The organism is Vreelandella sp. F11, assembly GCF_042466685.1.
In the GTDB taxonomy this organism is placed as follows: domain Bacteria; phylum Pseudomonadota; class Gammaproteobacteria; order Pseudomonadales; family Halomonadaceae; genus Vreelandella.
Window position 1 is genome coordinate 1,596,548 of the sequence record NZ_CP170448.1, and the last position, 57,671, is coordinate 1,654,218.

A 57,671-nucleotide genomic window follows, 5' to 3' on the forward strand; every position below is an offset into this window, starting at 1 on the left:
AAGAGCGCCAGCTAGCAGAAGTTCTCAATTCTAGAAGCTGGAAGATAACCAAGCCGCTCCGTGACGGCAAAGTATTTATTAAACAGTGCCGCCGTGCAGTGTTGCTAATCCAACCAGCGGTGCAGCGCGGTGGCGGGGTGAAGAGCACGCTAAAGAAAGCCGTAGCAATCTACCGCCGTGAAGGTTTCGCAGGGATTAAAAGAGGATTCCGGTTGGTCGAGGCTTGCGCCAGCGTAGGGATGCCCCATGTAACCGATCCTGTCTATTTAGCAGCAATAAGTCACCAGTCATCTGAGTACCTAGTACCGCGAGTACTGATTGTCGCTGAATTCAGCATACCCCAGTGCAAAAAATACCGAGTCACTCAAAAGCAGAAAATGTTTGAGTACCTAGGTGTTGAGTGTACCGCTATAGATTGGACAGATTCTGTTAAAGCGCTCAAAGCGCTGCAGACGCACTCCATGGTCATTTTTTATCGCGTACCTGCTTACCCGAATGTACTAAGCATTATTGAAGAGGCTAAGCGTCTCAATATCCCTACATATTGGGAAGTCGATGACCTCATTTTTGATCGTAATATTCTTTTAAATAGTAAGACACTCGCAGAATTTGATAAGGGTACCTTAGATGAGTTAGTACAGGGGGCTGACCTCTATTTGAAGGCCATGCTCAGCTGCGATAACGGCATAGCTTCTACCACCGGCCTTGCAAAAGCGATGCAAGAGTCCGGCATGAGTCGAGTCCAAGTGGTTGAAAATGCGCTGGATGCACAAACTATGGCCGTGGCCGAAAAGGTCAATGAGAAGCGTAAAACGGCTCTCAAGGACAACGTGATTCGTATCGTCTACGGCTCCGGGACCAACACCCATAACGTCGATTTCCAAGAAGCCGTGCCTGCACTTTTGGAAACGCTTGCCACCCACAGCAATGTGCACTTCCGCTTGATCGGCTTGCTAGACCTGCCAGCGGAGTTTGACCAGTACGAGTCCCGTATTGAACGCATTCCTGTTTGCTCCTATGAAGAGTATCTGGAGAGTTTGGCAGAGTGTGATATCAGCATTGCACCGTTAGAACACTATGTGTTCAACGACTCGAAGAGCAATATCAAGTTCTTAGAGGCCTCCGTAGTGCAGGTGCCTTCGGTCTGCTCGCCAAGGGCAGCCTTCGCCGACGCCATTAACCACGGCGTTGACGGCTTTCTGTGCGAAACCAATGAAGAGTGGGCAGAGGCATTTTCAAAGCTGGCTAATAACGCTGAATTACGCCAAAAAGTGGCAGAGAATGCCCATGCATCAGTACTGCAGTCCTACTCGCCGGAAAATATTGCCACTCAACAATTGCAGCCTGTCTTAAGTGATTATGCGAATCAAAAAGTATTTGATGACCAAGCTGATAAGTTGAAAGTACTTGCAGTTAACTGTTTTTATAAGCCGCGTTCTTTCGGTGGTGCCACTATTGTGGCAGAAGAACTTAATACCAGACTAAACCACCGTGATGATTTTAATATTCATATGTTTACCGCGGTGCCCACCAATGTAGCCGAAGCCTACCAAGTCAGACGCTACGAAGCAGACGGCATCAATGTGTATGGCATGGGACTACCTGAGGGCTTGGATGATCGAGCTCAATTCGATAACCCGAACGTTGCTCAAGCGTTGAGCAATGTATTGAGTGTAGTTAAACCAGATATTGTGCACCTGCATAGTATCCAAGGCATTGGATTGTCGATCGTCGATCTCTGTATAGAAAGAAACATTAAGTATGTGATTACACTACACGACGCTTGGTGGCTGTGTGGTCGCCAATTCATGATCGATCGCCACGGTAAATTCTGCGGTCAATACGTCATTGACAAAGAGGTCTGCGCTTCCTGTGTAAACAACGCAAAGCTGAATAATGAGCGTTTGTCTAAGATGTATGCCGCGCTCAATAGTGCCTCCGTGCTACTTGCGCCAAGCCGCTTTTTTGCCGACTTTTTTATAGCCAACGGCTACTCTGAGCGAAAGGTGCTGGTTAATAAAAATGGTGTCCGCAAGCCAAACCATATCCCTAAGATCCGCCACGAAGGCTCAGTGCGCTTTGGTTACGTGGGGGGTAATACCGAAATAAAAGGTGTGCATCTTATTAAAAAGGTGTTTGCTGAACTTACCAGTAGCGAGGCTCAACTAGTAGTTGTAGACAACGCGCTCAACCTTGGATACTCATCCTACGATCCCAGTGCATTCCACAATGTAGAAAGAGTAGAAATCGTACCCGCCTATACGCAGGAGACGATCGACAGCTTCTTCGCCAGTATTGATGTGCTGCTGTTCCCCACCCAGTGGAAAGAGAGCTTCGGCCTGACCATCCGGGAGGCTCTGGCCAGAAACGTCTGGGTCATCACGACCGACGCCGGTGGTGTCGTCGAAGACATCATTCCTGGTGAGAACGGCATTATTATCCCATTTAGCGATAAAGGTGAGCGCCTGAAAGAGGCGGTTCTGGAATCCATCCGAGTGTTTAAAAACTATCGCCCAGGGGATGAAATCAAACTGGAAAACAGCCAGCTAACCTACTTTGAAGATCAGGCAGAAGAGCTGGCGGAGATACTGGTTGACGTAGATGCCGGCCGTTACTCCAAAAGCGATAGCATCATTGAAACCAGTGAGTACCGGCATGCCAATCGATCCTAATGTGGCAACACCGCGTACCACGGCCGTTATTGTCACCTACCACCCGGCACTGGACGTGCTGGGTGAACTGGTTGATCGGCTAGCCAGCCAAGTAGAAACGGTGCTGATAGTGGACAACGGCTCAGATGAAGACCTGGCTAATTGGAGTGACGGGCGGCCACAGTCTGCCGATCACATCATTGCCTTGGATGAAAACCGCGGCATAGCCGCGGCGCAGAACGTAGGCATTGCATGGGCCAAGCAGCAGGGCGCTACACACGTGCTGTTAATGGATCAAGACAGCCTGCCCGCGCCCAATATGCTTGAAAAGCTGCATGCCGCGCTAGCCAGTCAACCGGTAGCTGCTTCTGTCGGGCCTCGCTACGTAGATACTCGTCAGAAAAATCCGCCCCCGTTTCTGCAAATTCGCAACTGGCGGTTATGCAGGCATAGTTGCGAGAGCGACAGCGCCGTGTTGCCAGTCGATTATCTGATCGCCTCTGGATGCCTGATTCCTATGTCGGTGCTGGAAAAAGTAGGTGATATGCGCGACGACTTATTCATCGATTATGTCGACATAGAATGGGGGCTGCGAGCAGGTCATCACGGGTTTCAAAGCTATGGTGTATGCGGGGCGCACATGGAGCACAGCCTGGGCGAAACGCCTATCGAGTTTCGTGGTCGGAAAATACCGCTGCACAGCCCATTGCGTCACTATTATCACTTCAGAAATGCCGTGCTGCTCTACCGTACCGGGTGGGTGCCGCTGCAGTGGAAGTGTGTCGATGCATGGCGGTTACTGTTGAAATATGGTTTTTACACTTTATATGCTAAACCTCGTCGACAACATTTTATGAAAATGACCCAAGGGTTATTCCACGGCATCATCGGCAGGGCAGGCAAGTAGCGTTCAGTGTTTTTGCATGTGCGCCATGTGAAAACGATGAGATTAATCAGGGATCGATCAGAGAGTGATCCGCAATAGTGGTGATTTAGCATGAATATTCTAGTAACAGGCGGTGCAGGCTTTATCGGTTCAGCGGTAATCCGTTACCTGATCGAGCAGACCGAACACGCCGTGGTGAATGTGGATGCCTTGACCTACGCAGGCAATCTCGAATCGCTAACCGCGGTAGATAGCAGCGACCGCTACACCTTTGAGCAGGCCGATATTGGTGATGCGGCAAGCATGGCTGCCATTCTGGAGCGCCACCAGCCGGATGCCGTGATGCACCTGGCGGCTGAATCCCATGTGGATCGCTCGATTGACGGCCCCGCTGCGTTTATCCAGACCAACATCGTCGGCACCTACACGCTGCTGGAAGCCGTTCGTCACTACTGGAAAGGCCTGAAAGCAAGCGCCCCTGAAAAAGCCAGCGCGTTCCGCTTCCACCATATCTCGACCGATGAAGTGTATGGCGACCTGGAAGGCCCGGAAGACCTGTTTACCGAACAAACCCCCTACGCCCCCAGCTCACCTTACTCCGCCAGCAAGGCAAGTTCCGACCACCTGGTGCGTGCATGGCACCGCACCTATGGCCTGCCGATCCTCGTCACCAATTGCTCCAACAACTACGGGCCGTACCACTTCCCCGAAAAGCTCATCCCGCTGATGATTTTGAATGCCCTAGCGGGTAAGCCGCTGCCGGTCTACGGCAATGGCCAGCAAGTGCGCGATTGGCTATACGTAGAAGACCACGCCCGCGCACTGGTCAAAGTCGTCACGGAAGGCGTTGTCGGCGAAACCTATAACATCGGTGGGCATAACGAGAAGGCAAACCTTGAAGTGGTCGAAACGCTATGCGACCTGCTGCAGGAGTTGGTGCCAGCGGAAAGCAATTACCGCGATTTAATTACGTTCGTGCAAGACCGTCCAGGCCATGACCTACGCTATGCCATTGATGCAAGTAAAATTGAGCATGAGCTTGGCTGGAAACCAGAAGAAACCTTCGAGACTGGGCTACGCAAAACCGTAGAGTGGTACCTGGCCAATGAAGCCTGGTGGAAGCGCGTACAAGACGGCAGCTACCAGGGCCAACGTCTAGGCAGCTTATAAAGAGTAAGGCACAACCTAGTAGCGCGTGGTAAGCGCAGCGCACCCGCGGGAGCAGCGCGAAGCGGTGCCAAATGCACAGGCTTGCGGCGTGTATTAAAAAGGATCTGCAATGAATATCTTAATTACTGGTAGCAACGGCCAAGTAGGCTTTGAACTCCGCCGTCAACTCGCCACCTTGGGAGATATACTAGCCCCTAACCGCGCCGCGTTGGATCTTTCCGATGCCGCCGCCGTCGATGCGTTTCTGGCCGAACACCAGCCAGACCTAATCGTTAACGCGGCAGCCTACACCGCGGTGGATAACGCCGAATCCGACCAGGCAATGGCGACGCGCCTAAACGCTGAGCTTCCAGCGCAGTTGGCGGAGTACTGCCAGCAGCGCGCCTGCTGGTTGATCCACTACTCCTCCGATTACGTGTACAACGGCGAAGGCACCGCCCCTTGGCAGGAGAGTGACACCACCGGCCCATGCAACGCCTATGGAGCAACCAAGCTGGCCGGTGACGAAGCCGTCGCCAATAGCGGCTGCCAGCACCTGATTTTCCGCACCAGCTGGGTCTACAGCGCCTTTGGCAAAAGCTTTCTGGCCACCATGCTGCGGCTAGGGGCCGAGCGGTCAGCACTAAGCATTGTGAGTGACCAAATTGGTGCGCCCACGCCCGCACGCCTGATTGCACTCGTCACCCAGCAAGCGTTAGCTAAGCTGCGTAACCCCAAAACCGCTAACGACATGGAAAGTGGCGTGTACCATCTCGCGCCCAGGGGCGAGACCAGCTGGCACGGGTTTGCCTGCGAGATATTTCAGGTAGCGAAGCAAGCCGGATTGCCGATGGCGATTACCCCGGAAGGCGTCTCCGCCATCCCCACAGCAGAGTACCCGACCCCAGCTACCCGGCCGCTGAATTCTCGGTTAACAGTAGCTAAGATAGAAGCAGCATTGGGAATTCAGATGCCCAGTTGGCAAAGCCAGTTGGCGCTTACCGTGGAAGAAATAGCAAGCTCGCGATAGTGGCGGGCAACGAGCAAGGAGCAACAACGATGCAACGAAAAGGCATAATTTTAGCGGGGGGCAGCGGAACCCGCCTACACCCCATTACACGCGGTGTTTCAAAGCAACTGCTGCCCATCTACGACAAACCGATGATCTACTATCCCATCTCGGTACTCATGCTGGCCGGCATCCGCGAAATCCTGATCATCTCCACGCCGGAAGACCTGCCCCAGTATGAAAACCTATTGGGCAGTGGTGAATCCTTCGGTGTGCGCTTCGAGTACGCCGTTCAGCCAAGCCCAGACGGCCTGGCCCAAGCGTTCATCATTGGTGAAGAGTTTATTGGCGATGCGCCGGTGTGCCTGGTACTGGGCGATAACATCTTCCACGGCCAGCACTTCTCCGACCAGCTGAAGCGCGCCTCTGCCCAAGCCAGCGGCGCCACAGTGTTTGGTTACCTGGTCAAAGACCCCGAGCGCTTTGGCGTAGTGGAGTTCGACGAAGAGGGCACTGCGGTCTCGATAGAAGAGAAGCCCGACAAGCCCAAATCGCCCTATGCGGTGACTGGCCTCTACTTCTACGACAACGATGTCGTGGAAATCGCCCGCCAGGTGAAACCATCCGAGCGCGGCGAGCTGGAAATTACCAGCATCAACAACGCCTATCTGGAGCGCGGAGATCTGCGCGTGGAGCGTCTGGGCCGTGGCTTCGCATGGCTGGATACCGGCACCCACGACAGCCTGCTGGAAGCCAGCCAGTATGTGCAGACCATCGAGCACCGCCAGGGCCTTAAAGTCGCCTGCCTGGAAGAGATCGCCTGGCAGCAGGGCTGGCTAACCGATGAAGCGCTGCGTGAAAGTGCCAACGCGCTGGCCAAAACCGGCTACGGCCAGTACCTGTTACACCGCTTGGACGCCAAAGGAGCCCACTGATGCACGTTGAAAAAACAGCCCTGCCCGAGGTGGTGATCCTGACTCCCAAGGTGTTCGGCGACGAACGCGGCTTCTTTATGGAAAGCTTCAACCAGCAGGCGTTTGAAGACGCCACCGGCTGCAAGCGCCAATTCGTGCAAGACAACCATTCACGCTCACGCCAGGGCGTGCTGCGCGGCATTCACTACCAGTTGGAACAGCCCCAGGGCAAGTTGGTGCGGGTAGTGCATGGCAGCGTTTGGGATGTGGCCGTGGATTTGCGCCGCGATTCGGCACAGTTTGGTCAGTGGGTGGGCATCGAGCTTTCCGCTGAAAACAACCGCCAGCTATGGGTGCCGGAAGGCTTTGGCCATGCCTTTGTAGTGATGTCTGAAACGGCGGACTTCCTCTACAAAACCACTGACTTCTACCATCCTCAATCTGAGCGGTGCATCCGTTTTGACGACCCAGAACTGGGTATCGAATGGCCTGAGCTGCCCGTGCCATTCGCGCTCTCTGAAAAGGATCAGGCAGGCAGTGCGTTTGCCTCCGCCGAGGTATACGGCAAAGCGTAGCCCCTGGTTCCGGCCTGCACGTTAGACGGTCATTTCCTGCGCCACACTGGCTCACCAGTGTGGCGTTTTTGTGCTCACCTCAATTGCCGAGCCTGAGCAGGTGAGCTAAGTCAATGAAAAGTAACTCTTTCAGTTCATAAGTAAACTGAACAGGCTGTATAAGGGTTGTCAATGTAGAGGCGGCAACGGTATTCCCCTACAATGGCGGGCTGGTGCGAAATATCTAGTCTGATATCCACGTCTCTAGACCATCAAGAGCGAAGCGCACCACCACATTCACCCGCGCAGAAGAGTAGGGCAAGGGAATACGCCCGTTACAATCCCTGGGCGGTAGCGTGCCTTTAATTTGGAATCGAATATGCCATCACCCCAACGTTCATTCGTGTCGCCGGCTCGCATGCTGCTGGCGGCGCTCAGTCTCGTCATGGTCAGCGGCTGCGCCTCATACCCCTCCGGCGCTAGCCATCAAGAAGCACAATATGTGCTCAGTAATGACCCCGCCACATTGCTGCAAGATCCCAACCTCAACGACTTCCTGAGCAAGAGCCCCGCAGGCGCAGTGCTCAACCTGGTGCAAAGCCCATGGGGCGATAACGTCGAGATCGTCGCCGACGCCGCCTACCTGGCCGCCAGCGGGCGCGAATGTCGTAAGCTGCAGGTAATCGGAGTGGCAGGTAATGCCGCCCGCCCAGCGCTGGTGTGTAAAACACCCAATGGCTGGGTCAACCAACGCGTTGTGGCGCAAACATCACAGGGGCGCAACTAATGAACGTTTTAAAAATGCTGAACCGCGCATCGTTCAAACGCACCATAGCCGTGGCTTCCCTGGCGCTGGTCAGTACCTTCACCGCCAGCTCCACCCTGGCGCAGTCGCTAAGCCTCTCCGACAGCATTCTGCCTGAGCAGAGCGGGCAACAGAGAGGCCAGCAGGGCGCAGGTGCCCAGCAGGGGGAAGTGAACGACACTCCCCGCGCAGACTGGCGCAGCGGCACCTATGGCCCGGTATCGCTACCCCCACAAGACCCGGACGCGCTACCACCGTTTGGCGCCAACCTGTTTACTGGCGGTTTCCGTGGCGCCATGGGCGATGGTCTAAACCCCGATTACAAGATCAAGCCAGGCGATCAGGTCACCGTACGTGCCTGGGGCGCCTTCGAGTTTGACCGCGTACTGCCGGTAGACGCCCAAGGCAATATCTTCATCCCCGGCTCTGGCCCGCTGAATGTAGAAGGGCAAAGCAGCCAGCAAGTCGATAACAGCGTGCGCAGCGCGATCACCTCCGTTTACCCGGATAACGTCGAGGTCTACACCAACCTGCAAGGCGTACAGCCGGTCGCGGTTTATGTCACCGGCTATGTAGAAAACCCCGGCCGTTATGCAGGCACCCCCAACGACTCGCTGCTCTACTTCCTAGATCAAGCAGGCGGCATCGACCAGGATCTGGGCAGCTACCGCCAGGTGCGCGTGGTGCGCAACGACACCACAGTAGCCACGGTCGATCTTTACGACTTCCTGCTCAATGGCAGCATTGCCCGCCCGCAGTTTCAGGATGGCGACACCATCGTAGTGGAAGAGCGCGGCCCGGCCATTGCCGTGGGTGGCGATGTACACCGTGAACACCGCTACGAGTTAATCGGCAACCAGCTCAGCGGCGCCGAGCTGGTCAACCTGGCGCGGCTGAAAAGTGGTGTTTCCCATGTACTGCTGCGCGGTGACCGTGAAGACGGCCCCATTGCACAATACTTCCCCATCGACATGTTCGCAGGCCAAACTATTCGCAGCGGCGACGAAGTGCTGTTCAGTTCCGACAAGCGCAGCGAAACCATTGTGGTAGAAGTAGAGGGCAGCTACTACGGCCCCTCGCGCTATGCGCTACCCAGGGATGCTCGCCTGAGCGAACTGCTGGATGCCATTGCCGTGCCGGAAAACATGACCGCCGTGGAAAGCATCTCAATCAAGCGGGAGAGTGTAAAAGAGCAGCAAGCGCAATCGCTTGAAGACAGCCTGCGCCGCCTGGAAACCACCTACCTGGGCGCGCCTTCCAATACCAACGAAGAGGCCCAGATTCGAGTTCAGGAAGCGCAGTTGATCCAAGACTTCATCGCCCGCGCCAGTGAGCTAGAGCCCAGCGGCCGCTTGGTAGTGGCCTACGATGGCCGCATCTCCGATATTCGCCTGCAGGATGGCGATGTAGTCACCATTCCTGAAGTGAGTGACTCCATGCTGATCAGCGGAGAAGTGTTGGTGCCCCAAGCCGCGGTGTATCGTCCCGGCATGAGCGTGATCGACTACATCGAAGGCGCCGGCGGCTTCACCGAGCGTGCGGATGACGACCACATTCTGGTGGTACGCCAGAACGGCGCGGTTGAAAACGCCCGCAACGTGAACCTACGCCCCGGCGACGAAATCCTGGTTATGCCCGCTGCACCCACCCACAACCTGCAGCTAGCCTCAACGCTGACGCAAATCCTTTACCAGGTAGCCGTGGCCACCAAAGTAGCGGTTGATCTGTAATAGGTGAGGTGTAAGGAGTGAATGGTGAGGAGTCAAACAAACTCCTCGCCCCTCACGATTAACACCTCACACCTAACACCTCACACCTAACACATGCAAAAGTAACGCTATGGATAACATAAACGCTCAGCCCCAGCCACGGCGCGCCCGCACGCCGTGGCAGGTAACCCGCAGCGTCTGGTACGCCATGTTTATGCGCGAAGCCATTTCGCGCACCATGGCTGATCGCATGGGCTGGTTCTGGATGGTATTTGAGCCAGTTGCCTTGGTTGGAATCATGGTCGGCATCCGAAGTTTTGTCAGTGGTGACCAGTTGATAGCCAATGCACCTTTTATTCCCTGGATGATTGCTGGAATGATGGGATTTTTCCTGGTGCGTGAAGGCATGATGCGTGGCATGGGGGCTGTGGAGGGCAACAAAGCACTGTTTGCCTACCGGCAAGTACAACCGGTAGACCCAGTATTGGTGCGCAACTTCCTGGAAGGCATGCTACGAAGTTTTGTATTCCTAATCTTTATAGTCGGTGGCTTGATGCTAGGGTTGGATATGTACCCTGACAATGCGCTTCGGGCTATGGGGGCTTGGTTGTCGCTATGGTGTCTCGGTATCGGGCTTGGTTTAGTCACATCCGTCGCATCAGCGTTAGTGCCAGAGGTGGGCAAAATCATAAGGATGCTTTCGTTACCACTACTGATCATCTCGGGGGTACTTTTGCCGCTAAATAGCTTGCCACATTGGGTGCTGAAATACCTGATGCTCAACCCCATTCCCCACGGGCTTGAAACGCTGCGTCTTGGTTTTTTTGAAAATTACCACGTGGTCAACGGCACTAGTATGCTTTACTTCTGGCTATTTACATTTTCGCTAATTGCCTTAGGGCTGTTAATGCATCTGCGCTTTATTGATCGGTTAAAGGCACAATAATCCATGCAACGTTCGTTACATCATTTTGTAAAAAAATCCCCACACTGGGCCGTGGCGATAGTCGCAATTATCTTGGTCTCCTTCTACTGGTTTGTATGGGCGCAGGATCGTTATGTTTCACGCGCAACTGTAGTGTTAGAAAGCCCCCAAGTAGCCACTCCAGAGATTAGTTTATCTTCAATCATGGGCGGTGGTGGCGGCAATACCAAAGATCTGCTGCTACTGCGTGAACACTTACTATCCGTGGATATGCTGCGTCGCCTGGATGAAGAATTAAATATCCGCGACCACTACACCGAACACGGCGATATTTTTGCCAGGCTACATAACCACGATGCACCGATTGAAGACCTGCACAAATATTATCTGCGCCGGGTAACGGTAGAGCTAGATGAGTACGCAGGGGTGCTGAATGTTCAAGTAGAGGGGTATACCCCTGAGTTTGCGCATCAGATGACCACACTATTGCTGGAAGCCGGTGAAGACCATATGAATGAAATGGGGCACCGCTTGGCCGAAGAGCAGGTTAAGTTTTTAGAGCAGCAAATGGTGCGCCTGGATGAACGTTTCTCTGAAACACGCGAAGCGTTGCTGGAGTACCAAAATGAGTACGGGCTGGTATCGCCCACAGATACCGTTACAAACATTAATCAAGTTGTCGCAACACTTGAAGCAGACTTAGCTCGCCTACAAGCTCAGCGTACGGCGCTCTCTAGCTACCAAAGCGCGCAATCGTCAGAACTACGCCAAGTAGAGCGTAATATCAGCGCACTACGAGACCAAATTGTTGAGCAGCGGGATCGTATCGCCCAGGCCTCCGGTGATTCACTCAACAGTGTTTCAGCGCAATATGAAACGCTAGAACTACAGGCTCAGTTCGCCCAGGAAACCTACTCCAGCGCACTCGCCGCATTAGAGAACACCCGCCTGGAAGCCGCCCGTCAGCTAAAGCAAGTAAGCGTGCTGCAAAGCCCGTTAATGCCGGAATACCCCACAGAACCGAACCGTCTCTACAACAGCAGCGTATTCGCCATCATCACAATTTTCCTAGCCTTCATCCTCAGCATGCTGATCATGATCATCAAGGATCACAGGGACTAGGTGAGTCGTAAAGCGTGAGTGGTGAGTCGTAAGTGGTAGGGAGGTGGGAATGAGGAAGCATCAGGAGCTGAAAGTTTGGCAACGGGCGATGGATCTGGTCGAACATATCTATCAAATTACGTCGCTATTTCCTGATGACGAAAGATTTGGTCTCACAAGTCAGATGAGGCGAGCTGCCGTATCAATTCCAAGCAACATTTCAGAAGGTGCAGCAAGAGGAAGTGATAAAGACTTTATTCGTTTTTTGTTTATCGCACGTGGCTCGTTGAGTGAAATAGAAACCCAGGTGCTGATTGCCCAGCGCCTTGGTTACATCCGGGATGTGACAACTGCCATTGAATTAATTCACCAAGTATCTGGTTTACTCGGTGGGTTGATTCGCCATTTACAAAATCGATAATTCCTCACAACTCACAACTCACAACTCACAACTCACAACTCACAACTCACAACTCACAACTCACAACTCACAACTCGTATGCTCGAAATAATCCACCATGGCGGCGCCACTGGTGTCACCGGTAGCTGTCACCAACTGATTCTCAATTCAAAAGAATCCCTACTGGTGGATTGCGGCCTCTTTCAAGGCGAAGACGCCGCAGAAAACAGCTTCGAGCAGCTTCAGATTGAATTCGATATTAGCACCGTCAAGGCCCTGATCATCACCCACGTACACATCGACCACGTGGGTAGGCTGCCTTACCTGCTGGCCGCTGGTTTCACCGGCCCTATCATCTGCTCGATCCCCACGGCCAAACTGCTGCCACTGGTCATTGAAGACGCGCTAAAAATCGGCTTTACCCGCAACGCACAGCTAATTGAGCGTTTCCAAGCCCAGTTAGAACAGCAGATTGTTAGCGTGCCTTACGGAAAATGGCACAACATAGGCTCAGGTAGTGATGTAAGCGTTCACTCCGGTGCTGGTTCTGGTATGGGCGGAAAGGGCATCACCCGCGTCAAACTCAAACGGGCAGGGCACATACTCGGTTCCAGCTACGTAGAAGTAAGCTACCAGGATGCGAAAACCGGCGAAAAAGAGCGTGTCGTGTTCTCCGGCGATCTAGGCGCCCCCTATGCCCCATTACTACCCGCGCCAAAATCACCTTACGGCTGTGATCAACTGGTACTCGAAAGCACCTACGGTAACCGCCTACACCCAGACCGCCGCCAGCGCCGAGCCACCCTGAAAGCCGCGGTAGAGCAAGCACTCGCTAACGGCGGCACGGTGATGGTGCCTGCGTTCAGCATTGGCCGCACCCAAGAACTGCTGTACGAGCTGGAAACCATCATCCACCAAGCGCGCTCGCCACAATGGCAGTCGCTGGAAATAATTGTCGATTCACCGCTGGCCGCACGCTTTACCAAGGTTTACCGCGAGCTAAAACCCTACTGGGATAAAGAAGCTCAAAGCCGCCTCCGCAGTGGCCGTCACCCGCTCAACTTTGCCAACCTCTACACAGTGGACAGCCACGCAGAGCACGAACAAACCGTGGAGTACCTGGCCAAAACAGGTCGCCCAGCAATAGTCATTGCCGCCAGCGGTATGTGTGCAGGCGGGCGCATTATGAACTACCTAAAAGCCATGCTCGGCGATAAACGCCACCAAGTACTGTTTGTGGGCTACCAAGGCGCAGGCACCCCAGGGCGGGATATTCAGCAGTACGGCCCCCAGGGTGGCTGGGTAATCATAGACGGCGAGCGAATCGATATAAAGGCAGGCGTGACCTCTATCAGCGGCTACTCCGCCCACGCCGATCAAAAAGACCTGCTCAACTTCGTAAAGCGTATGCGCCGCTGGCCCAACACCATTCGTCTGGTGCACGGTGAACAAACCGCCCGCGGAACGCTCAAAAGCGAGTTGGAAAAACTCTATAAGCGAAAGGGAAAAGAAGTGAGAGTAGTGACTGGTAAGTAGTGAGTTGAGGAGCATTCACGATTCACGATTCACACCTCACGATTCACAAACAAATGATTGAGATAAAAAACCTCTACAAACGCTACCACAATCACCACGGCAGCGATTGGGTACTCAAGGACATCAACCTGACGATCCCCACCGGGGTAAGCGTGGGGTTGATCGGCGCGAACGGTGCGGGTAAATCCACGCTGCTGCGCCTTATCGCCGGCATGGATAAGCCTGAGCGTGGCGAAGTTATCCGTCATAGCCGTGTTTCCTGGCCAGTAGGGCTTTCAGGCGGTATGCAGGGCAACATGACGGGAAGGCAGAACGTTAAATTCGTGGCCCGCGTGCAAGGCAGTGGCCCTTCGGAAGTAAAGCGGGTGATCCAGTTTGTAGAAGACTTTGCTGAAATTGGTAGCTCTTTTGATGAACCGATTCGCACCTACTCATCCGGTATGAAATCGCGGATCTCTTTCGGGCTTTCATTAGCCTTTGATTTTGACGTGTACATCTCCGACGAAGCCACCGCCGTAGGCGACAGGGCATTTAAAGCCAAAGCCAAAGAGCTGTTTAATTCCAAAATTGGCCAAGCATCGCTGATTATGGTTTCCCACTCGGAAGGCATCTTAAAAGACCTCTGCCAAGCGGGCCTCTACCTCAAAAATGGTAAGGCTCATTGGTACGATGATATTAAAAAGGCCATTGAGAACTATCACGCAGACTCAGACGCGAAGAAAAATGGGACAGCTTTACCCTCTGACATACCAAGCGCCCGTCGATACCTGCAAGACTGCCACTCAACACTAAAAGGCGCCCAGGAAGCCGTAGCGGAATTTCAAACGCAGGATGCACCACCGCAAGATATTGCCGCGGCGAAAAACGAAGTCCAAAAGGCGGGTAAGGCCGCGCGTGAAGCCCGCGAGCATCTTGAGATGTTGCAAGAGCTGCAGCGTCAAGAAAAGCGCAAATCTGCCTGATTATATATTTTTTAAATCATTACTAGCTATTAAGAGACATATGAACACTAAGACATTTCTAATTACCGGTGGTGCTGGCTTTATCGGCTCAGCAGTTGTACGTGAACTTATTCAAAACTCAGCCCACCGCGTAGTGAATGTAGATAAGCTTACTTACGCCGGTAATTTAGAGTCGCTCGCTAGCGTTGAAACCAATGAGCGTTATACTTTTTTGCAAGCCGATATTTGCGACGCACACGCTATGCAGCAACTGTTTGAAAAACATCAGCCTGATGTTGTGATGCACCTAGCGGCAGAAAGCCATGTGGATCGCTCCATTGATGGCCCTGCTGAGTTTATCCAAACAAATGTGGTTGGCACCGCAGTGTTATTAGAAGCCGCCCGAAGCTACTGGAAAACGCTCCAAGAGCAAGATGTCAGTAAAGCTGAAGCGTTTCGTTTTCATCACATATCAACCGACGAAGTCTATGGCGATTTAGAAGGCACGGATGACTTATTTACCGAAGAAACATCTTATGCCCCAAGCTCCCCTTATTCGGCCAGTAAAGCCAGTTCTGATCATTTAGTGCGCGCTTGGCAGCGTACCTATGGCTTGCCCACGTTGGTAACCAACTGCTCAAATAACTATGGCCCGTTTCATTTTCCCGAAAAGCTCATCCCGCTGATGATTCTCAACGCCCTTGCCGGTAAGTCACTTCCGGTTTACGGCGATGGGCAACAGATCCGCGACTGGCTGTATGTAGAAGACCACGCCCGCGCATTGATCAAAGTAGCCACAGAAGGAAAAGTAGGTGAGACCTACAACATCGGTGGTCACAATGAAAAAGCCAACCTCACAGTCGTAGAAACTCTGTGTGATCTACTACAAGAGCTAGTACCCCAAGAAACCTCTTACCGCGATTTGATTACCTTCGTGACCGACCGCCCCGGCCACGATGTGCGCTACGCCATAGATGCCAGCAAAATCGAACGCGAGCTAGGATGGGTACCAGAAGAAACCTTTGAAACCGGTCTGCGCAAAACCGTGCAGTGGTACCTGGCCAACGAAACCTGGTGGAAACGCGTACAAGACGGCAGCTACCAAGGCCAACGCCTAGGCACCAACTCATAGCGCGTGGTAGAAGCGCACGCACCCGCGAAAGCAGCGCGGAGCGGTGCTACCTGCACTAGCTTTCTGCGTGTATGAAAAGGATTCCTCCAATGAATATCTTCATCACCGGCGGCAACGGCCAAGTCGGCTTTGAACTCCAGCGCCAATTTGCCATATTCGGTAATATCATGGCCCCTATACGCCAAGAGCTCGACCTAACCAACGCCCAAGCGGTGGATAACTATCTGGCAGAGCACAAGCCAAGCCTTATCCTTAACGCCGCCGCTTACACAGCGGTCGATAAAGCCGAAAGCGAGCCAGAGCAAGCCAAGCGCCTCAATACCGAGCTGCCAGCACAGTTAGCCAAGTATGCTGTCAAGCACAGCATTCCGCTGGTGCACTACTCAACCGACTACGTCTACCCAGGTGATGGTGAAATTCCCTGGCAGGAAGACAGCCACACGGCACCGTTAAGCATGTACGGTCGAACCAAGCTGGAAGGTGATCAGGCCGTTACCCAAAGCGGTTGCCAGCATCTAATTTTCCGCACCAGTTGGGTATACGCCGCCCGTGGCAATAACTTTATGAAAACAATGCTGCGCTTAGGTCGCGAGCGTGAAGCACTCAGCATCGTTAACGACCAAGTAGGTGCCCCTACACCCTCACGTCTAATTGCCCAAGTAACCACACTAGCTTTTACACATTCGCTAATGCCTCACATAACATCAGGTATTTACCACGTAGCGCCGCGAGGGGAGACAAGCTGGCACGGTTTTGCTTGTGAAATTTTTCACCAAGCCCATGAACATGGGGAAGAGCTGGCGATCACACCAAATGCTACGGATGGGATACCAACCATAGACTACCCAACGCCCGCCCAACGTCCGCTCAATTCCCGGATGGCAATCAGCAAGCTAGAAAATGCTCTGGGTATTGCCTTACCCACTTGGCAAAGCCAGCTAGCGCTAACGCTGAAAGAACATTTGAATAAGTGAAGAGTACAGGTGATGAGTTATTGCCTTTCTCCTCACTTTTTAACGAAATACCGCAAGGAGCTACACTAAAATGTCGTTGGTAATATACCTAGGGCTGAATGCCTTTACGCACCAGCCTAACTCACTGTTGCCACCGGGTCAGTCGCCGCTGCAGCTGCAGGCACTTCAGGAAACGGGGCAGAAAGGCACTGTATTACTGGATGAACTGACAGAGTCAGCAGCCCAACTCATTAGCCAATGGTTGGCAGGCAATAAGGAAAAGCGCATTCAACTGCTATGGCCACAGCCGGTGCCTTATATTGCCGCGCTAACCGCTCAAGGCAGCGCACCCAGCGATCTCCAGCAGAGTTGGAAAGCCCAGGCTCAACGACTAGTAGCACTGTTTCGTAAACATCGTAGGCAACTGAATCTTTACGGCTATGTGCCAGGAAAACAGCTGAGCCAAGCAGATGAAGCGCTTACCCAGTTGCCACTGCTAGATATTTCGCCCTTGCACCGTTTAGCGGCTGCTTATTTGCTGAATGAAGATTCCGAATTACAGTTGGCGCACGCATATCTGGCCGCCAGCAGTCTAGAAACTAGCGAATGGCAGCAAGATGCCGCTCAAGTCATTACTGACGCACTGGAACATCAAAAAGCGTTACAAAACGCCGAATTGGAAAATCAGAAGTATCTAGACCAAGCCCAACGAGCGCTTGAACAACAGCAGCATGAGCTTAATGAAAGCCAAAAATCGGCTGAGAAAGCTAAGCAAACAGCACAAGCACTCAACGAGGCTAAAGAAGAAAATAGCCAAATGAGCCATGAGATGCATAAAGCTCAAGAGGCGCTGGAAAAAGCGCTAGACGAGAAAAAGCAGCAGACTCAGCGGATTAAGCAAGTAGAAGATGAAAATGATCTGGTAATTAAAGAACTTCATCGTGTACAAGAAGCTGTAGAGGAATTATTAATCAGCAAACAACGGGCATATATATTGCAGAAAGAGCTAGAAGAGCTGCAAACACTAGTGCGCTGGTTACGAACACACGCCTACCGCCATGCTACTGCAGCGTATCGCAATATCCGGGCCTACAAAAAATCATTGCCCAAACAAGTAGCTCAAGTTGAAAACAGCACCTACTTTAATGCTCAATGGTATTGTGAACAGTATCCAGACGTTGCTAAATCGGGCATGAATCCAGCTGAACACTACGTAAAATTTGGTGCGTTGGAAGGCCGAAACCCCAGCGCCGATTTTGTGACCGAATATTACCTAACACAGCATCAAGACGTTGCCGCTTCAGGCCTACACCCACTGCTGCATTACGTGAAATATGGCATGTCAGAACAGCGTGAAACGCAGCCACAACACCAGCTTCCTGCTCCTCAACAAAATACCCACATAACTAAGGAGCGTGCCGAATGAGCGAACACCCCGCACCCCTGTTGCTTCACATAGGCCCGCTACGCAAAGAGAGCAAAAAAGTTCTTCAGCAGTCGAAAACGCCCGCACTTGTAGTTTGTCCGCCGCATAGCACAGCTGAGTACATTCCACTGAAAAACAGTGCACGCTTTGCTACTGCATGGGTAACGCCCCTAGGTAATGAACAATCTTGCTACCGCTACAGCCTTGAAGATTTCAACAGCCTAGCAGAAGCCAAAAGTCTAAAAGAGCTCTACCCGGGCGTAACGTTACAGCAGTGCCGCACAGTTGAAACCCATGCAGTGGGCGATTTATTAAAAGAGCAGGGCTTGGAAGATAGTAGCGTAACCGGGCTGATTATTGAGCAAGCCGACCAGGCTATGCCTCTACTTAAGAAATTGAAAGAACAAGGCTTGCTGGCAACACTAAGCCACCTCTGGGTGCGTACCAGTTCGATATGCCTTTACGTAGACATGCCCGTACAGAGTGAATTGGTCAAATGGTGCGAAGAGGAAGGCTTTGAGCCAGTAAAAGAAGATGCCGAAGACCCAGAATTTAGCTTGCAAGCCTTTAAGCGCAATCGCCTACACGGTGTGTTAAAAAAGACTCAGCAGCAAAGTAACGAACATAAGAAAAAGTTCGAGGCCATGAGCCAGGAACGCGATGCGCTGAGCAAAACGTTGGAGGCTAGCAAAAAAGAGGTTGCCCGAGCAAAGGAGGAAAGAGAAACCCTGAGTAAAGAAATTCAGGTGCTAAGACAGAAAAACCAGCAGTTAACCAACGAAAGCAGTGAAACGCAGCAAAAACAGCGACAGTTAGAAATAGAGTTGGAAAGGGCGGAGGCCCAGTTAGAATTAATCAAAGAGCTACTGCTGAAAGATAAATTGCTGAGTAGCTAAGCAATCGACTAATGGCCCATTGATTTTTAAGAAGGAGAAGTTATGTCACGTAAAGGAATTATATTAGCAGGTGGTTCTGGAACTCGTTTGCATCCGATTACTCGTGGAGTCTCTAAGCAGCTACTGCCTATTTACGATAAACCGATGATTTATTACCCTGTTTCGGTTCTTATGCTGGCGGGTATTCGTGAAATTCTAATTATTTCTACCCCAGAGGATTTACCCCAATATCAAAATTTGCTGGGTGACGGCACGGATTTCGGTGTGCACTTTGAATATGCTATACAGCCGAGCCCAGACGGCCTTGCTCAGGCATTTATCATTGGCGAAGAATTTATTGGTCAAGATTCAGTATGCTTAGTGCTGGGCGACAATATCTTCCACGGACAGCACTTTTCGGAACAGCTTAAGCGTGCCGACCAGCAGACTAGCGGAGCCACTGTGTTTGGTTACCTAGTAAAAGACCCGGAGCGATTTGGCGTGGTAGAATTCGATGAAAAGGGTACAGCGCTTTCCATCGAAGAGAAGCCTAAACAGCCTAAATCTAGCCATGCGGTAACGGGCCTCTATTTCTACGATAACGATGTGGTGGAAATTGCCAAAAATGTCAAACCATCTGAGCGTGGCGAGCTGGAAATTACCAGCATCAATAATGCATATTTGGAACGCGGTGACCTGCGCGTAGAACGCTTAGGTCGTGGCTTTGCTTGGCTAGATACAGGCACACACGACAGTTTGCTAGAGGCTAGCCAATATGTACAAACTATTGAACATCGCCAAGGGCTGAAAATAGCCTGCCTTGAAGAAATTGCCTGGCAGCATGGCTGGATCAGTGATGCACATCTCACCAAACTAGCCAAGCCTCTCTCGAAGACCCAGTACGGCCAATACCTTCAACGCCTTTTAAAAGTGAAAGGTAAAATGTGAGGTAGAGAGAGCCTATACCTGGCTTCTAACACTTCACTTTTCACTCTTTACGAGCTATCTATGCAATACGAAAAACTTGCTATACCCGAAGTAGTACTTCTCACTCCTCAAGTATTTGGCGATGAGCGCGGTTTCTTTATGGAAACCTTCCGCCAGAGTGAGTTTGAGGAACATTGTGGTAATTACCAATTCGTTCAGGATAACCACAGCAAATCCAAGCAGGGCATTCTGCGCGGCCTGCACTACCAGCATGCCAAGCCCCAGGGCAAGCTGGTGCGCGTTACCCAAGGCGAAGTGTTCGATGTAGCGGTAGATCTACGAGAAAGCAGCCCAACCTTCGGCCAATGGGCAGGCGTACGTCTCAGCGCTGATAACAAGCAGCTACTTTGGGTACCGCCTGGATTCGCCCATGGGTTTTACGTCATCAGTGAAGAAGCGGAATTTCAGTATAAATGCACGGACTATTACAACCCAGGCGACGAGTATTCGCTGCTATGGAACGATGCAACACTTAATATAGAGTGGCCGTTGGTGAATGGAGAAGCACCCCAGCTGTCTGGAAAGGATGAGAAAGGGCAGGCGCAGGAATGGAACAATTGTCTAAAATTTTAAAACTGAAACCAAGATGAGCTTCTTTAAAGCACCTTGTAACTGAGAGTTATAAGGCGCTTTAACAGAAAGATAAAATGAAAAAATTTTAGCAATCGTTTTTATTAAAAGAGTGAACAAGATCAGGGCGTACTATCTTATTAAATTTTTCACTGAAAAATTCGTAATCTATGTCCTTCAAGATAGGTTTTAGTTTTTTAAAAAGATAAGCTGTATCTTTTGTAAGCCTGGTATAGCGAATCAAAGTCACTGGTATGTCAGCATGCCTTGCTTCTTGTTGATAATGCTTTGTATGGTGGTTAATTTTTTAGCGTGTTGCGCCTTGCAATGTCAAATTTTTTTTCACAATGCAGCTTGTGGCTAACCTGAACGCAAATATTAGTGAAATGGCTCAGTTTTAATGAAATTGTTTCGCTCTGATACACAGGGTCATTGATAGCTAACGAAGTACTAATCATTGGCACATGCAGTTACCTAGCCTTTGATCAAAAAATCTAATAAGACTAACCCATTAAAGATGAAGAGTACCATGCTATTACCATTGATGCCCCAAGACATACCTGAGAGTGAAAAATTACAGTTAGCGAAAACACTATGGGTAGAAGGCGATTGGGAGGCACTAATCGCACTTACAAATGATATTGACGATGAAGTCGATAACACCCAGCTTAGAACATACCTAGCAGCTGCCTATGCTCAACTTGGCGACTGCGCAAATGCCATAGCAACTTGGAAACTGATTGAGCAGGGTGAGGATAAAGCCCAAAATGAACGGTTATGGCGCTATCGGGTATTACTTTCAGGTGTTCATAATAGCCTAGCTCGAGCTAGAGCCGTGAATGGAGAGTTACAAAAGGGCCAAGAGCATTGGTATAATTCGCTAGGCCTAATTATTTATGGTCCTCAGCAGCGTTTAGCGACACAGGTGCGCGCCAAACAGCAACTCAAGCAACTAGGTTTACCTCAAAGCTGGGCGGTGAAGTCGTTTGAAAAGAGCGATGTACAGCATAACGTGCCCTACGGACTTTTAGCTGAGCTTCATGAGCAGTGTCCAAACGATCCAGCTATCTTAATCGGCTTGGCAGAAAGTGTGCAGCGCCAAGGTTTGTTTGATGAAGCCATCCGGCACTGGCAAACTCTTGCCTCCATTCTTCAAGAAAACATGCCTCAAACCTATTACGATAGATTAGATGAGGCTTATCAAAATCAAAAAAGCTTTCCACAAGGTACGGATGAAGAAGAACGCTTAATAGGCGATGGCGATAAACATGAGTTCCTTAAAAAACTGCATCAAAAATTCAAGCCCAATTTGTATCTAGAAATCGGTGTGCAAACAGGAAAAAGCTTGTTACTAGCGGAATGTGAAGCAATTGGTGTAGACCCTATGCCTAGGCCCAACATTAAGCTGCAAAAAAACCATACGATACTACGCATGACTAGCGATGAGTTCTTTAAAAATCATGCTCATCAATACTTAATGCATTCACCAGATTTGGCATTTATCGATGGCATGCATTTGTTTGAGTACGCGCTGAGGGATTTTATTAATTTAGAACGTTTTTCAAGTTCAAATACAGTAGTTGTAATTGATGACATTTTTCCTGGTCATCCAGCACAGGCGGAGCGTGAGCGACGCACCCGGGCTTGGACAGGTGATATTTGGAAACTCATTGAAATATTCGAAAAGTATAGGCCTGATCTAAATATTGCTAAAATTAATATATATCCTACTGGTTTGTTAGTGATATCAAACCTAGATTCAAGTAATAAAGAGTTAGAATATAATTACACGGACTTAGTTAAATTGTGGGCTGAGAAAGAGTTAGATCCTAAGTGGGTGATGCGCTCTAATACTATAGTTGCTGAAGAATTTTTAAATGGACATTGTGTTTTTAATCATAGGGGTTGGTGAGCTAAATGAGTCTAAGTGAAAATCTGCATACTAGAGATCAGCAGTTGGTTGCTACAGCTAATAGACTGTTGCGTGAAAAAAAGTATGACGAAGCAGTTGTTTTATATCGGCAAGCTATAAAGCAGTATCCAGCTTTGGAAAGTTATTTAAATTTTAATATTGTAATGGCGCAGAATAAAAAAAGAAGTGTTGGAAGCTATGATTTTAAAGAACATAGTGAAAACAATGTCAATAAATCAACATTGAAATGCAAGTATAATGTTAAGGTAGAAAGAAAAAATGAAAGTGTTATTTCAGGTTGGGCTGTAAATGAAGGTAACAAAAAGGACGTATTTGATATTAAGGTTGAGGTCAATGGTTTTAATTACTGCATAGTTAAAAATGATATAAAACGCCAAGATTTAAAAAAACATAACAAAAGTGAAGGTTTAGGCGGGTTTTCAATAAAATTTCCCAGAGGAATTTTCGATAAAGATTCTAATCATGTAGTTTTGACATTGCCTTCTGAAAGAAAAATTGAGTGTATTATTAATGGAAGTGAAAAAAAGGTAATTAATTTCGGTGACTACAATAACGCTGCATCTCCTATAAGTATTGTTGTTCCTGTCTATAATGCTTTGGAAGATTTGAAAGTTTGTGTGGATAGACTTCGTTTGTATACAGATAAAAATGTCTGTGTCTATTTGATTAATGATGCTAGTCCAGATAAAAATATAAATATTTTTCTAGAGACTTTAAAGTTCGATAATCAGTTTGTTGTAGTTAATAATAATAAAAATATGGGGTTCACAAGGACTGTCAATAAAGGGCTTGAACTTTGCAAAAACGATGATGTAGTGATACTTAACTCTGATGCTAGGGTTACGCCCTTTTGGTTAGAAAGCATCCTTTTCGCCGCTAACACGGATAGTAATATAGCAACAGTCACTCCTATGTCTGATAGGGCTGGTGCTTTTTCTGCCCCTAATATTGGAAATGACAATAAGCTGCCATTAGGGGTCTCTGAAATTGAGTATTCCAAAGCTTTTAGACGCCGATCTATTGGGCTATATCCAACAGTACCTACAGGGAATGGGTTCTGTATGTTCATTCGGCGTTCTTGTATCAATGATGTAGGAATTCTCGATGAAAAGGCTTTTCCAAGAGGTTATGGAGAAGAGAATGATTTTTGTATGCGAGCTAGAAATAAAGGGTGGCGTAATATTATAGATGATAGAACATATGTGTTTCATGATAGATCTAAAAGCTTTGGTGAATCAAAAAATGATTTGATGATAGCTGGAAGAAAAATAATTGATAAGCGTTATCCAGATTATAAAAAAGCGATATCCGTATTCACACAGGATCTAAAAATTAAGCTTGCACGTTTTCAAGCCAAGAAAGCAATTTATGATTGTCAGCACGAGGTAGTAAAAGATAGGTGCCTATTTGTAGTTTCAACTAAAACTGGAGGTACTCCTCAGACAAATAGAGATTTAATGCTGGCTTTAAGTGATTCAATAGAGCCATGGTTATTACATTGTGATAGTAAAATTTTAACGCTTTATAAAGCTGGTAAAGTTGATGACGAGGTTGTTTTGCGTCATGAGCTGTCAGAACCTGTTGACCCTCTAACGCATACTTCTCATGAGTATGATAGAGTGGTTTACAATTGGCTATTTGAATTCGGATTTTCAATAGTGCATATCAGACATCTAGTATGGCATTCATTGGGTTTGACCAAAATAGCTAAGTTAGCAGGAGCTAAGGTAGTAAAGTCTTTTCATGACTACTATGCGCTGTGTCCAACAGTAAAGCTGTTAGATAACGATTTGTTTTTCTGTGAGGGCGATTGCTCTAAGTCTCAAGCAAAGCAAGATTGTACTTTCCCTTTGTGGGAAAGCGATGCCCTTCCTCCCTTAAAAGGTGCGTGGATACACAACTGGCGTGAAAATTTTTCGAAAGCATTACAATATGTAGATGCATTTGTTACAACATCCGAACATGCTAAAAATATATTTTTAGATAACTTTAAATGTATTGATTCTGATAGATTCAAGGTTATCAAACATGGAAGAGATTTTGAAAAGTTTATTAACCCTAAGCAAGAAATTATAGCTAAAAATAGATACAAAATTCTAATTCCAGGTAATATAGATGAAGCTAAAGGGCTTAACGTTATTCTGTCTCTTTTAGAGAGAGATAAAGATGAGCTTTTGGAATTCCATATTTTAGGCAATGCGCGCCAAACTTTATTGCAAAATGCAAGCGAACGACTAGTGTTTCACGGAAAGTATGAGAGAGATCAATTTGCAGAGCATGTTGCTAAGATAAAACCTGATGTAGGCGCAGTTTTTTCGATTTGGGACGAAACATGGTGTCATACATTAACTGAGTTGTTTTCAGTGGGCCTACCTGTTTTTGTCTTAGGTTATCCAACCGTTGGTGACAGAGTAAAGGAGTACAACGCTGGGTGGGTTTTAAAAAATAAGCAAATTGAATTAGTGTATGAAGAAATTATAATTTCTTTAAATACAGATTTGAATAGCAAGCTGTCAGGTGTCAAAGACTGGCAAGAAAAAGAGGGAAAGTTTAGAGATATAAGATGGATGGCAGCTCAGTATCACGCTCTTTATCAGACATTGTCTAATGGCATAAATTTAAGCCAGACTATTTTGACTGATCGGATAGTTGGTGTGGTTTGTCCAAGTGATAGAAAACAGGTGCGCGGTAATGGTTCGACTTATGTGAGAGTATGGGAGAGAACGGTAAATGAGTTGGGTAATGATTTAACATATTGCCGGATGTCTTCTGACCAGCTAATAGCAGGCTTGGAAGTCGGAGAGATTAAGAATCTAATTATACAAAGAAATGCTTTAACGCCTGCAGGCGTAGATGCCTTAATTAATTCTTCGAAGAATGGTAATGTAAAATATTTATTGGACTTGGATGATGATCTTTTAAATGTACCAGAAAGTATCGACTCGAAATCAATTTATAAAAATTACAGGCCCTATCTTGAAAAGCTAATAGTTAATGCAAATGCTGTAACTGTTTCTACAAACGAGTTAAAAGATTCTCTAAGTAAGTATTCAGATAAAATTTATACGTTAGAAAATAAAATAAGTGAACGCTTATGGAGAGGAGGAGAAATCGTATATACAAAAAATAATGTTGTAGTATATGTCGGTACACGCACACATAAAGAGGATTATAATTTTATTTTGCCCTATATTGAAGAGGTTGCAAAATCAATTCCTGATTTCACTTTTCGTGTTATAGGAGTGTTAGACAGTAAAGATACTGTACCTAGCTGGGTTCAGAAGGTAGATGTGCCTGTGGATAAAGTTGATTATCCTGATTTTGTTGATTGGATTAAGACCCAAGTACCAGACGCTGTGGCTGGAATTGCTCCACTTATTGAAAATGAATTTAATAATCATAAATCTTATTTGAAAGTCTTAGAGTATGCCTCCTTAGGTTTGCCTGTTGTTGCTTCTGACACTATACCTTATAGAAAACTTAAAGCGCATATGAAAGGCTTGGTATATGCTAATAATGCTGTAAAAAGTGATTGGGTTAATGCGCTTGTTTCGTACATTGAAAATAAGCCTTATTCTATAGAGTGTGGTGAGCTTAATAAGCAGACAGTTTTTGAATATTTTTCTTTAGTAAGTGAAGAAAAATCCTTTGCTGAGCTGCTAAATGCAAGCTAGGTTATTTTTGAATACTTCGTTTATTTTAAGATTTCTCATTATTACGTTTGATTGCTAATTGCTAATTGCTAATTGCTAATTGCTAATTGCTAATTGCTAATTGCTAATTGCTTTCGCAATTTTTTGTTGATTTGGATTGCAATACATATCCAAAGCTCATAAGCCTAGAGTGCTTTAAAAGCCTATCGAAAGTTTTTGTTCCGAACATAGAATAATTTTTATATTTAATAAATTGAAGGTGTCTGCATGAAAGAGAATAAGCCAAACTTTTTAATCGTAGGAACTCAGAAGGGGGGAGCAACATGGCTTTATGATTGTCTTAAAAAACACAAGCAAGTTTTTCTACCTGAAAAAATTGAATTGCTTTTTTTTAATAAAAAAAATTGGCATGATGAAAATGAAGTCTCTAATTATATTTCTAATTTTAAAGAGGCAGATGATCGTCATGTTGTCATTGGTGAACAAACGCCATCATATTTTTGGTCTGTAGATCCTTCTTCTCGATTTTGTAAGCCTGGCGTAAATCATAATGAATTTATAGCTAAGTCAGCAGCTGAGTTTTGTGGTAAAGAACTTAAAGTTATTTATTCTCTTCGGCACCCTGTTTGGCGAGCGGTATCTGCTTTTTTTCACCATGCCAAGCGCAATAGAATTGCATCCAATGCCTCTATCGGCGAATATTATGAACGCTTTGGTATAGTGGATTTGGGTTTTTATTCTAGGCACATTAATTCATGGGTTTCTGAACTTTCTCCAGATAACTGCCTTGGTTTAATAATGGAACGCGATATAATTAATGATCCTTTAGCAGGTATAAAAAAGGCGGAAAGTTTTTTAGGTGTATACCAAGATGAAAGCATTGTTAATGTTGTAGCTTCTAATAAAGATAGCAGTAGGAAATATGATAATCATAAAATATCTTTGAATATAGATCAGTCTCCTTACGTTACTGCAAATGAGCTTTGCGAGTTATTAGAATTTTATAGGGAAGATATGGATGAGGTGAGAGAGCTTATGAAAGACTCTCTTCCTGAGTGGCAGTCTATTGATAACTCAATTCAAAAGTTTTATTTGGAATCAAAAAAGAAGTCTAGTTATTCACTTAAAAATATAGGGTTAGTAGACAATAATGCAAAAATGAAGGAAGAAGGAATTCTTTTTTCTGATGGTGCATTTAAGAGGGCAGGAAAAGATTGTTCTTTCTTTCCACCGTCTAAAGTAGGTGATTCTACCTTAGTGCGGGATGTAAAGTTGGGCGAGTTTTCGTACTTAGTTGATGGGTATTTTTATTCAGTTGATATAGGTAGATATTGTTCTATTGCTCGAAATGTAAATATAGGTCAAGGTAATCATGTAACCAGTTGGGTTTCAACACATCCATTTCAATATGGGGAAGATATTTTTGGTTATTGGAATGACGATTCTGTTGCAGAATCTTTTTCTAAACTTAAGGTTAATCGTCAGAAGGCTTTAGAAGATATTAGAACTACTCGTACTGCTATAGGGCATGATGTATGGATAGGAAATGGTGTTTTTATATCTAAAGGTGTCAAGATTGGTACAGGTGCAGTGATTGGAGCAGGCTCTGTTGTTACTAAGGATGTTCCTCCTTACGCAATAGCGGCAGGAGTTCCTGCCAAAGTTATAAGGTATCGTTTTTCCGAAAAATTAATAGAAAGACTTCTGGCTTCAAAGTGGTGGATGTATGCACCTTGGCAGATAGACAATCTAGATTTTACTAGTCCAGATAAGTTTTTAGAGGAATTTAATAAACTGACTGCTTCTCATGCTATATTACCCTATATCACTCCTACGATTAGAAAAACTAAGAAATAGTAAATTATGTCACATAAGTATATTAATTTTTGTTGCATGGAACGGTTGAATGTCTCGTATTTTCAATCTAATACGTTGTTTTAGTGTGATTGTTAGTGTTCATGGTTTTGTTTATTTTGAAGTTTTAGTAGTAAATTTTTTTTGAAATCTTTTTCTTAAAATTATTACTTTGCTTTGACTTTTCTTTTATTCCTTTGGAGAATGTTTGGTGAAAATTGCAGTAGCTGGTACTGGCTATGTGGGTCTTTCAAATGCCATGCTTTTGGCTCAACACCATGAAGTTGTTGCAGTAGATATCGTACCTGAAAAGGTCGAGATGCTGAATAAACGTGTATCACCTATCGAAGATGCTGAAATTTCAGCGTTTTTAGCCCGTGAAGATTTGCATTTCACTGCAACGTTGGATGCAGAGCAAGCTTATAAGGACGCAGAGTTTGTTATTATTGCTACCCCGACTGATTACGACCCAAAAACGAATTATTTCAACACTAATAGTGTAGAAGCGGTTATTGATCAGGTAACGCGCATTAACCCTGATGCAGCGATGGTGATCAAGTCTACTGTGCCAGTAGGTTACACTGCGGATACTGCCAAGCGTTTGAATACGCAAAATCTACTTTTCTCGCCAGAGTTTTTGCGTGAAGGAAAAGCTCTTCACGATAACCTATACCCCTCACGAATTATCGTTGGCGAACGCTCTGTACGTGGTGAAACTTTTGCCGAGCTGTTGAAGCAGGGCGCGATTAAGCAGGACGTCGAGGTGCTGCTTACCAATAGCACTGAGGCGGAAGCAATTAAGCTTTTTGCCAATACTTACCTGGCGATGCGAGTGTCTTATTTTAATGAACTCGACACTTATGCTGAAACCCATAACCTTGATGCAAAACAGATTATTGAAGGTATTGGGCTAGACCCGCGCATCGGTAAGCACTACAACAACCCGAGCTTTGGTTATGGTGGCTATTGCCTGCCGAAAGACACCAAGCAACTGCTGGCCAACTACGAAGATGTGCCCAACAACATGATTCAGGCCATTGTTGAGGCTAACCGTACCCGCAAAGATTTTATTGCCGAATCCGTGTTGCGCCGAAAGCCCGAAGTGGTGGGTATTTACCGGCTGATTATGAAAACCGGTTCCGATAACTTCCGTGCTAGTGCCATGCAAGGTGTGATGAAACGCATTAAAGCAAAGGGCGTCGAAGTGGTGGTTTACGAGCCAGCTCTTGATGAAGAAAAATTCTTCGGTTCAACCGTCATGCGTGACTTGGTTACTTTCAAGGATAAGTGCGATGTGATTTTGACTAATCGCATGGTAGATGAGCTGAAAGACGTCACTGATAAGGTCTATACCCGAGACCTATTTGGTAGCGATTAATTGTCCTAGCGAGTAAATGTCAGCGCTGCATTTTTTGCTTAATTCGTTTTTTACTTGGGTTGTATAGCCGTGCTCTCATATTTGGCTAAATATTGGCGCCTTATCTCTTCCTCTCATGCCACTGAAACGCCGCCATCGGCTGAAGACGCCACGCAAGCCGAGTTTGATGCGGATTGGTATTTAGCCGCTTACCCGGATGTGGCTCAAGCAGGCATTGACCCATGGGAGCACTACCTACGTCATGGTGTAAAAGAGGGGCGCTTACCCAGGCGTAATCGCGCACTTGCCTGGGATCATGCGCTTTGGCGGGGCGCCCACGCTGTAATGTTGCCAAGGTTGCAGGCGTTACTTGTAGATGCCTCTGCCAGCCGCGATGAACAACTGGCATCACGATGGTCATTAGCGCGTTGGTTTGCGTGGCAACGGGAGTGGAGTGATGTCATTAATTGGCTACTGCCAAACAATGACCTTCACGCTGTCGTCTCTGTGGATCACCCTGGTATGGCGTTGCTAGCCATTGAAGCTCACTGCCGGTTGCAGTTGGAAGGTAAACCGCATCCTTCAACTGCTAGCGTATTACCAGCACTGCTTGAAGCGCTTAAACAGCGCTTTCCTGAGCATGCGGATACCTACCTAGCAGGCGCAAATGCGCTGCTGGTAGAGCAGGGTAGCGATGTTGATCGACTTAAGGTGCTCAATCAGCTTTTTTCCACCTATGGGCTAAGCGCGATTACCCAGCGCGACACCGCAGCGCCATTGTCGCTGGATAACCTCTCTATTCACCCCTCACCCCTCGCCCCTCACCCCTCACCGCTAATCACAGTCATCGTCCCGCTTTATAACGCGGCGCATACCATTGGCACTGCACTAGGCAGTCTGTTTGATCAGCAGGGCGTGCGTTTAGAGATTGTGGTGGTGGATGATGCTAGTGAAGATGGCAGCATAGATGAGGTTGCCAAGTGGCAGCGCATGGCTCCAACGCATGTATCGCTGACGCTGATTCGCCATGCGATTAACTTGGGGGCCTATGCCGCACGGAATACCGGTTTAGCCACAGCGAATGGCGATTTTGTTACAACCCATGACAGCGATGACTGGTCCCACCCTCAGAAGTTGGTAACCCAATGGCGTTTACTGGTTGCGAATCCAGAAGCAAAGGCGTGCCTCTCTCACTGGGTGCGTGCGACGCCAGAGCTACTGTTTCACCGCTGGCGGTTAGATGAGTATGGTTGGATATCTCCTAATATCTCTTCGCTGCTGCTGCGCCGTGAAGTTATCGATACGTTAGGTTTTTGGGATGTAGTAAGTGCCAATGCAGATGCCGAGTACCGCGAGCGTGTGGAAGCGGCCTTTAGTGCAGAAAGCGTCGTAATCGCGTTGCCGGGAGTTCCGCTTGCGTTTGGCCGTGCTGATGAGGGGTCACTTACGCAACACTCCCGCTCTCACCTGGTAACCAAGTTCACCGGTTTACGTTACCGCTACATGGCCGCGGCGCGGCGTTGGCACGCCCAGGCTGAAAACCCGCAGCAGCTCTATATACCGCAACACCCGGCGCATCGCCCGTTTGTCGCGCCACCGGCCATGTTGCGACCAACCGATACTCTGCAGGCGAGCTTTGCGGAGATTGATGTTGTCAGCGAATCCGCGCTGTTTGATGCGGGCTGGTACTTAGAGCGCTATATCGATCTTCAGCAGGCGAGCATCGAGCCGTTAGAACACTTCTACACAACTGGCACCCTGGAGCAGCGTGATCCAGGTCCGCACTTTACCGTTTCCGGCTACTGTCGCCGTTATCCAGAGGTGAAGGTGTCTGGCCAGCACCCGTTAGTGCACTACATGGTAGAGGGGCATGCTAAGGGGTTGGAGCCACTGCCCATCTGGCAAGGGGTGCGTGAATTTAGCCAACGCCCAACGGTCATGCTCTGCGCCCACCAGGCGGGTGCGGCGCTATACGGCGCTGAGCGAAGCCTGCTGGACATGCTTGATGCGATAGGCGAATTGCGTTGGAATGTGGTAGTTACGCTACCCGAAGCCAATAACGCCGAGTATGAGCAGACGCTATTAACCCGCTGCAAGGCGTTAGCGGTGCTGCCCTACGGCTGGTGGCAGGTGGGTAGGGAGCCAGTGAACGTTACCGTGGGCTATTTTCGCGACCTGATAAAGCGCTTTGCGATTAAGGCGGTGCATGGCAATACCGTGGTACTTGTTGAGCCTTATGTGGCCGCAAGGTGCGAAGGTGTGCCCACATTAACCCACGTTCGCGAGTTGCCCGCCCATGATGAAGCGCTCTGTTTAACGCTGGGTGCAACGCCAGCCCAGGTGGTTGACCACGTTCATCACTGTGCGGATGTCATTATTGCTAACTCTTTTTGTGTCGCCCAAGCGTTTGCCCGTGAAGCCGTTAGCGAATCGCACTCTCCCCAGCTCTGTGTGGTGCCCAATACCATTGAGATGGCGCCGCTGTTAGCGCTGCCTGAAGTGAGGTTTGATACTCAGCAAGAGACTTGTGTGCGGGTAGGCATGCTGAGTAGCAATATTGCCAAGAAGGGGCTGGCTGACGTTGAGGTAATGGCGGGGCATTTGCAAACGCTCGCCCCCTCCGTTGAGGTGGTGCTTTATGGTGCCCATACGTCAGCCATTGAGGCGTTGTTAAGACGGCAGGCCCTGGATCGCGCACCGGCCAATATTACTTTCGCTGGCTACGTTCAACGCCCTGAAGAGGCCTTGGCAGCCCTGGATATTGTAGTGAACCTATCGCACTTTCAAGAGTCTTTCGGACGTACCGTACTAGAGGCAATGGCCGCCGCACGTCCAGTTGTTGCTTATGAGTGGGGCGCGCTGGGGGAGCTTGTAGTTGAGGGCGAAACCGGTTTTTTGGTGCCGTTTGGTGATGCTTTGGCTGCCGCCCGCCAAGTAGCTAACTTGGCCAGTGCTCCGGAACAGTGCCGATGTTTTGGGCAGGCTGGCAGGCTGCGTGCAGAAACCAATTTTAATGCTACCCAACTGCGCAATGCCTTGGCGAATGCTTACAAGCTGACGCAGGAGTCTGAGTTTGTTCATGTTATTGAGAACGGTTAATAAGAACTGTTAGGGGTTTTTTATTTGAAGCTTGCAATTGCTGCTATCGTCAAAAATGAATTGGATAGTTTGAGTGAGTGGATGGCGTTTCACCTCGCGGTGGGGGCTAGCCACTTTTTAATTGCTGACAATGAAAGCGACGATGGTACTTACGAACGGCTTGAGTCGCTCTCTAAAACGGGCCTCGTTACGTTGATATCAGTGCCAAGTGGGGATGGCTCGCCGCAACTTCCTGCTTACCATAAACTACTCAAAAAGTGTCCTAAGAATATTGATTTAGTTGCGTTTATTGATGCCGATGAGTATCTGCTTCCTACTGCTGAACATGAGGTGGCAGGCCAGCAAAGCTCCTTTCCGTTACTCGATTGGCTAGCTAAGCAGTTTGCTTCAGCGGAGGTTGGCGCGCTAGCGCTGAACTGGGCGTGCTTTGGCTCCAACGGGGCGAAGTTTCGGGAGGCAGGGCTGGTGATCGAGCGTTTTACCCAGCGTGCTGAGCAGTCATTTCCTCCAAATCGCCACTTTAAGAGCGTGGTTCGGCCCGCTTATGTGAAGGCGTTTGAGAATCCGCATTATGCCCTCCTAAGCCGTGGCCACTATGTTAACGCCTTAGGCCAACCGCTTGAGACGAGATTAGATCCTCAGGGCAAACCTAAGTTCGGCCTGAGTGAGCAAATAGTGTGGGAAGGCGCTCGTATTAACCACTATCTGGTGAAATCGGTTGAGGAGTTCGTGTTAGGCAAATCGAAACGCGGCAGCGCGGCGAGACCTAACTACAATAAGAAGCGTGACTACTTCATGCGCTACGACCGTAACGACGTTGCTTGCCGTGGTGCCGTTGAAATGGTGCCTCAGCTTGAGCCACACATACAGTGGTTACAGCAAATCGTTGGCGGTGCCCCCGGGGCTGAACCGGCGGCCGCTCAAGCAAATGCAGCCAAAGCGAGGTCAGTCTCCTTCGATTTGAAACTCTGGCTTAAGCGCCGCTTGAAAGAGGGAATTTCTACTACCAACAGTGGTGATGAGTTGCCCGTTGAGCATTGGGCGCTTGATTACCCTTCTGAGCAGCGCGGTTCGCGTTTTTTGCCATCAGGCCGCGTTGTACAGGGTTGGGTATTGCTGCCCGAAGCGCTCAACGAGATGCAGTCCGATGTGTTCGTCGTTGCTGAGTGGCAGCCAGCGTTTGAGCTCTGCCACCCGTTGGAAATTGATCGCCCCGATGTGATTGAAAATGTGCTCAAGGTGCCTGCCAAACAGCACCCGTTACTTAACTGCGGTTTTCGCTTTACCATACCTCCGAGGCTAGGGCGCTTCCGCTTATGGCTGGCGCTGGGAGAGCAGCGCTGGCTGCTGCAAGACGTGAGCGTCGATACCCAGGATGCCGAGTCGTCTGAGCAATTAAAAGTGCTTGAGGGCAAGCAGGGCTGGCTGTTCCTGGATAACGACACCAACGGTAGCGTTGACCAGTTTATGGGCCGAATGCGCTTAACCAAGGCGGGAGTTGCGGGCTGGCAAACCTACTTAACTCAGACCGCTAAGGTGGCCGGTGAGCGGCCTTGGGCGCTGTTAGTGGCACCTTCAAAAGAGAGCGTGATGGGGGCCCGTTATCACCCGCTTAGAGAAGGTAACACTGGCCCCATGCATCAGGTGCTTGGCTTGGCAGCTTCCAACGATGTGGTATACCCGGTTCCAGAGCTAAAAGCGTTGGGTGACAGCGCTTTTATTCCCACCGATACCCACTGGACCCATAAAGGCGCTTTGGCAGCCACCATCGCGCTGGCTGAAAAGCTTGGGGTTGATCCAGAGGTGTGCCAAGCGATATTTCAAAAGGATCGCTACAAAGATAAAACCATGGGCGGTGACCTGGGGAATAAGCTAACCCCCAAGCAAACCTCAACCATTGAGGTGCTTATCTCCTTTAATCATGTGCGTTACAAAGTATTTGATAATGGCCTACCCAATTTTGGTCGACTGCTGGTGATGGAGTACCCCGATGCACTGGTCGCGGGAACCTGTTTAGTGTTCGGCTCCTCCTCTAGTTACTCGATGTTTAACTATCTGTGCAGAATCTTTAAGCGCTTTGTATTTGTTCACAGCGCTGGGAATATTGATCCTGACTTGGTCGCAGCGGTGGCGCCAGACTTCTTGGCGGCGCAAACCAATGCGCGGTTTGTGGTACAGGTGCCTAGCTCAGAGCAATCGCTATTAGAACTTATTCGTGATAAACGGGTGCGGTTAGACATTGAAGAGCAGGCGATGGTCGAGAAACGCCAAGTGCTTGCCAAGCCTGACGACGTACTGTTAGCGGAACTCAATTTGATCCCCTGGCTAGGTTAATGGGGGGTCTTCCTTGGCCGCTTTTAGAGATGCACTGCCGATCGCAAGTCGGCGGGCATGACGATTGGTGTGACATGGGCTACAGGCTGGTAAGATGCCTGCTCCATATCCGCCGGCTAAGACGCTTTTTCTGAATGAATGCTACTCAAACATCTGGTGATAGGGGGTGGTACCCTCATCATCGCAGCCCACAACGCTTTGTCCCCTTACAACAATTAGAGGCGGCTTCACGTCCCGGTGAATGGCTTTCACTGGGGACTGAGCCGCTTTTTTCGTTAGAGGGGCAACTGCCGCTACCGGGCTGGAATATGGTCGAAATTGCCTGCGAACGGGATGTGACCAGTGTGGTGTCTAGCCTGACATTTGAATCCTCGCGCCGCTCGGTAACGGTTGAGTTGCCACTGCGGGTGGGTAAGGTAACTAAGCGTTTGGTATATGTTCCCAGAGGCGTTAAGCGGGTGACTTTTGCCCCCATGAACGCCGTGGGTGCATTTTCGCTGGGGCATTTTCGTTTTGTTTGGCTAACACCTATGTTCGCTCATAACCGTTTACTGCAGCGGTTATCAAACATGCATGAGCACTATCGTGATCTCTCGCTGAATGAGATTTTGCAGAGCTTGAAGCAGCAGGCGCGTAAGCAAAGCCGAAAATGGCAGACCATCGCGCTTGAAGATTACGAAAGCACCTTTATCAGCCTCTCTACCCGGCGGCATTATCAGCACTGGATTCGCCAAATCGAGCGCAGGCGGGCGCCTAACGAGCCTATCGTGGCATTGCGTTCTCGTCTTCACTCTTTCGATTGCAGCATGCTGCTGGTTTGCCCAGCGGGGGATCCCATGGATGCTGCTCAAATACAGGCTCTGAAGCAGCGCTTGAACCTCAGTTTGGCAAGCTTGGCGGAGCAGTCGCTCACACCTCATCAGGCGTTGCTGTTACTGCCGCCCCAGGTGCTCAAGCAGTGGCATGAATGGTTGAGTGAGTGGCAGCGTGAAATGCCTTTCTTTAGCGTGATGGAGAGCGATGCCACTAGCGTGGCGGCACTGCGCGTTGAGGCGCTCTCCTACTGTGAGCATGCCTGGGTATGGTTTTTACGCCCCGGTGACCGTTTGGCCACCAATGCCTTGTTCCATATGGCGAGCATTGCCGTGGATAACCCCAAAGCGCAAATGTTGGTGGCCGACGAAGATAGCCTGGATGAGGAGGGCATTCGGCACTCGCCGCTGTTTAAGCCTGAGTGGAACGCCGATTTACTGCTCGCAATGCCCTACATGGGCCGCGCTGTTTGTTACCGGCACGGTTTTGTGCCGCGTCTCTCTGCAGAGATGTGCGGCGAGTTCGCCAATGACGCGGATTGGCTCGATTACGTACAAACCCTGAATGTGACTCGGCGGGAAGACTTTACCCCGGAGCAACTGGCGCATGTACCGCATATTGCTTACCACGGCGCACCGGGGTCTGAGTTAACACATGCAAGCTATGTGGCTACTGTTGCACAACATCTGCGCGAAAGCGGACTTAACGCTGAGGTGACACCTGGGCTACTGCCGGGTACCCAACGCGTTCGCTGGCCAATGCCAGACCCCCCGCCACTGGTGAGTTTGTTGGTGCCCACCCGCGATGGGGTGAATATTCTGCGCCCCTGCGTGGATGCCATTCTGGATCGTACCGATTACACCCACTTCGAGCTGCTGATTCTGGATAACCAGAGTAGCTGCCCCGAAACTCTGACGTATTTGAAAGACGTAGCGGCCCGCGATACCCGGGTAAAAGTGTTGCTGTGGGATGCGCCTTTCAACTACTCCTCAATTAATAACTTTGGCGCGGCCAATGCCAAGGGCAGCATTATCGGCTTGATCAATAATGATATCGAACCGATCGATGGGCAGTGGTTGAGTGAGATGGTAGAGCAGGTCTCCCGCCCTGAGATTGGCTGTGTGGGTGCCAAGCTCTATTACCCCAACGATACCGTTCAGCACGGTGGAGTGATTTTAGGGCTGGGCGGTTTAGCGGGGCATGCCCACCGCTTTTTCCAGCGTGATGAAGATGGCTATATGGGCCGGTTAAAAGTCACGCAGAACCTTTCTGCGGTGACGGCCGCCTGCCTGCTGTTACGCAAGGAAGTCTTCGATGCGGTCAACGGGTTGAACGAGGAAGATCTAGCGGTGGCCTATAACGATGTGGATCTCTGCATCAAGGTTCGTGAAGCCGGATACCGTAATCTGTGGACGCCTTATGCCGCGCTCTATCATCATGAATCTATCTCTCGTGGTGCCGATGATACCCCAGAAAAACGCGCCCGCTGGCTCAGCGAATACGCTTACATGCGTAAAACCTGGGGCGCGTTGCTGGACAGCGATCCGGCTTACAATCCCAATTTAACTCTGGTGCACGAAGATTATTCATTGCGTTAGGGTTAATAGTGAAGGGTAAGGAGTGAGGGGTAAGGGGGGCATAGCTCGTGGTAAGCGGAGCGCACCCGCGAATACAGCGCGAAGCGTTGCTGGGGTTAGCTTGTGCAGGCAGTGTAATCACCGATGTGGTTTGTAATGCCGGGTGTGTGCATCACTCGATTAATGGATTAAAAGGGGTGCATCATGAGTCGCCAAATTCACTGGGTCGTTCTTAGCGATGGCGCGTGGCCAACGGAGGATATCTATTTCTATGAATCCGCTGCGCCTATCCTGCGTCAACAGGGCGTGCTGACCGAGCGGTTTCCCGTCTCTCGCTCTTTCGGTGCTGCACGGCTGCATGGGCCTTCCTTCAAACGCCGCTATGCCGGGGTAAACTTGCTGCTATGCCGCTCGCTACCGTTAAGCTGGCTGCGCTGGCTAGAGCGAAACCGTAATGCCTTTGGCTATATCGTCTATTTGATTGATGATGATATAGCCGCTGCTGCCGACGATGCCACGTTACCCAGCGCTTATCGCAAACGTATGGCGGGGATCGCCAGCCTTCAGCCACGCTTGCTGGCCCTGGCCGATGAAGTGGTGGCGTGTAGTGACCAATTGGCTAGCTACTTTACCCCGCGCCACGCCAATGTGTCAGTCCTTACTCCCTCGCTACTGGCGCCGTTACCCAGCCAGACCCACTTTACCGCTAACCCATCTTCAGAAACACCTTGGCAGATAGGCTTTCACGGTACGCGGGCGCATCTTCAGGATTTACTGCATATCACACCTGCCTTGGAGGCACTCCAACAGCAACGCGACGATACCGAGCTTGAGATAATGCTGGGCCAGCATATGCCTAAGCGTTTGGCGGCGCTGCCTCGGGTGAAAGCCCCCGCGCCGCTACCCTGGCAGTCTTTTCAGCAGTACCAGCGTCAGTGCCGCCTACACATTGGTTTGGCGCCGCTATTAGCAACGCCGTTCAATCAGGGTAAGTCCTTTATCAAGTTTCTGGATATTGCCGCCATGGGCGGGGTAGGCATCTATTCCAATCGCTACCCTTATACGGAGGTAGTGCGTCATGGCGAAAATGGCCTGCTGGTGGATGATGATCTCACCGCTTGGCAGGCTGGCTTCAAGCAATTACTGGAAGACCCCGCCGCTACTGCACGCATGGCTAAGCAGGCTGCAATTGATGCCCAGCGTGTTGGTGATTCTTTAAATGCCTCGTGGTTCTGGCAGGCACGCAGTGAGCGCTTAGATTAATCCCTAGTAATGCGACAAGTTTCTGAATTTTTCCAGTAGCTCATTTAAGGACACGTCTGTGACTGTGATTAACCAAACACTGTTAGATGCCGTTGAGCGCATTGCACATGACGCTGGCGATGCCATTATGAGCGTTTACGCACGCGAGTTCAGTGTGGAAGAGAAGGACGATAAAAGCCCGCTGACCGAGGCGGATATTGCTGCCCACGATGTCATTGTGCGTGGTTTGAAAGCACTACCGGTTCAGTTCCCGATCCTTTCTGAAGAGGATATTGAGGGTTTTTCCGGTGCCGATGCTGATGGTCGCTACTGGTTAGTCGACCCGCTGGATGGCACCAAGGAGTTCATCAAGCGTAACGGCGAGTTCACCGTCAATATTGCCTTGATCGAAAACGGTAAGCCGGTGCTGGGCGTGGTGACCGCGCCTGCACTTGAGGTGGGTTACGTCGCAGCGAAAGGGCTGGGGGCGTTTAAGGTTGAAGCCGATGGAAGCCGCAAGGCTATTTCCGTGGCAGGCAAGCCTAAAGCGGGCGTTACCTGGCGGATAGTGGGAAGCCGTTCGCACCCTAGCCCTGATTTAGCCGCGTGGCTGGAACAGTTGGGTGAGCACACCATGCTGCCCATGGGGAGCTCGCTAAAGCTGTGCATCATTGCTGAAGGTTTTGCCGATGCTTACCCACGATTAGGGCCCACCTGCTTATGGGATACCGGCGCCGCCCATGCGGTAGTGCTGGAAGCGGGCGGTCGTGTAGAAACCCTGGAAGGCGCCCCGCTTAGCTACGCCAACCCCAGTGAAAAGCTCAACCCCTATTTTGTGGTGTGGGGGCATTAAGTTTGGGCGGCTCGTTGGTCGATTAGATTGCCCGTCCTGCGCGTTCTGATTAGCGGGTTGGTTCCCATGGGCTTTTGTGGCTGGCTGTGTCTTGCCCGTGTTTAAAGCCGGTTATAAACCCCGCTTTTGAAAATAGCTCTTGAAAGAGCTCTTGAGAATAGCTTCTAAAGAGAGCTTTTATAGAGAGCTTTAAAGACAGTCTAGGAATTGATTCGCATGAAAATTGCCGTTGCAGGAACAGGCTATGTAGGGCTTTCCAACGCGATGCTGCTGGCGCAGCACCACGAAGTGGTGGCGGTAGATATCGTGCCCGAAAAGGTCGAGCTGCTGAACAGCCGCCGCTCACCGATTGAAGATACGGAAATAGCGGCGTTCTTGAACCGTGATGATTTGAACTTTACCGCTACGCTGGATGCTGAAGAGGCCTACGCAGGCGCCCAGTTCGTGATTATTGCCACGCCCACTGATTACGATCCGCAAACCAACTATTTTGATACTACGAGCGTTGAGGCCGTTATCGAGCAGGTTATGCGCATCAACCCCGAGGCGGTAATGGTGGTTAAATCCACCGTGCCGGTGGGGTACACCAAGAGCGCTGCTGAACGCTTCAATACTCAGAATCTGATTTTCTCGCCCGAGTTCTTGCGCGAAGGCAAGGCGCTGTATGACAACCTTTACCCTTCGCGCATCATTGTCGGCGAGCGCTCCAGCCGCGGCGAGACGTTTGCTGAACTGCTAAGGCAGGGGGCGATGACGAAAGAGGTGGAAGTGCTGCTGACCAACAGTACCGAAGCCGAGGCGATCAAGCTGTTTGCCAATACCTATCTGGCCATGCGGGTCGCCTACTTCAATGAACTGGACAGCTACGCTGAAACCCACGGCTTGGATGCCAAGCAGATTATTCAGGGTGTTGGCCTTGATCCGCGTATTGGCAAGCACTACAACAACCCAAGCTTTGGGTATGGCGGCTACTGCCTGCCGAAGGATACTAAGCAACTGCTGGCCAACTATGCCGATGTGCCAAGCAACATAGTTCAGGCAATTGTGGATGCCAACCGCACCCGCAAGGATTTTATCGCCGAGTCGATACTGCGCCGCAACCCGACCATTGTGGGCGTGTATCGCCTCATCATGAAAACGGGTTCGGATAACTTCCGCGCCAGTGCCATGCAGGGCGTGATGAAGCGCATCAAGGCGAAAGGTGTGGAAGTGGTGGTGTACGAGCCGGTGCTGGAAGAGGATAAGTTTTTCGGTTCCACCGTCATGCGTGACTTGGCTGCATTCAAGGAGAAGTGTGATGTCATCCTGGCTAATCGCATGGTTGCTGAACTGAGCGATGTGGAAGACAAAGTGTATACCCGCGACCTGTTCGGCAGTGATTGATGCTAAGCAAGGTGATGGCCCTAGTCACTCAGCGTCATACAGGCAGGTACTCACAGTAATGTGGGCTTCCCATCAGATAACGGCCCATCTGAACTCGTCTTCCAGTATTTCCAGATACTGGTCGTCATCTAGCTTGCCGCACGCTCCTTCAACAATATCCGTTCCTACATCGAACAGCGCCAGGCAGGTTTCATCGATTTTGTGACGAGAACGGTACAATACACCGGCAAGCTTAAGCTTAACCGCATGGGAGGCCCAATTTGGCGAAAACTTGTAAGGCGGCGATAAAGACGCATCATAATCTCCCAGTATGGTGGCATCGAGCCTGTAGCGACCAAGATGGGCAACGGTGAAATCCAACACTGTGATTGGGTTTTGCAGTACCAACTTAAACATGCCGAGTTTTTGTAGCTCAGACAACGATGAAAACATTTCCGCTTCATTAAGGTGCGCCACATTTCGGCAAACTGACTCAGCCAAAGCGCCAATAGGTGTCTCAGCCATATAGCAAACGCCGGGAGTGCCACTGATGGGTGTCCAACGGTTTTGGGGGCTCTCTGAATAGAATTTGGCTGAACCGTATTTTGTACCGCTGACCCGATAAAAGCAGGTGTTCAGGTCAATGGTTTTTACGGGTAGCGATTCGAGTGTATCCATATCCTCCGGAAAACGAGCCATCCTATGCCCTCTGCTGCATATGTAATCTGGTAAGGCTCAGCACCTGGTCGATTTGGTCACGCTCAAGCAATTTGAGCGGAGTGTCGTTGCTGCTGGCAGGTTCATGTCGTACCAAAAGGAAGCGGATTAACTCTTCCGTATCCCATGCTGCCGTTTCAGTGAGTAGCTTTGAGAGGCCGGGTAACAGCCGTCTCCTGCTCTCATCGAACTGGAAACGTGGAAAACTCAAGTCACCGGAAGCCGTGCGCCGTGCAATCAGCTTCCCTCTTTGAGCGCGTTTTCGGATAGCTTCCTCGGTAGTATCGAAAAATTCAGAAACCCACCTGGTAGAAACCGCGCCCCCCGCATCCTCAATTAATTGCTGAAAACGCTCAGTACCCTTGAGTTTTAATCTCTCCACTCTGTCAATCGGAGTGTCATCAAGTGAGGCCCTGGCAATTCCGGCGAGAAGCCTTGGATCAGATGAACGCAACAGTTGGTCTACTGATTCAGGCGGAAGATTGCCCACCTCTCGGGATATGGCCTCAACCCCCCTTAAAACAAGTTCCGCACGAGCACGGGAAGCTTTGGCTCTCTTGGCCTTGGTTCTCTTGACTTTGGCTTTCTTGGCTATGGCCCTGTGCCTGACTACTCCGCCAGTAGTGTAATTTTGCGCTTCGCTATTATCAGCCGTGGGCGCTACACCGCTCTCAAGAGAATTTACCTCTTCGGGATAGTAAAGCCGAAAAGCAGCTTTCATCTGCTTCAAAGCACGCTCTAAGTCTTCTTGATATTCAGAAGCACGTTGCTTCGCTTGTTTGTCGGACTGATTTGTCTCATCAATCATGGCTTGTGTGTCCTGTTTGTCTTGCTAGTTACAGTATAGGACTGGGTGGACAAAGCTGCAAAAGGGTCAGCTGACATTTTTACGTGCGCTGGTTTCACTATCTTGGTTTCGCTAACTACGTAGCGCACTATAAGTTGCTGCGTGTAAACTATCTTGTATGAATACGGCACCAATTAAGACGTGGCTAAACCGAGCAAGGGAGACGTAAATGGATGTTGTCACAAAGGCTTTTTATGATGAAAAACCGAGTGCCAGCGTGCCCAAGGAACGGGTTTCGTTTGGCACCTCTGGCCACCGGGGCCGCTCCATGGAGCGCACCTTTAATGCTGGGCATATTTATGCGATTACCCAGGCAGTGGTCGACTATCGCACTGAGGCGGGCTATCAGGGGCCGCTTTTTTTAGGTTTCGACACCCACGCGCTTTCGCGCCCCGCCTGGGAGTGCGCACTGCAAGTGCTGGCCGCGAACCGGGTACCGGTACTCGTTGAGAAGGATCACGGTTACACCGCGACGCCGCTGATTAGCCAGGCGATTTTGCACCACAATCATCCTGAGGATCAGGCGGCGCCGGATGTGGCATTTGCGGATGGTTTAATTATCACCCCTTCGCATAACCCGCCTGAAGATGGCGGCATTAAGTACAACCCGCATCACGGCGGGCCCGCGGATACCGATGCCACCGGCTGGATTGAGTTGCGCGCCAACGCTTACCTGCTGCGCCAGTTAGAAGATGTGCCAACTGTGCCGGTGGATGAGGCGATTGCCCACGCTCAGGAGTACGATTTCACCGCACATTATGTTGCCAAACTGGGCAGCGTCGTCGATATCGCCGCGATTCAAGAAGCTAACCTGACGTTAGGCGCTGACCCTATGGGCGGCACTGCACTGCCGGTATGGCAAGCGATAGCGGCACACTACAACCTTAATCTTGAGGTGGTGAATTCCACTATCGATGCTGCGTTTGCGTTTATGCCGCCGGATCACGACGGCAAGATCCGCATGGACTGCTCGAGCCCTGCGGCGATGGCCAATCTGCTCAACATTAAAGACCGCTTCGATATCGCTTTTGGTAACGACCCGGATGCCGACCGCCACGGTATTGTCGATGCCAGCGGCTTGATGAACCCGAACCACTTTTTGGCGGTGTGCATCGATTACCTGATTACTCATCGCCCAGAGTGGGCGGCTAGCCTGAAGATTGGTAAGACGCTGGTATCGTCTTCCATGATTGATCGCGTCGTTGCCTCTCACCAGCGCGAGCTTTATGAAGTGCCGGTAGGCTTCAAGTGGTTTGTGGATGGCCTGCATGAGGGTTGGCTGGCCTTTGGCGGGGAGGAGAGCGCTGGCGCTAGTTTGCTGACCCGTGACGGTAAGGCGTGGTCGACCGATAAAGATGGCATCGTGCTCTGTTTGCTGGCGGCGGAAATCATGTCGGTGACCGGCAAGACACCTAGCGAGTACTACCGCACGCTGACTGAGCGTTTCGGCGAGCCTTTCTATAAGCGCGTGGATACGGCTTGTTCACCGGAAGAGAAGGCGGCATTCAAGAAACTGACCGCCGAAAGTGTGACCGAGAAGCAGCTTGCTGGTGACCCGATTACTGCGGTGTTGGTCAACGCGCCCGGCAATGGTGCCGCTATTGGTGGTATCAAAGTCACCACCGAAAACGGTTGGTTTGCCGCTCGGCCAAGTGGCACCGAATCGCTTTATAAAGTGTATGCCGAAAGCTTTAAAGGCGAACAGCACCTGGACGAGCTGATCGACAACGCCACTGAGCTGTTGGCCGGTGTGTTGAAGGGATAGAGTCGCCCTGGGGCAACTGACATGGGGCAGTTAAAATGGGGCAGCTCAATGCCCCATGGATTGGCTAAACCGCTGGTTCGGCAACCGGTGTGTTTTGCAGGTGGTACTGGTACAGAATCAGGTTAGCCAGTAACGATTCAGAAAGAATGTCAGCTTGCTCTTTTGCGGGTAATACAACGCTCAATTCAGCATTGTCGCGCTTCAGCATTTTCTTGTTACGCACAATGCTGTGAGGTCTGATGCGTGAAAACAGCTCCTCTTCATCCACCACAAGCAGGCCGCTATTTTCGTTGTGATCTATGCCGTGTAGAGAGTTAAGTGTCTGGATGCTCTCGCTGTTCGTACTCTTGTCCCATAGGGAGAGAACCTGTTCGGTGCTTACTTCCAGCGGCAAGAAGAAGAACACTTCCGGCTTACCGCATCGTCTCAATTCACGGGTCATGCCAAGAAAGAGTGCTTGACTTGCGATGTCGTGCAGTGGCTCTGCAAAGATATCAGGCGCGTTGTACAGGAAAGGCAGCTCTTCTGATAACTCCTGGAGCAGCCATGCCAGCGCGGTGTAAGCGCCTTCTGCATTACGGCATGTGCTGAGGTTGGCGACCCCGGAAATGCTCGGCGAGAGCTGGCCTTTGAAGACATTGGTATGTTGACTGCGCCGAGGGATGATCAGGCCGCCATCGTTCGTCCTGATCAGGCAGCTTAGCCCCAGGTGGTTTTCTGGCAGTGCTGTATTCAGTGCGCTCAGGGATGGCCCGGGTTCTAGCAGGCTGCGGTAGGTGAGCCCGCCCGGTAGCTGCATTTCCGGCAGCATGTTGGTCGCCAGGTAGTTGTAGTAGAACGACTTTTTAAAACGTATTGAAAACTGTTCGGGCTGGGCGTGCCAATCATGAACCGCGAGTGTCAGCCCGTTATAGTCGTAGCGGTCAATGGCATTGAAGCGCTTGAGGATCGTATCCAGCCCCTGGTCATTGATCACCCAGGGGAGCTCATACCACTCATCCATTAACTCGAACTGGATATCTGTAATTTTCAAGGCGGTAGTGGGTAGCCACTCGATCACGCTCTGACTCACCATCAGATCTTTTCGGGTTGCGAGCCTGTCTTGTTGGTGCTCGGGCAGCTCGTCTTGCGAAATGCCGATCAAGGCCTGGACGTTACCCAGTGCATTGCGCTTCAGGGCGAGGAAGCGGTGGCGTTCGCTCTTGTAGCAGGTCAGGTAGAAGCGGGTATCAAGGGAGTAGCGCTGCTTCTCCTGTTTGCTGGTCGTGATCACCAGAAGAATCAAGGCTCCTTGCACTAGGGCGAACTGCACCGAGTTGATCAGGAAAGAGAGATTGAACCCCTCCATTATCTCCTTGCCCAGGGCAAATACCCCTAGAAAACCATGCAGCAAGAGGCCGAACCAAAGGGCTGAGCGCCACCGCTGTCGAGAAAACACGATACTTAAATAATGCGTGACACTCACTTGTGCCTCCTTGCAGGCAGATCCACTATTGATTGATATATAGATAGTACTCTTTGGATATGAACATGGCGAACGGCAATAATTTGAATGGCTTGCAGGGGATTGCCAGTGTTAGTGATGCTGGTCAGGCCGCCTATAACGAAGACACTTTTTATATCGGGCCTGATCTTGCTTTTGTACTGGACGGCGCCACAGGGCTGGGCGAACCGCTTATCGCAGAAGAGGGCAGTGACGCCTGCTGGTTCGTTTCCCGCTTGAGTGATTTACTTTGTAATGCTTGGTCTACCCAGCTAACCCTGGATGATGCGTTAAGCGATGCCCTCGCAAAAGTAAGTGCGGAGTGGCGGGCTAGCGTATCGCCGTCACTGCCAGGCTATCAGCTGCCTTCTGCTGGGATGGCGCTTGTAGCGCAAGAGGGGGATGAGCTGGTGTTAGCCCGTTTGGGCGACTGTGAGCTGTATGTGAACGACGGGGTGGATACCTGGCGCGTTTTTGGCGACAACGCGCTGCATAGGCTTGATGAGCGCGCTCTCGATAGGTTGAAGCAGCTTCAGCGGCAGGGGGAGCCGCCCGAGAAGGCACTGCAGGCGATCAAACCCATGTTGATGGAGCATCGTGAGCAAATGAATGCTGCTCATGGGTACTCAGCTTTAAGTGTGGTGGGGCTTGAGCGAATCAAACCGGAGGTGCGGCGATTTAAACGAAGCAGTATCAAACGGGTGCTGCTAACGAGCGATGGCTTTTCAGCGGCTTGGCAGGCGTATGGCTTTGATGCCCCGGAGTCTTGGTTAATGCGGGAAGATCCAGCGGCCCAATTAGCATTTGTGCTTCAGCAGTTGCGAGCGTGCGAAACACTGGATGCCGACACGGTAAGGTTTCCTCGATTTAAACGCCACGATGATGCCACGGCGGTAATCATTGATATTGTCCCGGTAGACGAAACATAGCGCAGTGGTGCCGGGTTTAGGCTCGTGTGGGCAATGTTGGTTGGTTGCCACTGGGCGTCGTTCCGACGCCTCCCGCGGGTGCCTACGAACGCTCGTTGAACTCGCGTTCTTCGTTACCACGCGCTACGGGTGCAATTACTCGGTTTCGGTGGTGTGATGACGTGAACACCCCTTGGAATCCCCATCTTCATGTGCATGCGTGATTTAGTAGCGCGTGGTAAGCCTACGGCGCACCCGCGGGAGCAGCGCGAAGCGGTGCCGGGGTTGGCTTGTGCAGGCAGTGTCGGTTGGGTGCCACAGGGCGTCGTTCCGCCGCCTTTCGTGCCGGGCTGCCGCTGCAGGTGCCTACGAACGCTCGCTGAACTCGCGTTCTTCGTTACCACGCGCTACGGGTGCACCCGCTCGATTTCGGTGGTGTGATGACGTACACACCCCTTGGAATCCCCACCTTCATGTGCAGGCGTGATTTAGTAGCGCGTGGTAAGCCTACGGCGCACCCGCGGGAGCAGCGCGAAGCGGTGCCGGGGTTGGCTCGTGTGGGCAGTGTTGGTTCGGTGCCCTTGGGCGTCGTTCCGACGCCTCCCGCGGGTGCCTCATTCGCTCGTGCCTCGCGAGATTCGTTACCACGCGCTACGGGGTGTGGTAATACTCGAATTTATTGCAAAAAGGGTGTCCAATGATTAGCCAAGATGTGAAGGGTTAGGAGGATACGATGTACGCGATTGAATTTGAAACCGATATCCAGGATGGTGTGGTCAATATTCCTGATGAGTATAAAGCGTTTGCTAATAGGCATGCGCGTGTTGTTATCTTGCTGGAAGATGATCCCGAAAGCTCGGATCTGCGAGCATTTTCTGAACATTCAGCGGGATTGGTAGACGAATGGAGCAGTGCAGATGAGGACGCAGTATGGAAGTGAGGCGAGGTGAACTCGTATTGTGCGAGTTCTACTTTTCTGACTCTAAACAGCGGAAGCTCAGGCCCGTGATTGTTTTTAGAGATAACCTGCCTTTTGATGATTTTGTTGGGATCCCTGTCAGTAGCCAATTACATAGACTGCATAATGATGAATCGTTACTTGAAGAAGCTGATTTAGAAGAAGGTAGTCTGCCAAAGCGTTCTAAAGTTATGGTAAGAAAAACATTTGTCATTTAAAAACAGGTAGTTGTAAAGAGATATGGCTCTTTAACGGCCGCACGCTTTCAACAACTCCATCAGGATTTCTGTCGGTATTTTGATTGCTGTTGACCGCTCTTGGGAGTCCCCACCTTCATGTGCACGCGTGATTTAGTAGCGCGTGGTAAGCCTACGGCGCACCCGCGGGAGCAGCGCGCAGCGGTGCCGGGGTTGGCTTGTGTGGGCAGTGTTGGTTGGGTGCCACTGGGCGTCGTTCCGACGCCTTTCGCGGGTGCCTACGAACGCTCGCTGAACTCGCGTTCTTCGTTACCACGCGCTACGGGTGCACACGCTCGATTGCAGTGGTGTGATGACGTGCACACCCCTTGGAATCCCCATCTTTATGTGCACGCGTGATTGAGTAGCGCGTGGTAAGCCTCAGGCGCACCCGCGAAAGCAGCGCGCAGCGGTGCCGGGGTTTGGCTCGTGTGGGTATTGTTGGTTCGGTGCCCTTGGGCGTCGTTCCGCCGCCTCCCGCGGGTGCCTACGAACGCTCGTTGAACTCGCGTTCTTCGTTACCACGCGCTACGGGGTGCACACGCTCGATTGCAGTGGTGTGATGACGTGCACACTCCTTGGAATCCCCATCTTCATGTGCAGGCGTGATTTAGTAGCGCGTGGTAAGCCTACGGCGCACCCGCGGAGCAGCGCGCAGCGGTGCCGGGGTTGGCTTGTGTGGGCAGTGTTGGTTCGGTGCCCTTGGGCGTCGTTCCGCCGCCTCCCGCGGGTGCCTACGAACGCTCGTTGAACTCGCGTTCTTCGTTACCACGCGCTACGGGTGCACACGCTCGATTGCAGTGGTGTGATGACGTGCACACCCCTTGGAATCCCCATCTTTATGTGCACGCGAGATTGAGTAGCGCGTGGCAAGCCTACGGCGCACCCGCGGAGCAGCGCGCAGCGGTGCCGGGGTTTGGCTTGTGTGGGCAGTGTTGGTTGGTTGCCACTGGGCGTCGTTCCGACGCCTCCCGCGGGTGCCTACGAACGCTCGTTGAACTCGCGTTCTTCGTTACCACGCGCTACGGGTGCAATTACTTGGTTTCGGCGGTGTGATGACGTGCACACCCCCTTGGAATTCCCGTCTTCAAGTGCAGGCGTGATGGAGTAGCGCGTGGTAAGCGAAGCGCACCCGCGGGAGCAGCGCGAAGCGGTGCCGGGGTTAGGCTCGTATGGGCATTGTTGGTTGGTTGCCCTTGGGCGTCGTTCCGACGCCTCCCGCGGGTGCCTCATTCGCTCGTGCCTCGCGAGATTCGTTACCACGCGCTACGGGTGCAATTACTCGGTTTCGGTGGCGTGATGACGTGCACACCCTCTTGGAATCCCCGCCTTCAAGTGCATGCGTGATTTAGTAGCGCGTGGTAAGCCTACGGCGCACCCGCGGGAGCAGCGCGAAGCGGTGCCGGGGTTAGGCTCGTATGGGCAGTGTTGGTTGGTTGCCCTTGGGCGTCGTTCCGACGCCTCCCGCGGGTGCCTCATTCGCTCGTGCCTCGCGAGATTCGTTACCACGCGCTACGGGTGCACCCGCTCGATTGCAGTGGTGTGATGGCGTACACACTCCTTGGAATCCCCATCTTCATGTGCACGCGAGATTGAGTAGCGCGTGGTAAGCCTCAGGCGCACCCGCGGGAGCAGCGCGCAGCGGTGCCGGGGTTGGCTTGTGTGGGTATTGTGGGTTGGGTGCCACTGGGCGTCGTTCCGACGCCTCCCGCGGGTGCCTACGAACGCTCGCTGAACTCGCCTTCTTCGTTACCACGCGCTACGACAAGCATCGATTTCGGTGGTTGTTTTCGTCACGCGCTTTATTCCCAATCCATATCGGCGACATCGGGGGCTTGTTGGGTGCCCCAGTCGGGGTCGTACCAGCCTTTTTGAACGCATTGTTGAAAGCTTGACCACTCCCAGTCCCGTGGGGCTTTCGTCCAGCCGTGTTTGACGGGGTTGTAGTGAATGTAATCCATATGGCGTTGCCAGTCGTTTTCGTCGCGAATGACGTGTTCCCAGAAGCCCCGCTGCCAGGCGTTATGGGTGCCGGGTGGAAAGAGGAATTCCTGTGAGGCGAATTTTTTGATATCCCGCCAGCGTGAGGAGTAGTCGGCGTCGCCTTCAGGCAATCTCCACAGGCAGTGGAGGTGGTCAGGGAGCAGTACGAATGCATCCATTGCGAAAGGCTGCTCTTCTCGGACTCTGCGAAAGGCACGTCCTAGTGCATCAATATTAAGACGATCCGCCAGCAGTGGTTGTCGTGCGTAGGTGACGACGGTAAAAAAGTAGCAGCCGCCAGGAACATGCGCGCGTCGATAGGTTGCCACCCTTGCCTCCATGCAGAATGATTGGGTTATGAAGGCCTAGTGTAGCGCATCGTTATGGGCTGTGTGGGCTATTACTTGCTTAAAGTATCGAGCGGTATTTCCAGATGCTGGGGTCGGTTGAGCACATTGAGCAGCACGATGGCGCGCTCTTCGCCTTTACAGCGGGTGAAGATGACTTCCAGGTCTTTGAAGGGGCCGTCGGTGATGATGACTTTCTCGCCGGCGTTGAAGTAGGTGTGAATGCCTTCGTTGCTGTGCGGCTGGGCGCGCAGGGTTTCGACGAGTTGCGAAGGCACTGAGACGGGTCTGTCGCCAAAGGTGAGCAGGCGCAGCACGCCGCGGGTGGAGCGAATGGGCCGCCAGTTGCTGACTAACTGATCCAGGCAGATAAACAGGTAGTAGGGGAAGAGCGGTTCGGTCACCGTAGTGAGCTTGCCTTGACGCTTGCGTTGGCTATTCAGAACAGGATGAAACACCTCATACCCTTGGTTGGCGAGGTGCTCGGCAGCGCGAAATGATTCGCCCCCTTTACACTGAATAACGTACCAGGCGGGCGCTGCTGCGCCCTCCTGGTCATTGCAAACATCCATGCCATCATCCTTGCGTCTGGAAAAGCGTTACAAAATTATGGCAGTAGCGCGGTGAGCGCATCAAGGGTTTGATCAATGTGCGCCTGGGTGTGATCACAGGAGAGAAAGAAGCGTAACCGTGCGCTTTTTTCGGGTACCGCCGGGTGCAGAATCGGCTGTACGTTGATGTGCTGTTCCAACAGGGCGTTGGAGAGCCTGGCAGCCGACGCGGAGCTGCCAATAATCACTGGTACGACCGCGGCGCCGACGCTTTTGCCGGTATCTAACCCACGGGCAGTGGCCTGCTCTAGGAAGTAGCGGGAGATGGCGTGCAGGCGCTCTACCCGTTCGGGCTCTTGCTGCATCAATTGCAGCGCGGCCAGCGAAGGGGCGGCGACCTGGGCGGGCATGCCGACGCTGTAGAGAAAGCCGGGAGCCAGGTAGCGCAGCGTTTCCACCAGTGGCTTGCTGCCCGCGATATAACCACCACAGCCTGCCATGGCTTTACTCATAGTGCCCATCCAGATATCCACATCACGCGGGTCGATATCGAAATACTCGCGTAGCCCTAGTCCGGTGTCGCCCATGACGCCAAAGGAGTGGGCTTCATCGACCATCAGCCAGGACTGGTAGCGCTGCTTGAGCTCGATAAAACGGGGCAGCTCTGGGATGTCACCGTCCATGCTGTAGAGCCCTTCGATCACCACCAGTACGCGTTCAAACTGATGCCGATGACGGGCCAGCAGGGCTTCCAGCGCGGCAGGGTCGTTATGGCTAAACGACATGCGCTTGGCGCCGGAAAGCTGTGCGCCGACCAGCGAGCTGTTGTGGATATACTCGTCGTGGAGCACTAAATCCTTGGGCCCGAGCAGGTAGCCCAACGTAGAGACATTGGTGGCGTGGCCACTGACAAACACCACGGCATCTTCAACGTCGTAGGCGCTGGCCAGGGCTTGTTCCAGCTCCTGATGAATGGGCCTTTCGCCCGAGACCACGCGGCTAGCGGAGACCGAGGTGCCGTAGCGGGCCACAGCATCGCAGGCGGCCTGGTTAATGCGCGGGTCGCCTGAGAAGCCAAGGTAGTTGTAGCTGGCAAAGTTAATGCAGCTCTGCCCATTGATCACGCTGGTCGCCCCGGCGGTGCCTTCGTGCACCTTGAAAAAGGGGTCGACCAAGCCCAACTGGTCGGCGGCCTGACGCATCATGGCAATTTGCTGGTAGCCGGGTTGGGCATCAAAGCGCGTGAAGCGCTCGGGCACTGTTCGCTGTTCAGTTCCTTGCCCGTTGAACGACGGTGCGGCGGCGCTGGCAGCACGCGGCGCGGTGCGCCTGCGTGCTTTTTCCAACAGTTGCTGTTTCAGTTCAGAGCGCTTGGCGGTCATGGTGTCTCAGTCGCGGGTGATGAAGAGGCAGACGCAGGCTCAGTGGAGAAGCCTTCTGCACCGTGTTGTGCGGCCAGCGAGGCTATCGCATCTTGCGGAGCGTCTTCAACATCGTCGTGCTGATGCATTTTCTGAATCAGTACGCCCGCCAGCTTGTCGAGGGTGGATGCTTCACTGAGCACCATTACTGACACTTGAACGCCCAAGCGGTTCTCGATAGCGGTCATAAGCTCAACGCCCATCAGGGAGTCAAAGCCCATATCGTAGACCGAACGGTGAATATCGAGCTTCTCTTCATCAATCAGCAGGATGCTGGCCAGCTCGGCGCGCAGCAGGTCGGTGACGGTGCTGTGCAGCTCCTCCGGCGAAAGGTCGGCCAGTAGGGCGCTGATATCATCGTCGGCATCCCGGCTGCCGTCGTCGTCGCTGTCGCGGGCAATTTCGTTAAAGCGCGGTGCTTCAGCCGTCGGTAAGAAGCGGGCAAGCGCGCCCCACTCCAGTTCCAGCACGCCCAGGCTTGGCCCTGGGGTCAGCAGCATCTGTTCGAGTACTTTCAGCGCGTCCTCCGAGCGCAGCGCTGAGCCGCCCAGGCGCTCTTGTAGCGCATCTCGGGTGCGAGTATTGCGGGCCAGGAAGCCGACATCTTCAATGGCACCCCAGCGCACGCAGGTGGCCGGTAAGCCCGCAGCGCGGCGGCTGGCGGCAAATGCTTCCAGCCAGTGGTTGGCGGCGACGTAGTTAGCCTGGCCAGGGTTGCCGAACAGCGTAGTGGCTGACGAGTAGAGCACGAAGAAGTCCAGCTCGGCCTCACGGGTGAGTGCATCGAGGTGGCGGGCACCATCGATTTTGGGCGCTAGCACTTTCTGAATGCGTTCGGCGTCCAGGTTGCGAATCAAGCCGTCGTCGATCACCGTGGCGGCGTGCACAATGCCGCGTAGCGGTGCCAGTTCACCCTTGGCGCGCTCCAGCACATCGGCCAGCGCAGCGCGGTTGGTGATATCGCAGGCCGCGGCGAGTACCGTCACCCCTTGCTGCTCAAACGCCGCCATCGCTGCCTGGGCCTCTTCACTGGCGGGGCCACTACGGCTGAGCAGAATCAACTGCCGTGCGCCTTTATCGACCAGCCATTGAGCGGTTCTTAACCCAAAACCACCCAGGCCGCCGGTGACCAGGTAGCTGGCATCCGCGGAGAGCTGCATCGTTGCGGTACCTAGCACGTCGTTTTTCGGCGGCGCGATAGGCTGTTCGTAAGTCACCACCACTTTGCCGATCTGGCGCGCCTGCTGCATATAGCGGAAGGCATCGATGACCTGGGTGTGGCTGAACGAGGTAAACGGCAGCGGGCTAAGGGTGCCGTCGTTAAACAGCGCCATCATCTCGCCAAACAGGCGTTGGGTAAGTGCGGGCTGCACCTTCATTAGCTGGTCGGAGTCGATACCGAAGTAGCTTAAGTTATTGCGGAACGGGCGCAGGCCAATATGGGTGTTTTCGTAGAAGTCGCGTTTACCCAGCTCCAGGAAGCGGCCGAACGGACGCAGGGCGCGCAGGTTCTGGTTGATCGCTTCCCCGGCGAGTGAGTTAAGCACCACATCGACGCCTTCGCCCTGGGTATCTTCGAGGATCTCTTCGGCGAAGGTGAGCGAACGCGAGTCGTAAAGCCGCTCTATCCCCATCAGCCGCAGGAAGTCGCGCTTCTCTTCGGAGCCTACCGTTGCGTAGATTTCCGCGCCCAGCCACTGGGCAATTTGCAGCGCGGCGATGCCTACGCCACCCGCGGCACCGTGAATCAGGATTTTCTCGCCGGGCTCGACCCGCGCCAGATGTTTGAGCGCGTAGTAGACCGTGAAGAAGGTGGTCGGAATCGTGGCCGCCGCGGCAAAGCTAATGCCCTCAGGCAGCGGTGCCACCGCGTGCTGGCTGGCGATTACCTTGTCGCTGAAGCTGGCGGGCCCAAAGCCCACCACGGCTTGCCCAGGCGTCACGTGGGTGACGTTGCTGCCCACGCTTTCGACCACGCCTGAAAACTCAAGGCCCAGGGTCGGCCCGGCAAAGCCGTTCTCGATCGCTTCGTCGGAGAGCAGGCCGAGGGTGTACATCACATCGCGGAAGTTGAGCCCGGTGGCTTTAACACGAATGGCCACCTCATCGGCATCGGCTTCCGGTAGCGGACGCGGGCGCCAGGTCAATTGGCGCAACTGCCCAGGCATGGAGAAGCCCAGCGTCATCGCTTGGTTCGAGGGTCTGCTTTGATCCGCTGCTGCCGGGCGGGGTGCCGGTAGCGTGCGCAGTCGGGTCGCAAAGCGATGGCCCTGATGATCAATCAGCGCTTCGTTTTCGCGATCCGGTTGGGCCAGCAGCTGCGCCCAGGTATGCAGCGCGGATTCGCTCATCGTCGCCGGTACATCCAGCAGGTAAACGCTATGACCGACGGCCTCGTTGGCCAGTGAGCGGCCAAAGCCCCACAGGGCGGCATCGCCAGGGGCTTCTCTATCGCTAAGGCCAGCGTCAGTCGTTGCCTGCCAGAGTGCGCTCAGGCCGTTGGTCACTAGCCATAGAGAGGCGGCGAGGGAGTGCTGCTCCAGGGCTAGCGTCCACTGTAGCGCGTGCTCACAGCGTGCGGTTTGCGACTCGGTGCTGCTGGCGCCGAGGCCACGCAGGTCTATGACATTGAGCGGTAGTTCTCCATGCTCACCCATTTCAGGTTGGGCGAGCGCTGGCTGCGTTAAAGCGTGTTCAAGCAGCTCGGCGGGTGCACCGTGGCTGAGGCTGAGCAGGGCCGGAGCGCCTAGTGATTGCAGCGCTTCGACCAGGCTGGCGGCGAGCGCTTCACTCTGGTCATCCGCGATCACCAAATGGCGCCGCGAAGCGGTGCCGAGTGTGCTGGCGGCGGTGTCAAACGGGTAGTGGGCGTGGAGCAGGTAGGCACCGCTGTCACTCTCTTCCAGCGCCATCGGCGCGGAAACCACAAAGCCTTGGTCGTTTAGCCAGCCGACAAGGGCCTCTTGCTCCAGGGCGGTTTGATCAATGCCAGGTGTGGCCAGCAGATCATCTAACCAGCGACTGGGGGCGATGCCGATCAGCATCACTTGGGCGCCGGGGGCTAGCTGCTCAGGTAAGGCTTCAATCAACTGACGCGTGGCGGCAGGTTGGGTGATATCCACACTGACAAACGCCAATTGCGCTTTTTCAACGTCGCTGGGGGCGGTTAATGCCGCCGCGTCGTTTTGGTCAAGGTGCTGGATATCCATCAGCGGGAAGCGCTCTTGCAACTGCTCCGCCTGATGGCGCGTGCTATCGAGGGTGGTGATAACACGGTAGTGGGTAAGGTCGTGGTAAAGCGCTTGGGCGCTGCGTTCCAGCAACCGTTCGCCCAACGCAGGCGCGCTGGGGCCCGCTTCCAGCAGCTGCAAACGCTGCCCCGCGGGGAGCTCTGCTATCAGGGCATCGATCAACTCGGCTAACTCGCCTGCCAATGCCTGCCAGCCGCTCTCACCCACCAGCACACGGTTCAAGCGCGCCAGTTGGTCGTGGCTAATGCCCAGCGTTTCAAGATCGCTGGAGCCACTACGTAGCGCCTGCTGGTGAAAGCCTAAACGGCCCACCAGGTGAATGGGCGCAAAGTAGTCGGGGTAGTCCTGTACCAGCAACTGCCAGATAACGTCTGGCGAGTGCTGGGCTTCATCAGCTTCGCTGCTATTAACAGCGGTATCAGCCACGGTATCAACCACGCTATCAAAAACGCTATTTTGCTGGGCGAAGGCTTCGCTGAGAGTGTCTAGCAGCGGGGCGACTTCATTGCCATAACGCTGCCCGGTGCTTTCGCCGTAAGCGCTGGCGATATCGGCCAGGCGGGCGAGCGCATCGGTGGGCAGAGCCAGCGGTTCTGCCTGCAGTGGCGCTGGAGTGAGCTCCACATCCAAATAGCTGAAGTGCTGGTGATGGGCGCGGTTGAGACGAATCGCTTTGAAGCGGGTTTTGCTCAAGACGGCGACCGCATTTCCGGCGGCGTCATACAGCTCGAAATCGGCAGTGAAGGAGTGCGGCGCACGCTTGCCCATCACGGCGCGGGCGATGACCGGCATGCCCGTCTGGGTGTTGACTTGAATGCGCCCTACGCGCACCGGAACAAAGGCAAGCTGGGAAGCAAACTCGCTGTGCTGGGCCAGCAGCGGGATAAACATTTGGAAAGCGCTATCCAGAATGCCGGGGTGCACGTGCAGCGTGCTGAGCTGCGCCTGGACTTCATCCGAGAGGGCGATTTCGCCAATTACCGCATCGCCTTCAATCCAGCCGTGGGAAATCGCCTGGAAAGCAGGGCCATAGTGCAGGCCAATGCGCTCGGCCATTTCCAGGTGGTCTGCCAGCGTGTAGTCCGGTGCACGGGTGGGTAGCGCAGGGGCTTTGCGATTGAGCAAAAAGCCACGGCTTTCACGCATGGTGCGCGCCACGGCATTCAACTGCCACTCAACCCCGGTGGCTGGCTCGCGGGAGTGGATCTCCAGGCGGCCATCTTCCGGCAAGTAGGCCAACCGCATGGTGCGACCATGGGGGCCATCCAGCAGCAGCGGGGCGCGGATTTCCAGCTCTTCGATATCCAGTAGTGGGGAGTCTTTTAGCTGCAGTGCCGCCGCTAACGTTAGCTCCACAAAACCTGCACCGGGGAATACCGCGCCTTCACCCACCACGTGGTCAGCCAGCCAGAGCTGGCGCTGGGTGTCGAGTTGGCTCTCCCAGGTGTGTTCGTGCTGGGCTAACGGGTAACCCAGCAGCGGATGCTGGTAGTAGCGAGAAAGCAGGCCTTGGCTGTCACTGGTGCTGTGTACCCAGTGGTGGCTACGCTGCCAGGCATAGCGGGGTAACGGTACGCGCTGGCCTGCCACAGGGAAGTAGCGGCTGCCCATGGCAAGACCGCTTAACAGCACTTGACTCAAGCAGCGCTGCAAACCCTCAAGGCCCGGCTTATGGCGCTCGATGGTGCCAAACACCAGCCCAGGGCGCTCCAACTGGCGGAGTGACTCATTGAGGTAACGGCGCAGTATGGGGTGGGCACCAATCTCTACAAATACGTTATGGCCTTGCTCCATCAGCGCGCTGGCGGCGGCTTCAAACAGCACCGGCTCACGAATATTTTTCCACCAGTAGGTGGCATCCAACTCAAGACCGTCACTTAGCGCGCCGGTCACGGTGGAGTAGTAGGGGATCTGCGTGGGCCGTGGGGTAATGTCTGCCAGCGCGTCAATAACCCCGGCTTCAATGCTGTCCATCGCAGGGCTGTGGAAGGCGTAGTCCAGAGGGAGACGCTTCGCAAAGATATCCTGCTCGCTTAGAGCGGCTTCCAGGGCGCCGAGCTGTTGGCTGTCGCCTGCTAGCGTAATACCTTTCGGGCTGTTAATGCCGGCCAGACAAACCTGACTGAACTCGGGCTTATCGAGCCACGCGGCGATGTCGTCGGCGCTCATGGCCACGGCGGTCATTTCGCCTTGGCCACGGGTTTGGCCCTGGTAGTCGCTGCGGTAGTAAATCACTTTCACCGCATCTTCCAGGCTCAATGCGCCGCTGGCCCAGGCGGCGGCTACTTCACCGACGCTGTGGCCGAATACCGCCGTGGGTGTGATGCCTTGTTCGTAAAGCCACTCGGTTAAGGCTACTTGCAGGGCAAACAGCGCCGGCTGGGCAATCTCGGTTAAGCCGAAGCGGTTCTCCTCACGTTGACCATTACGACCTTCGAGCTCGGCACGCAGTGAGAAATCACCGTACTGCTGAAAGAGGGCGTCAACGCGGTCGATGGCCTCAGCGAAAATCGGCGATTCGGCGAGCAGGTCGTGCCCCATGGTCTCCCACTGGCAGCCGTTGCCGTCGTAAACGAACACCGGGCCTACCGCGTTGGGTAGGCG

The 57,671-nt window shown here is 52.0% G+C and carries 42 protein-coding genes (2 of these 42 running past the window's edge); 35 read left to right on the plus strand and 7 right to left on the minus strand.

Annotated features, from left to right (window positions below):
* From ACFIOZ_RS07220 to ACFIOZ_RS07360, 29 genes are all read left to right on the plus strand, one after another.
* Positions 1–2,672, plus strand: partial view of a glycosyltransferase gene (locus ACFIOZ_RS07220; protein ID WP_386083003.1) — the 3' portion only. 907 nt of this gene lie to the left of the window's left edge; 2,672 of the gene's 3,579 nt are visible here — the last part of the coding sequence; its start codon lies off the left edge, out of view; the stop codon is at positions 2,670–2,672.
* Positions 2,656–3,558 carry a glycosyltransferase family 2 protein gene (locus ACFIOZ_RS07225; protein WP_386083004.1) on the plus strand — a complete coding sequence of 301 codons (903 nt, stop codon included), beginning with the start codon at positions 2,656–2,658 and terminating at the stop codon, positions 3,556–3,558. Before ACFIOZ_RS07220 ends, ACFIOZ_RS07225 begins: the two co-directional genes overlap by 17 nt.
* Positions 3,559–3,648: 90 nt before the next feature.
* Positions 3,649–4,707, plus strand: a complete 1,059-nt coding sequence (gene rfbB / locus ACFIOZ_RS07230) for a dTDP-glucose 4,6-dehydratase (RefSeq protein WP_386083005.1) — start codon at positions 3,649–3,651, stop codon at positions 4,705–4,707.
* A gap of 109 nt (positions 4,708–4,816) precedes the next feature.
* On the plus strand, positions 4,817–5,716 hold the full coding sequence (gene rfbD / locus ACFIOZ_RS07235; protein ID WP_386083006.1) for a dTDP-4-dehydrorhamnose reductase: 900 nt from the start codon (positions 4,817–4,819) through the stop codon (positions 5,714–5,716).
* A gap of 29 nt (positions 5,717–5,745) precedes the next feature.
* Complete coding sequence (gene rfbA, locus ACFIOZ_RS07240) at positions 5,746–6,630, plus strand: glucose-1-phosphate thymidylyltransferase RfbA (RefSeq protein WP_386083008.1); 885 nt, start codon at positions 5,746–5,748, stop codon at positions 6,628–6,630.
* Positions 6,630–7,184 (plus strand): dTDP-4-dehydrorhamnose 3,5-epimerase, encoded by a 555-nt coding sequence (gene rfbC / locus ACFIOZ_RS07245; RefSeq protein WP_386083009.1) that lies wholly within the window; start codon positions 6,630–6,632, stop codon positions 7,182–7,184. Before rfbA (ACFIOZ_RS07240) ends, rfbC (ACFIOZ_RS07245) begins: the two co-directional genes overlap by 1 nt.
* Before the next feature lie 358 nt (positions 7,185–7,542).
* Entirely contained in the window at positions 7,543–7,950 is a 408-nt protein-coding gene (locus ACFIOZ_RS07250; RefSeq protein ID WP_386083010.1) for a DVU3141 family protein, read from the plus strand.
* On the plus strand, positions 7,950–9,698 hold the full coding sequence (locus ACFIOZ_RS07255) for a polysaccharide biosynthesis/export family protein (protein WP_386083011.1): 1,749 nt from the start codon (positions 7,950–7,952) through the stop codon (positions 9,696–9,698). The genes ACFIOZ_RS07250 and ACFIOZ_RS07255 overlap by 1 nt, the downstream gene beginning before the upstream one ends.
* 109 nt (positions 9,699–9,807) lie before the next feature.
* The gene (locus ACFIOZ_RS07260; protein WP_386083012.1) at positions 9,808–10,623 is read left to right on the plus strand and encodes an ABC transporter permease; all 816 of its coding nucleotides are present in this window, start codon (positions 9,808–9,810) and stop codon (positions 10,621–10,623) included.
* Positions 10,624–10,626: 3 nt separating this feature from the next.
* Positions 10,627–11,724 carry a chain-length determining protein gene (locus tag ACFIOZ_RS07265; protein WP_386083014.1) on the plus strand — a complete coding sequence of 366 codons (1,098 nt, stop codon included), beginning with the start codon at positions 10,627–10,629 and terminating at the stop codon, positions 11,722–11,724.
* Between the two features lie 49 nt (positions 11,725–11,773).
* Positions 11,774–12,124 (plus strand): four helix bundle protein, encoded by a 351-nt coding sequence (locus ACFIOZ_RS07270; RefSeq protein WP_386083016.1) that lies wholly within the window; start codon positions 11,774–11,776, stop codon positions 12,122–12,124.
* Positions 12,125–12,202: 78 nt separating this feature from the next.
* Positions 12,203–13,639, plus strand: a complete 1,437-nt coding sequence (locus ACFIOZ_RS07275; protein ID WP_386083018.1) for an MBL fold metallo-hydrolase RNA specificity domain-containing protein — start codon at positions 12,203–12,205, stop codon at positions 13,637–13,639.
* A 53-nt stretch (positions 13,640–13,692) separates the two neighbouring features.
* Positions 13,693–14,601: an ABC transporter ATP-binding protein gene (locus ACFIOZ_RS07280; RefSeq protein ID WP_386083019.1), complete on the plus strand. Its 909-nt coding sequence runs from the start codon at positions 13,693–13,695 to the stop codon at positions 14,599–14,601.
* Between the two features lie 40 nt (positions 14,602–14,641).
* Positions 14,642–15,712, plus strand: coding sequence for a dTDP-glucose 4,6-dehydratase (rfbB, locus tag ACFIOZ_RS07285; RefSeq protein ID WP_386083020.1), 1,071 nt, complete (start codon positions 14,642–14,644; stop codon positions 15,710–15,712).
* Between the two features lie 89 nt (positions 15,713–15,801).
* The gene (rfbD, locus tag ACFIOZ_RS07290) at positions 15,802–16,686 is read left to right on the plus strand and encodes a dTDP-4-dehydrorhamnose reductase (RefSeq protein WP_386083021.1); all 885 of its coding nucleotides are present in this window, start codon (positions 15,802–15,804) and stop codon (positions 16,684–16,686) included.
* 70 nt (positions 16,687–16,756) lie between these two features.
* Complete coding sequence (locus ACFIOZ_RS07295; protein ID WP_386083022.1) at positions 16,757–18,091, plus strand: hypothetical protein; 1,335 nt, start codon at positions 16,757–16,759, stop codon at positions 18,089–18,091.
* A complete protein-coding gene (locus tag ACFIOZ_RS07300) occupies positions 18,088–18,987 on the plus strand; it encodes a hypothetical protein (RefSeq protein WP_386083023.1) in 900 nt (299 codons plus the stop codon). Before ACFIOZ_RS07295 ends, ACFIOZ_RS07300 begins: the two co-directional genes overlap by 4 nt.
* A gap of 42 nt (positions 18,988–19,029) precedes the next feature.
* Positions 19,030–19,914, plus strand: a complete 885-nt coding sequence (gene rfbA, locus ACFIOZ_RS07305; protein WP_386083024.1) for a glucose-1-phosphate thymidylyltransferase RfbA — start codon at positions 19,030–19,032, stop codon at positions 19,912–19,914.
* 60 nt (positions 19,915–19,974) lie between these two features.
* Positions 19,975–20,526 (plus strand): dTDP-4-dehydrorhamnose 3,5-epimerase, encoded by a 552-nt coding sequence (rfbC, locus tag ACFIOZ_RS07310; RefSeq protein ID WP_386083025.1) that lies wholly within the window; start codon positions 19,975–19,977, stop codon positions 20,524–20,526.
* Positions 20,527–21,052: 526 nt separating this feature from the next.
* Complete coding sequence (locus ACFIOZ_RS07315; protein WP_386083026.1) at positions 21,053–22,435, plus strand: class I SAM-dependent methyltransferase; 1,383 nt, start codon at positions 21,053–21,055, stop codon at positions 22,433–22,435.
* A gap of 5 nt (positions 22,436–22,440) precedes the next feature.
* Entirely contained in the window at positions 22,441–26,130 is a 3,690-nt protein-coding gene (locus ACFIOZ_RS07320; RefSeq protein ID WP_386083027.1) for a glycosyltransferase, read from the plus strand.
* Between the two features lie 246 nt (positions 26,131–26,376).
* Positions 26,377–27,966, plus strand: coding sequence for a sulfotransferase domain-containing protein (locus ACFIOZ_RS07325; protein ID WP_386083028.1), 1,590 nt, complete (start codon positions 26,377–26,379; stop codon positions 27,964–27,966).
* 208 nt (positions 27,967–28,174) lie between these two features.
* Positions 28,175–29,341: a nucleotide sugar dehydrogenase gene (locus tag ACFIOZ_RS07330; protein ID WP_386083029.1), complete on the plus strand. Its 1,167-nt coding sequence runs from the start codon at positions 28,175–28,177 to the stop codon at positions 29,339–29,341.
* Between the two features lie 69 nt (positions 29,342–29,410).
* Entirely contained in the window at positions 29,411–32,419 is a 3,009-nt protein-coding gene (locus ACFIOZ_RS07335; protein WP_386083030.1) for a glycosyltransferase, read from the plus strand.
* Positions 32,420–32,443: 24 nt separating this feature from the next.
* The gene (locus tag ACFIOZ_RS07340; protein ID WP_386083031.1) at positions 32,444–34,753 is read left to right on the plus strand and encodes a glycosyltransferase family 2 protein; all 2,310 of its coding nucleotides are present in this window, start codon (positions 32,444–32,446) and stop codon (positions 34,751–34,753) included.
* 134 nt (positions 34,754–34,887) lie between these two features.
* Positions 34,888–37,164: a glycosyltransferase family 2 protein gene (locus ACFIOZ_RS07345; protein WP_386083033.1), complete on the plus strand. Its 2,277-nt coding sequence runs from the start codon at positions 34,888–34,890 to the stop codon at positions 37,162–37,164.
* 183 nt (positions 37,165–37,347) lie between these two features.
* Complete coding sequence (locus tag ACFIOZ_RS07350; RefSeq protein WP_386083034.1) at positions 37,348–38,406, plus strand: glycosyltransferase family 1 protein; 1,059 nt, start codon at positions 37,348–37,350, stop codon at positions 38,404–38,406.
* Positions 38,407–38,470: 64 nt separating this feature from the next.
* A complete protein-coding gene (cysQ, locus tag ACFIOZ_RS07355; RefSeq protein ID WP_386084011.1) occupies positions 38,471–39,238 on the plus strand; it encodes a 3'(2'),5'-bisphosphate nucleotidase CysQ in 768 nt (255 codons plus the stop codon).
* 216 nt (positions 39,239–39,454) lie between these two features.
* Positions 39,455–40,621, plus strand: a complete 1,167-nt coding sequence (locus tag ACFIOZ_RS07360) for a nucleotide sugar dehydrogenase (protein ID WP_386083035.1) — start codon at positions 39,455–39,457, stop codon at positions 40,619–40,621.
* A gap of 72 nt (positions 40,622–40,693) precedes the next feature.
* Here the strand turns inward: ACFIOZ_RS07360 and ACFIOZ_RS07365 are convergent, their stop codons facing one another.
* Complete coding sequence (locus tag ACFIOZ_RS07365) at positions 40,694–41,278, minus strand: RES family NAD+ phosphorylase (RefSeq protein WP_386083036.1); 585 nt, start codon at positions 41,276–41,278, stop codon at positions 40,694–40,696.
* A gap of 22 nt (positions 41,279–41,300) precedes the next feature.
* Entirely contained in the window at positions 41,301–42,125 is an 825-nt protein-coding gene (locus tag ACFIOZ_RS07370) for a hypothetical protein (RefSeq protein WP_386083037.1), read from the minus strand.
* Positions 42,126–42,333: 208 nt separating this feature from the next.
* Here ACFIOZ_RS07370 and pgm point away from each other — a divergent pair, with 208 nt between their 5' ends.
* A complete protein-coding gene (gene pgm, locus ACFIOZ_RS07375) occupies positions 42,334–43,929 on the plus strand; it encodes a phosphoglucomutase (alpha-D-glucose-1,6-bisphosphate-dependent) (RefSeq protein ID WP_386083038.1) in 1,596 nt (531 codons plus the stop codon).
* 64 nt (positions 43,930–43,993) lie between these two features.
* On the opposite strand, the gene ACFIOZ_RS07380 is transcribed toward pgm, so the two are convergent.
* Positions 43,994–45,394, minus strand: coding sequence for a hypothetical protein (locus ACFIOZ_RS07380; protein WP_386083039.1), 1,401 nt, complete (start codon positions 45,392–45,394; stop codon positions 43,994–43,996).
* Positions 45,395–45,459: 65 nt separating this feature from the next.
* Here ACFIOZ_RS07380 and ACFIOZ_RS07385 point away from each other — a divergent pair, with 65 nt between their 5' ends.
* The 5 genes from ACFIOZ_RS07385 (at position 45,460) to ACFIOZ_RS07405 (ending at position 47,874) form a co-directional block, all read left to right on the plus strand.
* Complete coding sequence (locus ACFIOZ_RS07385) at positions 45,460–46,341, plus strand: protein phosphatase 2C domain-containing protein (protein WP_386083040.1); 882 nt, start codon at positions 45,460–45,462, stop codon at positions 46,339–46,341.
* 189 nt (positions 46,342–46,530) lie between these two features.
* Positions 46,531–46,761: a hypothetical protein gene (locus tag ACFIOZ_RS07390; protein ID WP_386083041.1), complete on the plus strand. Its 231-nt coding sequence runs from the start codon at positions 46,531–46,533 to the stop codon at positions 46,759–46,761.
* A 292-nt stretch (positions 46,762–47,053) separates the two neighbouring features.
* A complete protein-coding gene (locus ACFIOZ_RS07395; RefSeq protein ID WP_386083042.1) occupies positions 47,054–47,260 on the plus strand; it encodes a hypothetical protein in 207 nt (68 codons plus the stop codon).
* Positions 47,251–47,496, plus strand: coding sequence for a type II toxin-antitoxin system PemK/MazF family toxin (locus ACFIOZ_RS07400; RefSeq protein WP_386083043.1), 246 nt, complete (start codon positions 47,251–47,253; stop codon positions 47,494–47,496). Before ACFIOZ_RS07395 ends, ACFIOZ_RS07400 begins: the two co-directional genes overlap by 10 nt.
* A 117-nt stretch (positions 47,497–47,613) precedes the next feature.
* Positions 47,614–47,874 (plus strand): hypothetical protein, encoded by a 261-nt coding sequence (locus tag ACFIOZ_RS07405; RefSeq protein WP_386083044.1) that lies wholly within the window; start codon positions 47,614–47,616, stop codon positions 47,872–47,874.
* A gap of 1,442 nt (positions 47,875–49,316) precedes the next feature.
* Here ACFIOZ_RS07405 and ACFIOZ_RS07410 read toward each other — a convergent pair.
* The 4 genes from ACFIOZ_RS07410 to ACFIOZ_RS07425 form a co-directional block, all read right to left on the minus strand.
* On the minus strand, positions 49,317–49,826 hold the full coding sequence (locus ACFIOZ_RS07410; RefSeq protein WP_386083045.1) for an REP-associated tyrosine transposase: 510 nt from the start codon (positions 49,824–49,826) through the stop codon (positions 49,317–49,319).
* Positions 49,827–49,897: 71 nt separating this feature from the next.
* Complete coding sequence (rfaH, locus tag ACFIOZ_RS07415; protein WP_386083046.1) at positions 49,898–50,416, minus strand: transcription/translation regulatory transformer protein RfaH; 519 nt, start codon at positions 50,414–50,416, stop codon at positions 49,898–49,900.
* Positions 50,417–50,451: 35 nt separating this feature from the next.
* Positions 50,452–51,777, minus strand: a complete 1,326-nt coding sequence (locus ACFIOZ_RS07420) for an aminotransferase class I/II-fold pyridoxal phosphate-dependent enzyme (protein ID WP_386083047.1) — start codon at positions 51,775–51,777, stop codon at positions 50,452–50,454.
* A protein-coding gene (locus tag ACFIOZ_RS07425; protein ID WP_386083048.1) for an SDR family NAD(P)-dependent oxidoreductase crosses the window boundary here: on the minus strand, positions 51,774–57,671 show its 3' portion. Its footprint extends 1,563 nt past the window's final position; the window shows 5,898 of its 7,461 coding nt (coding positions 1,564–7,461); its start codon lies off the right edge, out of view; the stop codon is at positions 51,774–51,776. Before ACFIOZ_RS07425 ends, ACFIOZ_RS07420 begins: the two co-directional genes overlap by 4 nt.

Bases quoted from the DNA above. Each gene is read 5' to 3' on its own strand.
- ACFIOZ_RS07420 (WP_386083047.1), bottom strand. From the start codon at position 51,777: ATGACCGCCAAGCGCTCTGAACTGAAACAGCAACTGTTGGAAAAAGCA.
- rfbB (WP_386083005.1), top strand. From the start codon at position 3,649: ATGAATATTCTAGTAACAGGCGGTGCAGGCTTTATCGGTTCAGCGGTA.
- ACFIOZ_RS07400 (WP_386083043.1), top strand. From the start codon at position 47,251: ATGGAAGTGAGGCGAGGTGAACTCGTATTGTGCGAGTTCTACTTTTCT.
- ACFIOZ_RS07385 (WP_386083040.1), top strand. From the start codon at position 45,460: ATGGCGAACGGCAATAATTTGAATGGCTTGCAGGGGATTGCCAGTGTT.
- ACFIOZ_RS07345 (WP_386083033.1), top strand. From the start codon at position 34,888: ATGAATGCTACTCAAACATCTGGTGATAGGGGGTGGTACCCTCATCAT.
- ACFIOZ_RS07255 (WP_386083011.1), top strand. From the start codon at position 7,950: ATGAACGTTTTAAAAATGCTGAACCGCGCATCGTTCAAACGCACCATA.
- rfaH (WP_386083046.1), bottom strand. From the start codon at position 50,416: ATGGATGTTTGCAATGACCAGGAGGGCGCAGCAGCGCCCGCCTGGTAC.
- ACFIOZ_RS07405 (WP_386083044.1), top strand. From the start codon at position 47,614: ATGTGCACGCGTGATTTAGTAGCGCGTGGTAAGCCTACGGCGCACCCG.
- ACFIOZ_RS07320 (WP_386083027.1), top strand. From the start codon at position 22,441: ATGAGTCTAAGTGAAAATCTGCATACTAGAGATCAGCAGTTGGTTGCT.
- ACFIOZ_RS07295 (WP_386083022.1), top strand. From the start codon at position 16,757: ATGTCGTTGGTAATATACCTAGGGCTGAATGCCTTTACGCACCAGCCT.
- ACFIOZ_RS07300 (WP_386083023.1), top strand. From the start codon at position 18,088: ATGAGCGAACACCCCGCACCCCTGTTGCTTCACATAGGCCCGCTACGC.
- ACFIOZ_RS07325 (WP_386083028.1), top strand. From the start codon at position 26,377: ATGAAAGAGAATAAGCCAAACTTTTTAATCGTAGGAACTCAGAAGGGG.
- ACFIOZ_RS07270 (WP_386083016.1), top strand. From the start codon at position 11,774: ATGAGGAAGCATCAGGAGCTGAAAGTTTGGCAACGGGCGATGGATCTG.
- rfbD (WP_386083006.1), top strand. From the start codon at position 4,817: ATGAATATCTTAATTACTGGTAGCAACGGCCAAGTAGGCTTTGAACTC.
- ACFIOZ_RS07260 (WP_386083012.1), top strand. From the start codon at position 9,808: ATGGATAACATAAACGCTCAGCCCCAGCCACGGCGCGCCCGCACGCCG.
- ACFIOZ_RS07315 (WP_386083026.1), top strand. From the start codon at position 21,053: ATGCTATTACCATTGATGCCCCAAGACATACCTGAGAGTGAAAAATTA.
- pgm (WP_386083038.1), top strand. From the start codon at position 42,334: ATGGATGTTGTCACAAAGGCTTTTTATGATGAAAAACCGAGTGCCAGC.
- ACFIOZ_RS07265 (WP_386083014.1), top strand. From the start codon at position 10,627: ATGCAACGTTCGTTACATCATTTTGTAAAAAAATCCCCACACTGGGCC.
- ACFIOZ_RS07225 (WP_386083004.1), top strand. From the start codon at position 2,656: ATGCCAATCGATCCTAATGTGGCAACACCGCGTACCACGGCCGTTATT.
- ACFIOZ_RS07360 (WP_386083035.1), top strand. From the start codon at position 39,455: ATGAAAATTGCCGTTGCAGGAACAGGCTATGTAGGGCTTTCCAACGCG.
- rfbB (WP_386083020.1), top strand. From the start codon at position 14,642: ATGAACACTAAGACATTTCTAATTACCGGTGGTGCTGGCTTTATCGGC.
- rfbC (WP_386083009.1), top strand. From the start codon at position 6,630: ATGCACGTTGAAAAAACAGCCCTGCCCGAGGTGGTGATCCTGACTCCC.
- rfbA (WP_386083024.1), top strand. From the start codon at position 19,030: ATGTCACGTAAAGGAATTATATTAGCAGGTGGTTCTGGAACTCGTTTG.
- ACFIOZ_RS07280 (WP_386083019.1), top strand. From the start codon at position 13,693: ATGATTGAGATAAAAAACCTCTACAAACGCTACCACAATCACCACGGC.
- ACFIOZ_RS07365 (WP_386083036.1), bottom strand. From the start codon at position 41,278: ATGGATACACTCGAATCGCTACCCGTAAAAACCATTGACCTGAACACC.
- rfbC (WP_386083025.1), top strand. From the start codon at position 19,975: ATGCAATACGAAAAACTTGCTATACCCGAAGTAGTACTTCTCACTCCT.
- ACFIOZ_RS07395 (WP_386083042.1), top strand. From the start codon at position 47,054: ATGTACGCGATTGAATTTGAAACCGATATCCAGGATGGTGTGGTCAAT.
- ACFIOZ_RS07350 (WP_386083034.1), top strand. From the start codon at position 37,348: ATGAGTCGCCAAATTCACTGGGTCGTTCTTAGCGATGGCGCGTGGCCA.
- ACFIOZ_RS07250 (WP_386083010.1), top strand. From the start codon at position 7,543: ATGCCATCACCCCAACGTTCATTCGTGTCGCCGGCTCGCATGCTGCTG.
- ACFIOZ_RS07275 (WP_386083018.1), top strand. From the start codon at position 12,203: ATGCTCGAAATAATCCACCATGGCGGCGCCACTGGTGTCACCGGTAGC.
- ACFIOZ_RS07390 (WP_386083041.1), top strand. From the start codon at position 46,531: ATGTGCATGCGTGATTTAGTAGCGCGTGGTAAGCCTACGGCGCACCCG.
- rfbD (WP_386083021.1), top strand. From the start codon at position 15,802: ATGAATATCTTCATCACCGGCGGCAACGGCCAAGTCGGCTTTGAACTC.
- ACFIOZ_RS07370 (WP_386083037.1), bottom strand. From the start codon at position 42,125: ATGATTGATGAGACAAATCAGTCCGACAAACAAGCGAAGCAACGTGCT.
- rfbA (WP_386083008.1), top strand. From the start codon at position 5,746: ATGCAACGAAAAGGCATAATTTTAGCGGGGGGCAGCGGAACCCGCCTA.